A 57,671-nucleotide genomic window follows, 5' to 3' on the forward strand; every position below is an offset into this window, starting at 1 on the left:
TCGCCCGCCCGCAGCAGGACCGGCCACAGGCGCTCGGCGGGCAGGTGCGTGGTCAGTTCGTTGTGGGCGAAGACGGCCGCGCTCCCCGGGTCGAGACCGGGAGGCCATGCAGGGGAGGTCATGCGGGTGCTCCCTGCCGCGGGTGCCCGGGGGCGGTGCGGGGGCGGCGGGCGCCCGGGGGAGCGCCGGTGGCCGCAAGGGGGCCGGCCGCGGCTGCGCCGCCGGGTCGCGGCGGTCGCGGACCGCGGCCCCGCCGCCCTCCCGCGCGGTGCCGCCCGCCGGGGCCCTCCGTCTCCGTGCCGGGTGGCGCGGCCGTGGCCGCCTCCGGGATGTCCGGGGCGCAGCCGCCCTCTTCCGTGTTCGACATAATGACAATATGTGCATTGAATGTCAGCATGTCAAGCGGCGGGATCTCCCCGCGGGCCGGGGCGTGCGGCATCCGCCGCGCTCCCCGGCCCGGGGCTGAACCGGCCGCGGCCGTGGTCCGTGTGCAGGGCGAACGGGTCCGGACCCCCCGGGTCCCGCCCAGCTCGGGAGAACCGATGTTCCGCACGTACGCCATGCCTCTCGCCGTCCTCGTGACCGTCGGCACGGCAGCCCTGTCGGCCTGCAGCTCCACCGCCACCCCGGCCGCCCCGGCGGCTCCGGCCGCGTCCGCCGCCGCCCCCGCCCCGGCCGCCCCCGCCCCGGCCGTGGTGGGCGGGGCCCAGGACGGTGCGGCGGCGCTGCTGCAGGGCAGCGCGCAGTCCAACAGCGCCCCCGCGGGGACGGGCGACTGGGCGCTGCCCGGCGGAGGCGTCGCGACCGGCGCGGCCCTGCAGAAGGCGCGGAACTGGGTGCAGCTGACCGCGGGCAGCGCGGGCGTCCTCGACCCCGTGGTGGTCAACGGCGCGGGGCTGACGCTGTACCGGTTCGACAAGGACACCGCCAACCCCTCGCGGTCGAACTGCAACGATGCCTGCGCGGTCACCTGGCCGCCGGTCACCGTGCGCCCCGGCGGCAGGGTGTTCCTCGACGGTGTCGACGGCTCCCGGGTCGGGGTGGTCCGGCGCGCCGACGGGGCCCTGCAGGTCACCGTCGGCGGCTGGCCGGTCTACCGGTTCGCCAAGGACGGCAGGCCCGGTGACACGTTCGGCCAGGGGGTGGGAGGCACCTGGTTCGGTGTCACGCCCGACGGAGGCAGGGCCGGTGGCGGCACGGGCGGCACGGGCGGCACGGGCGGCCCGGGGGCGGCGGGCCAGGCGGCGACCGGCCAGGGCACGCCGGCCCAGGGCACGTCCGCCCAGGGGGGCGGTGACGCCGGCCAGAGCGCCCCCGCGACCAGCGCGACCCTGTTCGACGACCCCCGCTTCAGCGACAGCGGGCCCTCCCAGGGGGTGACCGGTCAGGGGTGCGCGAACCTCACGCGTCCCGGGGTGGCCTCCTCGCTGTCGGCCTCCGGGACCCTGAAGCTGTGGTCGCAGCCGGACTGCACCGGCCGGTCCGTGGTGGTCTCCGGGGACGTCGCCGACCTGTCCTCGGTCGGCTTCGACAACGCCGCCGCCTCCGTCGGCCTCGGCTGAACCGCACCCGCGCCACGGGCGGGAGGACGGACCGCCCGGCCGCACCGCAGCCCTGCTGAGGCGGCCCCGGGGGGAAGCGCCGCCGCGGCCGACGGCCCCGTCCCCGACGGGGTCCGGCCCGCCTCCGTCCCGGCGGTCGCGCCCTCGGGGGGCCGCGCCTATGGTGAGAGGGATGTCCGGCCCGGACGGGAGGCCCGCGGTCGTCCCGTCGGCCTGCGGCGGGAGGCCGCAGTCCCGGGCACTCCGGACTGCGCGCCGGTCCCCGCCTCCGGGAGGCCGACGCGGCCGGGCACCGTCGACCACCTCCTCGGCAGGATCGGCTCCCCGGCAGGATCCGCCCCCGGCGGACGCGCCGAGGCGGTGAGCGTCGGCCCGCCGGACGGAGCGGCACCGCAGGGTCGGCCCCGTGCGGTCCGCGGGCGGCCCGGCCGGCCCCGGCCGTCCCGCTGCAGTGCCGCGGAACCGGCGCCGCACCCGCCGCCGGACCGTCGCGAAGGAGGACCCCCATGCCGGCCAGACCCCCTGTCCCGCCCTTCACGTACGAGAGCGCCGTCGAGAAGGTGCGGCGTGCCGAGGACGCCTGGAACTCCAGGGACCCCGAACAGGTGTCCCTGGCCTACACGCCCGACAGCCGCTGGCGCAACCGCGCCGAGTTCGTCCACGGCAGGGACGAGATCGTGGCGTTCCTCACGCGCAAGTGGCGCAGGGAGCTCGACTACCGGCTGGTCAAGGAGCTCTGGACCTTCAGGGAGGACCGGATCGCGGTCCGCTTCGCCTACGAGTCGCACGACGACTCCGGCAACTGGTTCCGCTCGTTCGGGAACGAGAACTGGGAGTTCGACGGGGACGGGCTCATGCGGACCAGGCTGGCCTGCATCAACGACCTCCCGATCAGCGAGTCGGAACGGTGCTTCCGCTGGCCGTCGGGGCCGCGCCCGGACGGCCACCCGGGACTCACCGAGCTGGGCTTCTGAACGGGTTGCCGCCGGACGGGTATCCCGCCGGCGCGGTGCGGCGGCACCCGGCCGGGCCCGGCCGCCCGGTCCGGCGCGCCGGGAGGCCGCTCCGGACGTCCCGCCGCACGCTGCGACCCGTTCTCCGGGCCGCCCCCTCCGGCAGGCGGCGCCGGTACGGGGCGCTGTCGGGTCCGGCCCGGGGCGGCGGTGTACGGGCGCGGGTACCGGGGAGGCGTGTCCGGGGAGGGCGGGCGCGGGCGCGGGCAGCCGCCGCGCGCCGGACACGACGAAGGAGGCATGCCGTGCATCTCGTGCGCGATGCGATGACGACCCGGCTGGTCACCGTTCCGCCCTACACCTCGCTCACCGACGTGGCCGCCTGCATGCGCGACGCCGACGTCGGCTGCGTCCTGGTGACCTCCGACGGTGTCCTGCACGGCGTGGTCACCGACCGTGACATCACCGTCCGCATCACCGCCGAGGGCCTGATCGCGGGCAGCGCCACCGCGCACCAGGCGGCCTCCGGATCCCTGGTGACCGTCGGACCGGACGCCACCGTGTGCGAGGCGGCCGAGCTCATGGGCGCCCATGCGCTGCACCGCCTCCCCGTCGTCGACGGGGAGGGCCGTCCGGTGGGCCTGATCTCCCTGGGGGACATCGCCGGCACCCCTCATGCCCAGGAGGTGCTCGTCGCCCTCGGCCAGGCCCAGGCCAACCACTGAGGCGCCGCCGCCCGCCGCCCGGACCCCGCGCCCCCCCCCCTGCGGACCGGGTCGGCCCGGCCGGTGCGCGCCTGCGGGCAGCGTCGGCCGGAAGCCGGAGGGACGGCGACGGCGGCGGCCCCGGCCGCAGAGTCCCCGACGCCGGCTGCCGTCCGCATCGGACCCCCGCGCAGGCGGCGTGCTCGGGGCATCCCTCCGCGCCCCTTCTGGACCCGTCGCCCCTTCAGGCCCCCGTCCCGGAGAGCCTCATCGTGTGCAGGGCGATGTACAGCTCGGCACAGGACCCCGCGGCCGCCGTGCTGCGCCCGGTGAGCTCGCCGATGCGGTTGAGCCGGTACAGCACGGTGTTGCGGTGGCAGTGCAGGCGCTCGGCGGCCCTGGCGGTCGAGCCGCCCTCGGTGAACCACGCGTCCAGGGTGCCCAGCAGGGCCGCCCGCTCCCCGGCCGGCAGTCCGAGGAGCGGGCCCAGGACCGTGCGCGTCACCTCGGCCGCGGTGTCGGGGGAGGCCGCGGCCAGCAGGCCGACAGGGGAGGCGCCGTACACGTGGGTCCCGCTGGTGCCGGGGGGGATGCAGTGGGCCGCGAGCCGGGCCTGCCGGCGGGCGGTCGGGGCCTGGTCCGGGGACGTGAACGGCCGGCTGATGCCGATGCGCCCCAGGGCGGCCGCGTCGAGGTGCCCGTGGGCGGGCGTGACCGCCCGGTCGCTCGGCAGCGCGAGCAGTCCCACCTGGGCGTCCATCTGCTGGATCCAGCCGGAGCCGATGCCGGCGCCGCGCAGTCGGTCCTCGACGCCGGGCAGGGGGTCGGCGCCGCCGGCGCCCTCCGAGAGGACCACGAGGAACGGTCCGCCCAGGTCGAGCTGCATCGCCCGGAGGAGGTCCCAGGCGCCGACGCCGCTCTCGGCGGTGCCGTCGAGCAGCGTCGCCAGCATCAGGCTCCGTGCGGCGACGTCGCGGCCGACCCGCTCCTGCACCGTCGCCTGGTAGGACTCGGCAGCCGCGCTGGAGCACTGGTCGATCACCGTCCACACCTCCGAGGCCTTGCGCAGGAGGACGTCGGAGCGGCCCTCGTCGAGGGCGAGGTCCAGGAGCCGTTCCCAGATGAAGCGTCCGGTCAGCCGGTAGACCTGGAGCAGCGACTCCAGGGGGATGCCCTGCCGTGCCTTCGCGCGTCCGGCCCTCCGCGGGGCGTCCAGGACCACGGGGAGCTCCCCGCGGAGGGCCCGGAGAACGGCCCGGAGGTTGTCGAGTGTCGCGCCGTGCAGTTCCTCCCGGTCGGGGGCCGTGTCCTTCGGGAAGGGCCGGTCCCGGTCGAGCAGCTGGCCGGTCAGCTCGGCCGCGAGGGTGTCCACCCCGGCCAGCAGACGGTCGACCAGTGACGTGATGCACGCGTCCCCGTCCGCGTCGTCGTGCAGGCGTCCTCCCATGTCCACCAGGGTACTTTCGCCGGTATTGTGCCGCTGCACAGGGATATGGACCGCTTTTCCGCCGGGTGCCCATGGCCCGTCCGCTCCTCACCGGTGACGCTTCTACCTGCACCACCCATCGCGTCACGGCAAGCCGAGGAGACCAGGATGAGCGCTTTCGACTACGTCATTGTCGGAGCAGGTTCAGCGGGATGCGTGCTCGCTGCAAGGCTGACCGAGGACCCGGGCGTGAGCGTCGCGCTGATCGAGGCGGGCGGCCCGGACACCGCTCAGGAGATCCACGTGCCTGCCGCGTTCAGCCAGCTCTTCAAGACGGCGCTCGACTGGGACCTGGACTCGGAGCCGGAGCCGGGCCTCGACGGCCGGCGCATGTACCTGCCCCGCGGGAAGGTGTTCGGCGGGTCCAGTTCGATGAACGCCATGATCTACATGCGGGGGAACCGGGCCGACTACGACGGCTGGGCCCGGGCCGGCGCCGAGGGCTGGTCCTACGACGACGTGCTCCCCTACTTCAGGCGAGCCGAGGACAACGAGCGGGGCGAGGACTTCTTCCACGGGGCGGGAGGGCCGCTGGCCGTCAGCGACAGCAGGTCGGACCACCCGTTGACGAGGGCGTTCGTGGAGGCCGGCGTGGAGGCCGGCCACGCCCGCAACGACGACTTCAACGGCGAGACCCAGTTCGGTGTCGGCCCCTTCCAGGTGACGCAGCGGGACGGGATGCGCTGCAGCGCGGCGGTGGCCTACCTGCGCGGTGCCCTGGACCGTCCGAACCTCGCGGTCCTGGCCGGGACCACGGCCCACCGGGTGGTGCTGGAGAAGGGGCGCGCCGTCGGTGTGGAGGTGGCCTATGCGGACGGGGCCGTCGAGGTGGTCCGTGCCGAGCGGGAGGTGGTCCTCTCCGCCGGGGCCTACGAGTCCCCGAAGCTGCTGATGCTCTCCGGTATCGGCCCCGCGGCCTCGCTCGGCCCCCTCGGCGTGGAGGTGGCAGCCGACCTCCCGGTGGGACAGGGCCTCGAGGACCACTTCTTCGCACCGCTGAACTACCGCACCGACGTCGAGACGCTGATGACGGCGGCCAGCGCGGAGAACCTGGCCCTCTTCCAGAACGAGGCGCGCGGACCGCTCACCTCCAACGTCGGGGAGGCGGGCGGGTTCATGGCCACGCGTCCCGGCCTGGAGATTCCCGACGTTCAGCTGCTCATGTCGCCGGTCCTGTTCCACCAGGAGGCGCTGGGCGCGATCTCCGAGCACGGGATGGCCTTCGGCCCCTGCGTCCTGCACCCCACCAGCCGGGGCGAGGTGACGCTGCGGTCGCTGCGCCCGGACGCCGCCCCGCGGATCACGCACCGTTACCTGACCACGCGTGAGGACCAGGAGTCGATGGTCGCCGGTGTCCGCATCGCCCTGGACATCGCGGCCCAGGAGGCGGTGCGGTCGGTCGTCACCGGACCGTTCGACGTCCCTGCCTCCTCGTCCGACGAGGACATCCTCGCCTGGGCCCGCGGGGCCGGGATGACGCTCTTCCACCCGACGTCGACCTGCGCCATCGGCTCCGTCGTCGACTCCGACCTGCGGGTGCTCGGCGTGGCCGGGCTGCGGGTCGTGGACGCCTCCGTGTTCCCCGCCATCCCCGGGGGGAACACCAACGCGCCCACCATCATGGTCGCGGAGAGGGCCGCGGACCTCATGAAGGCCGCCGCCTGACGTCCTCCCCGCACCCGGCGACGGCTCCCTTGCCCCGCCGAGGAGAGGGGGCACCGGTGGCGCCGCCCGGGCCCCGCGTGCCGCGGGGCGCCGGCCGAGTGCTCCGGCGGCCCGGCGGGCTCCGCCGGGCCGCCGGGCGGCCCCGCGCCCTCCGTTGCCGGTCCGGACGTCCGGCCTCCCGCCGGGCACGCGGTCCCGACCCCGTTCCCGCCGGGCAGACGGGCCGATCCCCCTTCACGATGCGGCTGCTCCGCCGTGCGTTCGACTTCCATGGGAACCCGTCATGCACTCCTCCGCACGCCCTTCCTCTTCAGTGCCGCGTGACCGTGCGCCCCGCCCGCCGTTCGGTGCGGATGCCCGGGGAGCGCAGGCGGGGGTGTCGGACGGTGCGGCCGGCGGCCCGGGCGCGGGTGCCGAGGAGGTGCGGGTGCGGTCGGCGGAACAGGGCCGTGCGGAGAGGCGGGAAGCTGTGGGGCCGTCCAGGGAGAGGACGGTGGTCGCGGTCCGGGCGGATGACGCGATTGCGGAGGAGGGCACGGCCGCGTTCCTGCAAAGGGTGCCGCAGTTGGCGGTGGTGCCGGCGGAGCCGGTGCCGTGGGCGGACGTCCTGCTGGTGGTCGCCGACGAGGTGACCGAGGACACGCTGTGGTTGATGAGGCGGATGTCGGGGGAGGCGCCGAACAAGGGGATGCGGATCGTGCTGGTGGCCTCGGCGATCAGTGAGCCGCAGCTGGTGCGGGCGGTGGGGTACGGCCTGGTGGGTGTCGTGCTGCGGCCGTACGCGACGTTCTCGCATGTGGTGCGCGCGATCACGACGGCGCGGGCTGGGCATGCGCCCATACCGTCGTCGATGGTGCGCACGCTGGTGGACGAGATGCGGGTGATGCGGCAGGAGGCGTCGGGGGGCGGTACGCGTCCGTTGTTCGACGCGCGCGAGATCGACGTGCTGACGCTGCTGGCGGAGGGCTGCAGCACGGCGGAGATCGCGGTGAGGCTGAGCTACTCCGAGCGGACGGTGAAGAACATCATTCACGGCCTGGTCAGCCGGTCGGGGATGCGAAACCGGACGCACGCGGTGGCCTACGCGCTGACCTCCGGCCTCATCTGACCTCCGTGCCCGGCCCCCGCTGCACCCTCTGCACCGGCCACCGGGCCGCCCGGTTCCCGTCCACGGGCGGCCCGCGCCCGCCCCACCGTCCCGGCCCCGGACGCCCGTACTGCGGCGGTCGTCATCCGTACGCCCTGCCCGGCACGACGACGCCTCCCGTCCCGTCAGGGCTGCGGGTGGCGGGTCCTCCCCGGTCCCCGACCCTCGCGGCCTCCGGCGGGAGCCTGACGGAGACGGCGCGCCGGCGCCAGCGGACCGGACCGGACCGGTCCCTGCCGTCCGGCGGGGCGGACCCGTCAGTGCAGCAGGCCCGGAGGCCGCTCCGGACGGCCCGTGAAAGAGGCCCGGGGACCGCCGTCCTCCACGGAGTTGCGCCACCGCCAGTCCTGCTCCGCCCGTTCCAGCTCGCCCAGGGCCTCCTGGTCCGCCTCCCGGTCCGGGGCGATCTCCCACGGGGCCAGCTCCCGCATCATCACCAGCGGGTGCTCCCCGCCCCGCACCCGCAGGACCTCGAAGCGGGTGCCCGGGAGGAAGACGACGCGGTCCGGGCGCGCCGGGTCCAGCCCGGCCGTGCGGCGCCCGCGCAGCGACCGGATGAGGAAGCGCGTCGCCCCCGGCACGTGCGGCTCCCCGGCGGACGAGGCGGAGCAGAACGCCCAGTCGACGACCAGCCTCTGCTCCCCGTACCAGGCGGCCGCCGCCGGGCCGAGCACGGCCTGCAGGGCCACGGGGCCCTCGTGCACGGGCAGGAGGTGCACGCCCTCGGAGGCGCAGCGCAGCAGGGCCAGCCCGTCCTCGTCGGGGTCCGCGTCCCCCACGGATGCGGGGTCCGTGCCCTGGTCCGTGAGGTGCATCCGGGCCGCCGCCAGGTCGGTGATCACGCCGGCGGCTGGCCGGTCCCCGCCCAGCTGCGGCTCGCGTGCGAGCAGGAGTGCGGCGAACGCCGCCGCCTCGCCGTACCGGTCGGCCCGCTCGCTGCGCACCCGCTCGCGGGCGGCCGCCAGGACGTCCTCGTCCTGCGCCCCGGCCACGATGCTGCGGCGGGGCACCGGCTGCACCGCGACGGGACGGTCGTCCGCGCGGTCCTCGGGCCGGCCGTGCGGGTGCGGATCGGCCGGGGGCAGCCGCAGGGGGACCGGGCGTGCGAGGCGGGGGCCGTTCGGCCCCAGCCTGTGCACGGCCTCCTCCGCCAGCCGCCGCAGCTGCGCCGCGTGGGGCGCGTCCGTGTCGAAGAACACCAGTTCCCCTCCCGGGTCGGGGGGGATGGCACGGACGTGCGCGGCATGGGCGGGCGCCACCTGGGGGGACCGGACCCACAGCCCGCTCCGGACGACCTCCACCACGGTGTCGTCCGCACAGGTGTGGACACCGGGTGCGACCTCCGGCAGCTCACGGAGGGGCCAGCCGTGCCGGAACACCCGGGGTCCGCGCCCCGTACCGGCGGGACCTTCCGACGGCAGATAGACGACCTCGCGGGACAGCAGCATGCGGCCGGGCGAACCGTCCTCCCCGACGGCGAACACCTCAGCGACCGCGGGGCCGCCCGGTCCCGGGCGCACGAGGCCCGGGATCCCGTTGTACGCGCGGACGGGCTCCCGGAGCACGTCGGCGAGGGTGTCTCCGAGCGTCCGTCCGACGGGCAGCCGCACGTCCCCGTACTCCAACAGGCGCACCGCGGCACGGGCCCGCTCCGGCAGCAGCCGGTACAGCCGCGCCACGTCACCCGGGACGACCCCCGGCTCGCCGCGGGAGCCCACCACGACCGTGATCACGTCCGGCCGCCCCAGCAGGTGGGCCGCCAGGTGGGCCCGCTGGCGGACGACCGCCGGGGTCTCCTCCTGCGGCCGGATCCAGACACCGGACGGGAGGGGTTCGGCCACGGCCTGCCTGCTGACCGCGCGCGGCTCGTCGGGCACGTCGGCCTCCCAGCCGGGCCGGGGGAACCGGCGGGACTCCGGGACGGGCTCGGCCCCCGGTTCGCAGCGCATCCAGCCCGCCCCCCGGTCGGCGCTGATGAACAGCCCCCCGCCCGAGGTGGGGAGGGGGACGCCGTCGGCGACGACCACGGTGCGGCCGAGGCGCTGCGCCAGCAGGCGGCCGGCGGCCGGGGCGCCCTGGCGCGGCGTGCGGCCGAACACGACGCGGTGCCCCCGCGGATCCTCCGGAAGCGCCCGGACCACCGCCTCCAGCACGTCCTCCGGACCCTCGGGCAGGTCGACGACCACCACGGAGCGCGCGGGGTCGGCGGCCAGTCCGGCGGCGAAGACCCATGCCTGGCGGTCCTGGGCGCCGGGCGGACGCAGCAGCCACGCCCGCCCCGCGCGCTGCCGCACCAGCTCCGCCCCGCCCCGCCCCGCGAGCCGCCCGAGGTCGGGGGTCTCTCCGGTCAGCGAGGTCAATGCGCGGTGTCCGTCTGCCAGATGACCGTGCTCCCGCTCTGGATGACGACGTTGCCGTCGCTCCTCAGCACCAGCACGGCGCCGTTGTGTCCCGGGGTGCCGGACGACCACGCCGTACCGCCGTCGGCCCGGTAGACCACGAGGTTCCCGTCGTTCTGGAAGACGGCCTTCCGGCCGGTCCCGGCGGTGCCCGCTGACCAGCGGGTCCTCCCGTTCTCGTCGATCACGACCAGGTCGCCGTCGGACCGCATGGCGAGGGTGGTGCGGTCGGACCGCGCGGACTGGCCGGCCTCCAGCACGGACGTCGCCGTGAGGGTCAGGCTCGTCCAGTGGTGCGTGGGCGCCGGGGCGGCGGCCGTAGGTCTGGTGGCGGCCTTCGTCGGGGTCGCCCTTGGGGCTGCAGTCCTGGTGGGCGTCCCCCCGGCGGCCGTGCCCGGGGCGGTCGGGGTCGCGTGGCGCGGCCGCGAGGCGGCGGACGACTGCCCGGCCCGGGCGGCGGAGGCATGCGCCGAGGGCAGCCGCGGAGCGGGGGCGTCGGAGGAGGGGGACGCACTGGGCGTGGAGGTCCCGTCGGCGGACGGGGCCGGCTCGTGGAGCGCCACGGTGCTGGTGCCGCCCGAGGAGTCGTCAGGGAGCAGGAATGCGCCCATCAGCACCGCGCCGACCACGGCGGTGCCGCCGAACAGGATCTTCGCCCTGCCGGACCGGGAGGACGGCTCGCGTGCCGCCTCGGCGGGGAGGGGGGTGCGCTCGACGAGCTCTGTGTACGCGTCGTCCTCGCGCCCTTCCGTCTCCTCCGGTACGGCGGGGGAGACCTCTGCGGCGGGTGCCGCCGCCGGGCCCTCTCCCCCCTGCCGCGGGGCCGACGCCGCCGACGCCGACGGAGGCGGCACCGGGCGGCCGTCGGCAGGCCGCGCCCCCGTCGGGGGCTGGGGGCCTGCCGGGGATGCCGGTTCGAAGAACCGCTGCCAGGGCAGCGGCTGGTTCCAGAGTGCGCCGGCCTCCGGACGGGACTCCGGCGGTGCGGGCTCGGAGTCGCGGCTTCCGGATGTGGGGGCAGCCTCCTCCGACGGGCGGTCCTGCGGATCGTCCGTGTGGCTGCTTCTCATGTGCCTTCTCCGTGTTCACGCAAGGTTGGGCGCTCGCCCTACCAGGGCGATGGCGCCGATGATACGAGCCGGTGGTCGGCGGAAACGGAGGTGCATGCCTCGCGGCCCGGGCCTGGCACTTTCTGACACACGCGTTGCCCGAACGGCTCTGCCGGCCGGTGCGGGACGGCCTCCGACGGACCGTCGGCAGGCTCTCGGAGGGGCCTTTGCCGTGTCGGGGGTCCAGCGCGCAGCCGCCCCCGGATTCCCGCTCGCCGCTCCCGGCGGACGCGTGCGCGGAGCAGTGCCCGAGGCCGCGCGCCCCTCGCCCTCCAGCCGCTGGAACCGCCGTCACCGACCCTTCCGGGGCGCGGTCGGCAGGACTGTAGGGTGGGCGCTCCCCTGTCCAGGCCCCTCGCCGCCGGGGCGGTCTCCGGTCGCGGTCCCGGACTGCGGCCGCGGACGTCCGGAGGTCCTGCACGGCCGGCGACGGCTGCGCCGCGTGGACCGTTCGGTACCGGCCGTGCCCGTCGGCCGAGGGCACGAGCCGCGGAAGCATAAGGAGCCTCGGAGTGAGCGACGGCCCTCTGTCCCCGAACGACCCCGACCCGGTGCCCGAGGGCGGCGTGCCCCCTCGCACGGGGCAGTCCTCCGCCGGCCGCGACGCCGACGGCCCGGCAGGCTCCCTCCCCGAGGTGCCGCCCGACATCCTGGAGGCTGCACGGCTCGCGCCCGACCACTGGATCGGTGTCGTCGACCCCGCCTGGCGGGGCGAGGGGCCGCCGCCGGACTGGGCGCTGGTGGGCCAGTGGCGCTCGGGCCCCACCGGCGAGGTGGAGGAGTGGCGCGAGAACCCCGACTACCGGCCCTCCCCGGGGGCCCGGGGCTGGCCCGAGGCCACCGACGAGGTGGACGGGGCCGTGCAGGCGGCGGCCGCCGGCTGGGGCCCGGCCGAGGATGTCCTCCGCCTCCTGGCCCTGGCCGAGGTGTCCGTCCTGCTGGACCCCGCGGGTCGCCCGCTGGCGTCCCGGACCGCCGACGGCCTGCCTGTGGTCCTCGTCTTCACCTCCGAGCAGCACCTGCGGGCCGCCGGCCCGCTGGCCTCCGAGAAGCTCCCGATCGCCGACCTCGTGGCCTGGATGGAGGAGGGCCACCGTCTCTACGTGAACCCCACCGGCCCGGTCGCCATGCTGATCGAGAACGAACCCCTGTACGAGGCGATCTCCGCCGAGGCCGCGGTGGCCGTACCGTCCCCGCCCGCCGTCTGACCTGCCGGCCGCGACGCCCCGGCACCGCCGAACGCCGCCCTGCCGGCCCCGCCGTCGGCGGGCGGCGGGGCCGGCACCCGGTCGGGCGTCGGCCGGACCTCTCGTCGCCGGGCCCGGAGGCCTGCGGCCCTCGTGCAGGACCGCGAGGAACATGACGGGAGGAGAGGGGCGTCCCGCTCGCAGGACCGTGGGGTCCGGGCTGTCGCGGCCCCCGGCTCCTGCGGTCCGCGGCGGCCGCCCGGGGTGTCCGGGACGGTTCGTTCAGACGGCGCCCTGGACCTGCCGGCGCGCCGGTGCGGCCTGCGGGGCGGGGACCGCGGCGGGGCGTCCCGGGCGGTGCGTCCAGACCAGCAGCGCCGCGCCGGCGGCGACCCACAGGAGGAGGACGGTCAGCGGCCGGGCGATGTCGCGCCCGTCGAAGTAGGCGCTCGCGCGGGCCAGCTCGATGAACTGGCCGAAGGGCAGGACGTCGTGCAGCCACCGCAGCGGGGTCGGCATCATGTCGGCGTTCACCGTGGCGCCCGCGGTCGGGATGCCCAGGATCAGCACGAAGGTCATCGCCACGGGCATGAAGTACTGCTTGACCAGGCGCGCGATGCCGGTGGTCAGCCAGCCGATGGCCTGGGTGAGCAGGAAGCCGTAGAGCAGCAGCCAGCCGTCGGCGGGGACGACGTCGCGGCCGGCGGCCACGGCGAAGGTCACCGCGGAGGCGAAGGCGCCGGTGGCCGCGAGGGTGGCCGCCTTGTTGCGCAGCGGCCACATCGCCAGCTGGAGGAGGACGATCGAGGTGATCATGCCGACCAGCAGGAGCGGCAGCGCGTAGAAGAAGATGCCGACGCCCGAGGCGTCGCCGGAGGACTTCGGGACGAGGTCGACGATGTGGGCCGGGTGCAGCACGGCGGCGAGGAAGTTGGCCCGGGTGCCGCTGGCGGCCGAGCTGACGTACATGGTGTTCGTGGCGGAGTCGAACGCCCCGGCGAGGTGGTTCGCCGCGACGCCGGCCGGGTTGGCGACCCGCTCGGTGACCAGGCCGGCCGGCAGGTGCGCGGGAGCGGCGCTCAGGATGCCCAGTCGCACACCGTGCGGCTGCGGGTGGCCGAAGGTGAAGAGGTAGAGCACGGACATGGCTGCGACGAAGAAGAACGGGAACCACAGCAGCGACAGCGCGTGGGCGCGCGTCGGCCGCGGTGCGGCGGGGTGCATCACGGTGTAGTCCAAAGAACGGGAGGAGATCTGAAAAGGAGATCCGGCCGAGGGCCCTGGGGCGTATCCGTCGTGGCCGGGGTCGGCGCTGGAGGACGGCGGTCCGTCGGCTCCCGTACTGCGGCGGGAGGGGGAGGTCGCCCACGCTTACTGTCCAACTGGACATTAGCCTAGCCTGCTCCTGACCGCATGTACATTGGGCCCATGACGTCACCCGCCCCGCAGGTCGCCCACAAGCGCAAGCGGACCCGTGACCCGGAAGGCAAGCGGGCCGCCATCATCGCGGCGGCCCGCGCCGTCTTCGCCGAGCGCGGCTTCGCCCGTGCGACCATCCGGGAGATCGCCCAGCGCGCAGGTGTCACCCACGGACTGGTCGTAATGCACTTCACGACCAAGGAGCGCTTGTTCGTCGCGGCCGTGCCGGGCCCCAGGGACCTGGCCGACAGCGTCGCCGGCGACCTCGAGGGACTGCCCGGGCGTGTGGCCCGGGCCTACGTCGCCCGGATGGAGTCCGCCGACCAGGCGGACCCCTTCATCGCCCTGGTCCGCGCGGCCGCCGACCAGGAGGCCGCCAAAGCGCTGCTGCACGCCATGCGCACCGAGAGCGTCGTCGCCTACCAGGAGCTGCTCACCGGCCCGGACGTCGACGTCAGGGTCGACATGGTGGGGTCCTTCCTCGTCGGCGTCACCCTCAGCCGGTACGTGCTGGCCGACGGGCCGCTGGCCGCGCTGACGCCGGAGGAGTTCACCGGCCTCCTCACCGACGGGCTGCGCGGGATCCTGTTCGGCGCCCCCTAGCGCTCCAGCGGCGTTTCGCCGTCCGGCCTGGTCGGAGGCGTCATGGGAAGCACGGGGGCCGGTGACGGGCCGGGTGCGGTCCTCCCGGAACGCCGCCTCTGCCGCGTGCGGTCGCCGCGGGTGCCGGCAGCGGCGGTGGACGGCTTGACGTCTGCGGCGCAGATCCCTGTCCGAGCCAGCCGCACCCCGTGGGCGCCGGAGCCGTCCGCGTCCGCCCGGCCGCCCGACGGCCTGCCGAGGGTGCTCCCCGGGGGCCGCCCGCTCCCGGGTTCCGACCCCGCACCCCGGGGTGCGGGGTCGGAATAGCCGACGTCTCGCGGGCGTCGTAACACCGGACGGGAAAGCCGTCGCCGGCCGGCCGGAGTCGCGGCCGGCGTGCGGGGTCCCGGGTCCGGAGGCCGCCGGGGACGCATCTCGGAAGCCGCACCCGACATGGAGGAGGACGCGATGTCCGACCAGCTGACCGCCGAAGCGACGTGCACCCCCGGTGCCCCCGACGTCCTGCTCGCCCCGGTGGGTGGGGGGCCGACGGCGGACTGCGGGATCTGCGGCGAGCCGACCTTCCACCCGTCGTCGACGGAGGGCGTCGTCCACTGTCCGACCTGCGCATGGCAGCAGGCGGGCCGCTACTACTGCATGTGAGGCGGAACACCGCCGCAGGGCTGGGCGACGGTGCACCGTGGCGGTGTCATGGGACCGGTCCCGCGGACCGGGTGGCCCCGTGACAGGCCGGCTCTGCGGTGGGTGGGGGAGGGACCGCGGCCTCGGACCCGGATGAGGTCCCAGGCCGCGGGCGCGGCGGCCCCGGTGGTGCTGACCGTTCCCGTGCCCGGTGCGGCCCAGGAGTCGATCGGGGCGGCGGCCGGTGCGGGGTCGGAGCCGCAACCCGGTCACCCTCCGGCCTTGCATCGGAGGCCTGGGGTCCGGCCGCGTGCCGTCGGGCATCGGGGCCGAGCGGCCCGGCCGGAGGTCACCGGCGGGTCCGAGTCGCATTCGCTTTGCGATTGGCCTTTTCAATCCCTTTTCGAAGGGAATCGGGTCGGTCGGGCCCGAAGGCCCATCCCGGTGCCTCGGTCCCGACAGCCTTCTTGTAGACATCGCGAACGAAGGTGGTGCAGTTGTATGTTATTAGATTGTATTTTCTTCCCTTGTTCTCCTCAATGTACCGGAGCGCCTTCCTCAGCTGCTCCGGAGTGATTTCCCTCGAGAAAGTCGCATTTGCATCCCGAGGGTCGTCATGGTTTCTGCGCACCTCTCCCGGGCTCGACTCGAGCGGTCGGGCCGTGTCGAATGCACGGGGATAGAACCCGTATGTGGCCGAGGATTTATCAAGGCCCTTTTCGGCGCGTATCGTGACCCATGAGTGGCCCAGATTGACCAGTCTTCTGTTCACGACCGTGTCCCCGACCTGCCTGACCTGGAGATCCAGGGTGTACCGCACGCCCGCTTCTCCCTGGTGCGGTATTCCTTCCACAGGCAGCAAGGGGATACGGGGCTCCTGGTGGATGCCGTCGTTGCGGAGTGCGTCCCCCCGGCGCCCTCCCGCCATACGGTTGACTTCCCCGGGGACGTGGGCATCGCGTCCACCCCGGGGTCGCCCGACCATGGCCTGGTACCCGGGGTCCTGCACCCAGCCGCGGCCCGCCACATAGTGCATTTCCTCGTATCCGGGCGGCCTGTACCGGTTGTTGTGCTCCTGGCCGGCGGGGCGGTACTGAGGGTCCGGTTCCCAGCCCCGGTCGGCGTGATACTGCCAGCCCGGCCCTGGCATGCGACGAAGGGCAGGGGGTCGGCCGCCCTCCGTCCTTCCCGCTTCGTCCGCGTTCTGCCCGTCCCGAGGCGGACCGGCGGCCGGGAGAGGAGCGCGTGCCGGCATGCCGGGCTGCACTGCTCCGTCCTGTCCGTCGTGGGGTCCCGAAGATGCGGGTCGCGAGACGGGGTCCACCCATGCGTGTTCGCGTGTCGTCGGCAGCGTGCGTGCGCGGATCTCCTCCCAGGTGAGCCCGTCGTCCCCCTGCGGATCCACGGATTCGCGACGGGGAGTGCCCCCACCGGGCCCGCCATGGCCGGCGGTTCGGACCAGGGTGTCGATGATCTGCAGGTGGCGCCCGCGCAGGCCGTGGGACGGGAGGCCCTCGGGTGCAGGCTCGTCCATGTCGCCGAGAAGGCTGCCCTCCACATGCGCGCGGTTCGGGTTGGCCGCGTCCCGGTACTCGTCGCGGAGGCCCAGTTGGTGGGCCAGTTCGTGGGCGTATGCCACCGGCCGGGCGTCCACCTGCCACACCCGTTGCGTCATCCTCGTGCCGGCGGTCGTGAGGTCCACGGTCATGTGGGGGGACGCGTCCGGTGCCACGCGCTCCACGGTGACGTGCAACCGGTCACCGACCGGCAGTCCCCGCTCGTCCGGCAGTCGGTGGGCCGGCGCGTTGAAGTACTCCTCGACACCCTGCCGAACGCGGTGCCACACGTCGTCGACCTCGTGCCCGTCGACGGAGCCGCGGAACGCCACCCGTACGGTCAGGTCGGTGACCGGCTCGCCCTTGAATCGGAACCGGCGCACGTCGAACGCGGAGTGCACCACTGTGCGCGGTGTCCGGTCCGGTTGCATGCCCGGTCGGATCCGCTCGCCCTGGCCGCCGTCCGGTTGACCCGCGCTGCTGCCGTGCTGATGCCCGGGTCCGTCGGCCTTGCCGCCTTCCTTGAGGTCCTGGCCGTGGCCTGAGGGAGGACCGTCCGCAACTCCGCTGCCCGTGCGGGGGGCGTCCCGGGCGTCGTCGAGGAGGGCGCCGTGATCGCCGGGGCCGGTGCGGATCCATTCAGCCGTGCCCGCCGGACCGGCGGAGGCGGCGGTCCGGGCGACCACGCGGCTGCCGTCCGGCTGGAGGACGACCTTCAGCGGGCCGGAGAAGGACCAGACGTCCCTGCCGGTCCGTGCGGCCAGCAACCGGGGAAGTGGTCCGTCCGCACCACTGTGCGAGAGGACCAGGACGATCGGGGTTGCGCGGGAGGCGTCCTGGCGGGCCAGGTCGTCGGACATCAGGGCGGCCGCCTCGTCGGCGTCGAGCCGCACGCTGCGCCCGTCGCCCGGAGACGCGGTGATGCCCCGTGCGTCGCCGTCGGCGATGACGAAGAGGGCGTTCCCGTCCCGGACGGGCCAGTCGCCGTCGGGCCACAGCAGCCCGAAGGCATCGGTGTGCTCCTCGACATGGAATCTGTCGGTGACCAGCGGGCCGGCGGGGCCGGGCTCCCGACGGGCCGGCCAGGCATAGTCCAATCCGGCCGTCCGTTCCGCTCCGTCGTGGGACGTCCGTCCCCTGACCGGGGTGCCGACCGCGCGCTCCGCGGTGTCCTGCGCCTGCTCCGGCGCGGGCGGGACGCTGCCGGTCGGCTCCTGTCCGCGGTTTCCGTGGGTGTCCGGTCGCCGCAAGGCGTCCGGAGCCGCCTGGGCCGGGCGTACCGACGCACCGTGTACCGCAGGTGCCGGTCCTGCGGGGCGGGCGTCCGGTGCCGTGGCGGGCCGGACATGCGAGGGTGCGCCGCCGGTTGGGCCGGTGCCGGGGGCCTTGGCGGTTGCCGGGTGGTGGCTCTGGAGGCTGCGGACGTCTGCGGGGTCGAGGGCGGGGGCGAGCGCGCGCAGCGTACGGGCGGCCGCCCGGATCCGGGCGTCGTCGGAGTCCTTCAGAGCCCTCGACAGCTCGCGCAGCCCTGCCACCAACCGGGTGTCCTGCCCGGCGGTCGGCCCTGCCGCCTCCTTGCCCTTGCCTGTGGCGTCGTCCTCGGACGGCTCGTGCCGCGCGATCGTGACGGCTGCCACGATCCGGCGTACGGCGTCCCGGTAGCCCGCCGAAGCCGTGTCGGACCCGATCACCGGGCGGTAGTCCAGCGCCTGGTGCACCAGCCCCGAGGTGTCGAGGAACGCCTCGCGCACCCAGACGGCCGAGAGGGCGTTCTCCTGCGCCCACCGTGCCAGCGGCTCCGGCTCCGGCTCCTCCACGAGGGGTCCGTGGGCTGCCGACGCCTCCTGCGGTGTACCGGTGTGCTGCCAGGAGGCGTCGTCTGCCGAGGTGCCGCTCCCGGCGTCCGAGGCGTTCCGCGCCTGCCACGGAATCTCGGCCGGGTACTCCCGCAGCTCCTGCCGACGGGCGCCCGTTTCGGTGATCTCCTCCGGGCCGGGACCGCCGAGGCCCTCCGCGGAGAAGTCGATGCCCTCCACAGAGAAGTCGAGGCGCTCGGCCTGCTGTCCGAAATGCCGAGAGGCCGTATGGTCGTCCGATCCCCTTGATCCGAAGTCAGGGAGCCTGATGGTGCCGGTGGCCTGCCGTGGATCGGGCTTGTTTCTCCCGTACCAGTCGGACTCGTACTGCGGGGCGGTGGCCTCGATCGAATCGGACAGCAGATCCATGGCCTGACCGGACTCCAGCGCGTCGGTGATCTGTTCCAGGGACCGCCCGCCCTGGAACAGTGCCAGCATGTCCTTGAAGATCACCGGCTTGAAGCCGGCGGCCAGGAGCAGTCGCGGCAGCAGTACGTGGACGTTGAGCCGCCGGTTGGTGTCGTCGTACGGGTGGATGATGTGGATGGTCCGCACCACCCAACCGATGGCCTTCAACTGCTCCCGTGGGCTCTGCGCGGTGTCGAGCTTCTCGTAGAAGCGATCGAAGACCTCGTCCACGATCCTCTCGACCTCTGAGTCCTTGTAAAGGGTCTCGTTCCACATCACGTCCGTCTCGGACCCGAAGTGGCCGGTCCAGGTGAGCGAGTCGGGCAGGATGCCGAAACGCAGCAGAAGGTCCGCCTTGACCATGAGTCTCCTGCCGCTGACCTCTTCCTCGAGCACCGAGGGCGTGGGGGAGTCGGCACGAAGCGGATAATTGGTGGTGTACCCGGCGGCGCCGGATCTGTCCGTCTTCTCCTTCAACTGGGAGCCCACGGTGTCGTGCATGGCCTCGTACATGCTGAAGTCGACACGGTCACCGACGGTCGCCGGATCGTTCAGGTAGCGCTCGTAGGCGGCATTCATGCTGCCCTGAAATCCCGGCGACTGCTGGTGGTCGTACAGTTCCCCGGGGTTGTCGGGGTGCTTCTGTCGTGCCTCCTCGTGGTGCAGGGGATCGAGTTGCAGGCGGTACCACTCCTCGCGGGGCAGCACATCCTCCAGGCGTGCGGCCCGCTCGGCGCCCTGGGGGGTGCTCTGCCGAGAGATCTGCGGCGGGGCATCCTCCGAGGCGAGGTCCTGACCGTGGTCGGCCCCGGGATGTCCGACGTCCTGGTGCAGCGGCTGCGGCACTCCGTCGACCGCCTGCGGCGACCCCGGCTCTCGGTTCTCCGGGCGGAGCGCCGTCTCGACGGCCTGACCGCCGAGCAGCGCGGCGTCCGGCGTCGTGGCAGGCCGGACGTGTGCGGGTGCGCCGCCGACCCGGGCGCTGCGTCCCAGGCCCGCGAGGTGCCGGGCCACAGTCTCCTGGCGGCCCGTGCTGCTGCCCCGGGTGAACGCCGCCCCCAGGGAGGACGCCAGGTGCCGGTAGGCCGTGTGCACCTGTGCGGGCGTCACCTGCTGTCGACTCATCCTCTCCATCCAGGTGTTCACCGAATGGACGAAAATGTCGTCCACCTCGGCGATCCGCTCACCGCCGTACAGGGTGTCGGCGATGAGGCCGGTCCGGTCCCCTTCGGGCCCGAAGGGGACCGGACCCGCAGGGGGCACCTCGTGGTCGTGCTGTCCGACGGCCACCTCCGGCGAGTGCGCAGGCGGCTTCGCGCCGTCCGGCACGTGCTCTGGCACGGTGAAGCCGAGGTGGCGGCCGATCGCGATGAGGTCGTCCCGGGCGAAGCCGCGGTCGCTGGGCGTCAGGTTGAGTGCGCCCAACTCGGCCGTCTTCGCCAGCTTCACCGCTCCGCTGTCGCCGCTGTCGAGCCAGGGCAGAGGGATTTCCGATTTCTTTTCGGCCACCTTGTTGGTGATCCACTGGCCGGAGAGGGTGGGGACCTTGGAAACGGTGATCCGCTGGTAGCCGATGTGCTTGTGCCAGTCCTGCAGACGAGTTGCCTGCAGGTTCCCCTTCTCTTCCAGATAACGGACGTTGTGGCCGATCAGTGCGTACGGCTCCAGGTTGCCGCTGCGGAAGCCGAGGTGCTTGAGGCCCGAACCGCTCTGCCTGGCCAAGTGGTCGAAGACCTTGAACTGGTCGGCGCGACCGCCGTGGGGGAAGTGTGCGCGCCAGGCATCGGACTTCCAGAACTCGGTCATGTCGAAGACGTTGTGGTGTTCTGCGGCCAATCGCCGGTAGGCGTCGGAGCCCGGCCGTCTGTCACCTGCCAGGACGATCGTGGTGTCCGGGGGCAGGAGGCTCACGAGCTGCCGGATGCCGGTGAGGCTGGTGTCATGCTGCGGGTGGGCACCGCCGCGCTTGCCGCTGAACCGTGACCACAGCACCACGTGCGTGCCCTTCACGGGCAGCCCGACCTGCTCCAGGAAGGCGACGACCCGGCTGTCCGGGATGTCGGTCAGCCCCCAGGCGGAGCGGATCTTCGCCGTCTCATGCCCCTGTGCCTTCCAGCGGGTTGCGACCTCAAGGCTGGCCCGCGTGACCGCATGCTGGAAGTGGAGGCTGCGAAGGTTCGCCGGCACCGGCGGGATGACGTCCTCGTACGGCAGCGGCTGCGTCCTGCGCCCCGCCACCCGCGTGTACAGACCGTGCGGGTCGTCGGAGTGGTGGACGTGGACACGGGCCAGCTCGTTCGCCAGTCTGGCATGGAACCTTTCATCGCCCTCCATGGGGTCCGTCCTGGTGCCGGCCTGGTCCGGGTTGAGGCGGGCCTCCTCTTTGAGCTGTTTGGTGACCTCCTTGTTCCACTGCGCCCTCACCTGCGCCTCCAGCGTCGATCGCAGGAAGTCGCCGACCTGGTCCGGGTGCTTCGGTCCGGCCAGCACGGTGACGTGCAGCTTCGGGTTGAGCACCATCGCCGCGGACACGGCGAACATGTCGCCGGTGAAGTTGGCCGCCGTGACCAGCATGCCGCGGTGAGGACCGGGCCCGGCGAAGAACGTGTCCTTGAGGTCGTCCAGCACCGCGTCGAGACGCGCTATGTCAGTCGGGGAGGCGCCGAACTTCTCCCACTTCGCGTGCAGTACCGCCACCTGGTTCCGGCTGGTGCCGACCTTGTCCAGCGTCTCCTTGAAGCGTTGGACGGTGGACACGTCCTCGCGAGCCCCCTTCGAGGTCGCGGGGGTCGCTGCGGACCACCGGACGTCGAGGCCGGATCGCAGCCCCAGCGTTCCGACGCTGCCCCGATCGAGCGACCAGAGGAGGTCGAACAGGTCCTTGTCCTGCTTCTCACCGGTCCGCACCACGAACGAGAGGGCCTTGTCCACGACGGCGTCCATGTCCGACGCCACGGTTATGCCCTGGATGTCGGCGGTGCCGGTGTAGAGGGTGAGCGTGGGGCCGATGGTGATCTCGACGCCGTCGATGTACCCGGTCAGGGCCCGCTTGTCCTTGGAGTCTGCCGTGAAGTCCGTCAACTCGCTGTCCGGCCGTGCCTCGCGGATCGCCGTGTTGACCTGTTCGGCCAGGTCGGCCACGTACGGGATCTCGGCACGGAAGTCCAGGTCGGCGACGGGGCGCGGGCTGGCATGCTTGAGAGCGATCTGCGCTCCGCCGGCCAGCATCACCGGCTGGTTCAGCCTGTCGCGCATCAGCTTGCTGAACCAGCCGCCGATCTCGAACTTGACCTCCTTGGAGATCTCCGGCACCGGCGGGACGGCCGCGTCCCCGGTGCCGGCGGGCAGCCTGCTCGGTCCGGCCTCTGCGGCCGCAGACGCGGTGTCGGCGATCAGCGACACGTCGAAGCGCACGGTCTGCGGGTGCGTGCCGTTGTTGTACGTGAAGAGCAGTTTGTGATTGCCGGGTTTGAAATGCGAGCTGCCGCTCGTCCTCACCGCTGTCCTCAACCCGTCCGGGGCGCCTATGGCGGTCATGATTCGTTCGACGAGTTGGGCACCGCTCACGCTGGTGCCGGTGATCGGTACGGTGAGCCGCCCCTGGCCTTGGAGGGCGGCCTCGTAGGCGTTCTTCAGGTCCTGGGCCATGTCCGCCGCGACAGCTGCCTTGAAAGGGGCGCCGCCGTGCAACCGGGGCAGATCGTGGCCGAGCAGGTAGGCGGCGATGTCCGCGGCCACTCCCCTGGTCGTCGTGGAGGAAAGGGAGCCGTCCGCCGCGAGCGCCCGCCGGGCGTGGAGCACCGTGTCGACATCCACGTGTGCGGTGCCAGGAGCCTCGCGCTGCAACTGGAGGTTCACCTCGTGGTAGAGGTCGGTCTCCGGTGACAGCTCACCCCTGGACGACGAGATCTCGGCTCCTGACGGACGGGGCACATCGGCGGGGAGGGGGGTGGCGGAGTGTTCGGCCGCCGTCTCCGGTCCCAGCGGGTCGCGGTCCCCGGTGCCGTCCTCCGGTCCACGGTCCCGCCGAGGTGTTCCGAATGCGCGGTCGTGCTGCGGTTCCCCGAACAGGGGCACCGTTTCACTCCCGGGCCTCGGGCCGGAGGCGTCCGCAGACCAACCCGGCTGCAGGCCCGTGCTCTGCTCGGAGCCGTGCGCGGCTGCCGGGAGGGCCGGGGAGGGATGGAACGCCATCCATTCGCCCGCCCCGCCGTCAGCCCTGTGCATGACCCCCAGGTGCGTGTACACGATGCTGGTCGGGGCGTAGACGATGCGTCCGGTCGACGCAGCGAGGCGTGTTGCCACCGTTCGGCTGCCGGCCGCCCTGTCCCCGGTGGAGCAGGACACCAGGACGATGGGACTGTCCTCGGGGAGTCGGGAGAAGCTCGGGCGACGCCTGATGTAGCCGCCCAACTGCTTCCCGTCGACATGAATCGTGCCGGCGCCGGTCTGCAGGACCACCGAGGTCTCGGTGCCGTGGGCGTTGAAGAAGTACGGCGTGCGGCCAGGGTGTGCCTCGACCCACGGCAGCGGTCGACTGCTGCCTTCGACCGCCCTTTGATGACGGTCGTCCTCGCTGTGGGGATACCGCCAGTAGTGCGTGGTGCTGGTGAGACCCGCTTGGACGGACTCGCGGCGGGCCTGGTCCGTCGGCGTGTGCGAGGCGCGGCCCACCGGCCGGTGGGCGGCGTCGAAGATGGTGTAGGTGACCACATCGCTGTCCGTGACGGCGGCGTGCCCGGATACCACCACCCCTGGCGGCGGGGCGTCCGCGGTGCGGGCACCGTCCGGTCGCGGCCCCAGGTCGTCAGGGCGGCTGAGGATCCACCCCCCTGCGGCCTCCAGTCCCTCGAAGGGCCTGTTCATGACGATCAGGCGGCGGCCGTCCTTCCAGGGCACCACCTCCAGGGGCCCGCTGAAGGCCCACACGTCCCGGTCCGTCCGTGCGGCGAGCAGACGCGGCAACAGCAGCCCTCCTGCGCCGCCGTGCGAGAGCAGCAGCACGACCGGGGCCCCTGGGATGATCTTGCTCCGGTCGATGTCCGCCGCCATCCGCGCGGCGGACTCCTCCGCGTCGAGCCGGGCAGTCTCCCCGCCGCCGAGCTGGACGGTCATGCCCTCGGCGTCGCCCAGGGCCATGACGAAGACGGCTTCGCCCGAGCCCCCCGCCCGCCAGGGAGGCGTCTCCGGCGATCTGTACAGAGTTCCGCCGTCTGTGCTCTCCAGGATGAAGAGATGGTCGGTGACCAGCAGGCCCTCCCGGCCGGCCGGCCATGTCGCCCGGTCGGCCGACGGGGTGTAGTCGAGGCCCAGCACGGGTGTGGTGCCGCCGACGGCCGTGCTCCCCGTCAGCAGAGTGCTGACAGGCAGTGCCGAGGCGTCCGCAGGGCCCGGGTCCCCGGTCCTCCGGGATGCCGGGACCCTCAGCAACGAGACGGTGAAGTCGAGATCGTGCAGGTCCGCGAAGTCCTCCAGGTCGATACGGGCGTGCCCCATCTGCTCTGCGGACGCACCGCCGTCGTGCACGAGGACCACCTCGTCCACGTCGCTCCAGTCCAGGTCGCCGTGGATCAGCGCGCCGAAGTGGGCCTCCGTCGCCGGGCGCAGCGCCTTGAGGCGTCCCCGGAGGCCGGTGTCGTGGTGGAAACCCGTGGCCTCGGCGAGGGCGAGCCGGACGGCGTCGACGTCCCCGTGGGCCAGCAGGGGGAAGAGGTTGGACAGGCTCAGGTGCGTCTCCGGCGCGTCACCTCCCTGCGTGTCCGCGGTGTCCACCCGGTGGCCGGTGCGCTCGCGCACCCCAGCCTTCCAGCGGATGACCATGCTTCCCGGAGGGGCAGCGGCGGTCCGCTGATACTCGGTGGACACGAGGCGCGCCGGCAGTGACGCCTCCTTGGGGTCCTGCCAGGCCGGCTCCCGGCCGCCGGCCCGTGCCAGGGCGTCGACGAGCGGCACCTGGTGGTCGCCGATCAGCGTCAGCAGCACGGAGGCGTCCGACGGCACGACGCTCACCACGGACAGGCCCTCGACGAGGTGCTGGTGGACGCGCTCCAGCAGGTCGGACGAGTCCTCTGCAACCGGGTACTTCTCCACCCAGTCGGCCCTGATGCCTCGGAGCCTGTCCTGAGCGCTCAACAGGTCCCTGGAGCGGAACTCCTGGGATCGGCGCTCGGTCATGACCAGGGCCGCGGTGCTGCGCTCGCCGACCCGCTCCCATGCCGTGGACCGCTCGGACAGCGCCTCGTAGGTCTTCACGTCCTGGTCGGCGCGGATGAGCTGATGGCTCAGCCACAGCTCCTGTGCGCGGACGGACGCTGCCTGCGTCTGCTCGTCCTCCGGCCCTGCGGAGGCGTCCGACGCCGACAGCGGACGGGTGACGAGCTGTCCCAGGTCCCTGGCGGCCGACCACATGCGGATGAACGACCGGCTCAACCACAGCTCCCATGTGCCGGGGGGTGCTGCCTCCGTCAGCAGGTCCTCCGGCACCGTGGAGGCGTCCGACGCCGACAGCGGATCCGTGATGAGCGATGCCAGGTCCCTGGCGGCCGACCGCATGCGGTCCAGCTCCTGCTGCGGGTCCTCGCCGTCGTGCAGCGCTTTGGCGATCGCGAGATCCGCGGCGCTGGGGACCATGCGCTGGCTGCTGTCCGGGCCCGCCTTCCGCCTGTCCAGCTCTGCGCCGATGAGGGCGGCCTGTCCGAACAGGACCTGCAACTCCTGTTCGGCGGGGTCGTACCGGGAACCGGTCGCCGGCTTCCCCTGCAGCGCGGCACTGAGCTCGACGATGCGATCAGCGCGCGATTCCAGGCCGTACCTCAGCTCGGCGCCGGAGTTGCCGAGGAACGCCGTGAGATCCGCGTTGCTGAGGGAGTCCACCTCCTCCCTGATGGTCTGCACCATACGTGCGAGTTCGGCCTGGTCCTCCGCCGTTGCGGCCTTCTTGCCGCGGTCGAGCACCTCGCGGTTCAGCCTGCGCAGGCTCCGCCACCGGTCCTGGTCGCGCTCGAAGGTGTCCGGGACGTCACGCTGCGGTGAGCGCCGAAGCGGCACGTCCAGGGGGTGCCGTGCCACAGGCATCACCGCGGCGGCCACTGCCTTCTCGAGATCCTCCGCCGACTCCGGCACGCCTCCTTCGGTCGGAGCGGGCCCGGGATGCTCCCTCTCCGCCGGTGCGGGCGGCAGCGCCTCGTACTCCGCGGACGCCGGGTCCGGGCCCGGGACGGTCTCCCCGGCCGCGGTCTCCGCCGCCTGCTGTGCACGGATCCCGCGGTCAGGGACGTCGGTGCTCTCCTGCACCGCCCGTGTCCCCGGCGCCGTCCGCTCCTCCGGTGCCTGCCGTTCCTCCGAGGACTCCGGCCCTCCCGGGGAGCGCGTCCCGTCCGCAGGTGCGGCGTCGGCCGGGCGCTGTGGAGCGGTGAGGGAGTCCGGCGCCTGCGTCCCCGCCCCCCGGGGACCCGCCCCGTACTGCTCGAACCGTCCCATCAGCCCCTCGGGATCGGCGTGGCCCCAGGCTTCGAGCGCCCTCCGGGCGCTCTTCAAGCGCATGTCTGCGGCGGCGAGCGCGATGGCCTTGGCGCCCTCGGCGTCCGAGGCCGCCGCGGAGAGGGCGCGGTCCTGCTCTCCCCTGGCCTCCGGGGTCGTGCCCCCGAGCGCCTCGACCCTCTGGTGGGCGTCCCGGTACCTCCGCCATGCCTCCGCACGGGTCGAGGGGAAGCCGTCCGGCTGCTTCGTCAGGTTGGGCCGGAAGCCTCCGGCGTCCGCGTCCAGCACCGCGGACCAGTCGGCGTGGTCGACGGCACGGGTCCCCACGGTCCCGAGGGGCGCGCGCGCCGCCGCCTCCTCCTCCCCGGGGCGGTCCACGTCCGGCACACCGAAGTCCCGGCCGCCGGTGCCGACCGCCTCTCCGCTGTCCGCGGTCGTCCGGTCCCCGTCCCGCAAGGACGGGGACCGGGGAGTGGCCTGCGGCGCCGGCCCGCCGCGCGCGGACTCCCCCGGGGCGAGTCCGTGCGCGGCGTTCTCCACGGTCAGGTCGACGTCCTTCGGAGAGTGCTCCCGTACCACCGCGCGCAGCATGTCCAGCACCTGTCGCGCGTCGGTCCCGTACCTCCGGGCGTCGCGCTCCTGCTCGGCACCGACCCGCAGGGCCTCCTCGCCGCCGTCCGCCGGTGCGTCGCGGTGCGCCGCGAGGCGCTCCGCCTCGGCGCTCCAGTGGGACGCGGCTGCGAGAGCCCGCCCGAAGAGGTCCTCGAGCCGGGGGTGCAGCGTCCTCAGGCGTTCGCGCAGGCGGGCGACCTCCACGGAGACCGCGTGGTCGAAGCTTCGCTGCTGCTCCCACGACGTCCGGTAGATCTCGCCGAGGTCGTCGGCGTTCAGGCCCACCTCGTCCACGTCCCGCCGCAGGGAGGGGTCCAGCAGGCCGGCCCGCTGCGCCTCGTCGGCGGACAGGGACGTGCGGCCCGGGGCGCCCGGGTCGGACGGGTCGAACGCGTGGACGCGGCCGGAGGGCTCCGCCCAGCGGCTCCGCACGGTGCCGTCGGGGAGGGCGACGTCCAGCCGGATGTGCGCGTCCAGTTCGTGGGCGATGCCGCGTACCAGGTGGTCGTGGGACAGGTGGGTGAGGGCGATGACGCCGGGCAGGCGGACGGGACCGGGCGTGAAGCCGGCCTCGGCCGTGAGCAGGTCGCGTACCCGGTTCACCTCGCGGATGACGTCGCCGGTGGTCTCGTCGGTGGTCCCGGCAATGCCTGCGGGGTCGGGACGGCCGGCCGTCTGCCGCAGGTACCGCTCGTAGCGGCCCAGGCTCTCGGGCTTCCGGACCCCGGGATCCACCGCCGCGGCCTCCGCCAGGTCGGCGCGCATGGTGTCGACCGCCCACTGCAGGGCCTCGCGGTGGGCGTGCTCGGCCAGCGCGGACGGGTCGTGGGTGAGCACCACGGCGGCGGGCACGGCCCCGGCCTGCTCCCGCACCCGCCGGGCGACCGCCTGGTGGATGCGCCACGCGTCGACGCCGGGGTCCTCTGCCGCCTCCGCCACGAGGGTGTCGAGGGCGAACCGCGGCGCGCTCCCCTCGAGGGCCGCCCAGCCCCGCTCGTCCACGGTGGCCTGGTGCGCCGCCTCGGCGATGCGGGCGCGGAACCCGTCGACCTCCTCCTGGAACATCTCCGCGTAGACGTCCCCGGTGAACGGCTCGCTGCGGTGCCGGCTCGCCGGCGCGGCGGGCCACAGCAGGTGGTCGTCGAAGCGCTCCCCCTCCAGCCGGTAGCGGCCCCGCATCCGGACCAGGTAGACCGGTCCCTGCTGTTTGACGTGCTGTTCGCGCCGGTAGTTGCCCGTCGCGGCCCCGGACACGTTCATGGCGGTGCTGCGGCCGGCGCCCGCCCCTCCCTGCAGGGAGTCCACGACGGGCGCCGTGTGGGCGGAGGAGTGCTGCGGGTCGTGCGTGCCGGAGCCGTCGACCCCCCCCGAGAGGCGGGGCAGGCCGGTGCTGCTGCTCGACGTGGTCCCGCCCTGGTGCTTGCTGTACCGGCCCGTTCCCGTCCCCTCCAGCTCTCGGAGCACCTGGAGGTCGGTGAGTTCGCCGTGCAGCCACACCCGGGCCCGCGCGGAGGGCTTCCCGCCGATGAACAGGTCGCCGGCGAGGAGCACCCTCTTCCCCGCCGACGCCGACCGGAGCTGGTTCTTCATGTGGGAGCGGGACAGCAGCTGGTCCAGGACGGCGGTGGCGTTCTTCGTGTTCCCGGCGGTGTTTTCGCCGAACATATCGGCCAGGAGCCTGTGCCCGGCGGGTACGGCGTCGTCCAGCAGGACGCCGGAGACGTACGCGTCGCCGGGCAGTTCCGGCAGCGGCCTGAGGTCGTGCGTCTCCGGTCCGTGCAGCGGCAGGGACTCGGCGACCCCCCGGGGGATCTTCAGGGTCAGGGTGCCGGTGGCGGTGGCGGGAGCCGGGTCCGAGGCGGGCACCTCGCCGTGGAGCAGCATGCCGGCGAGCCGGTTGTTCAGCGGCCGGTGCGGCATCTCGACGCGGCGCACCCCGACGGTGAGCCTGTGACGGACCTCCACCGTGTAGTGCCCGTTCCAGTCGTAGACGGTCTGCTCCGTCATCGTGCCGTCCCCCGTGGCCAGGCCGCGCCGGCGCCCGCCCCCGAGGCCGAGGTTCCCAGTGAGGGACCAGTGGTCCTGGCCGCCGCCCAGCGTGGCCGGTCCCACCGTGTCCGTCGTGCCCCTGGTGGTGCCCTGCGAGGTGACGACGTATCCGTGCTCGTAGTTCTCCAGGCCGGCTTCCGGACGGAAGCCGGTGACCCTCGGCGCCGACACCAGGACGTCCGAGACGGTGATCTCGACGACGTCCGACATGAGCCAGCCCTCGGGGTTGACCAGGTAGAACTTCTGTCCGTGAGGGGAGAGGACGTCCTCCCACATCGCCACGTCGCGGCCGTCGGCCAGCAGGCCCTGCAGCGCGTCCACCGCGCCCTGGAGGCGTCCGATCCGCCGCTGCCTGACGCTCCACACGTCCGGCTTCGCGGCGAGCAGGCCCGGTGCCACCGCGTCGACCCGGCTGCAGACGATGTCCCAGGTGGAGCGTCCGTCGTCGTAGGCCACCTTCTCGACGCCGCTGTGCCCCAGAGTCCGGCCGCCCGGGTCCTCGCGGGTCAGGTACTCCGGGAGCATGAGCGCGCCGAAGGGGTCCTGCGGGTCCTGCAGGGCCAGTCCGAAAATCTCCTCGAAGCGGTTTCTGGCACCCTGGTCGAGCACCGGCAGCGTGCCCTCGCCGTGCAGCGCCGCCAGCGTCCGGGCCAGGGACCTGCGGTCGGCATCCAGGGAGTCCAGCGCGTCCGCCGTGCGCTGGCCGGTCTCGTCCAACGGCCGGGGGCCCGGTTCGGGGACCTCGTCGACCCAGCGCGACAGGACACCGGCGACGGTGTTCCCGCTCAGGCGCACCTCGCCCTTGTTCCACCGGTTCAGCACGTCCGCCAGCTGACCGTCGGACAGGGGCAGGGTGTCCGCGGCGTAGTACTCCAGTGCGGCCGGCTCGGGCAGCAGGAAGAGCATCGTGCGCCCCTCCACCCGGCTGCTGCCGGAGGCGTAGAAGGCCCGGGCGAACTTGCCGTGCTTCTCCAGGCTTGCGGTGACCTCGAAGCCGACCTTCGTCCCGAAGGCGTAGGCCCGGTTGAAGTCCAGCTGGATCTGCTCCTTGCCGCCCGTGCGCTCCAGGGAGCGCGAGGTGCCCCACTGCCATGTCCGGCCCGCGCCCGCACCCCCCTGGAGGGATCCGGCGCCGCGGGGGGAGTGCACCGACCCGCCGGCGGACGTGCGGACGCTGACGCCGAACGAGGTGCCCTGGAACGCGCCGGTCGACGCCTGGGAGAGCCAGAGGTTGATGATCCCCAGCACGAACGGGCTGTCGGTCGCATCCAGGAACCTCGTCGGCCCCAGGTCTCCCCTGATGTCCACCGCGGCGAAGGTGTCCCGGAAGAAGCCCGCGTCGAAGAGCTGGTCGGTGGTGTACGCACCGCCGAGGATCTCCTTCAGGTGCGCCTGCACCTCGGCGGTGCCCGTGAACGCGGAGAGCTCGGCGTCGACCTCGCCGTGCGGACCGGCCAGTTCGCCGAGCACGCCGGCTGCGGCCTCGTGCAGACCGGTCGCATCGAGGAAGTAGACCACCGCCCGGTCGAGCACCGAGCGCGGCGTCGGCCCGGCGGAAGGGGCGCTGCCGTTCCTTCCGTACCCGAGGGGGAGCAGGCGGGTCTCCGCCGGCTGCTGGTGGAGGACGTACGGCTCCGGGTCGCGCGCCTCCTTGCGGAACATGTGCCACGGCCTGCCGCCCTGGAAGGCGATGGTCACCGTGTAGTCGCTGAAGAGGACGTGCTTGTTGACGACACCCGCGTACTCCATCAGCTCCGGCCGGTTGTTGAGGAAGCCGACCTTCTGCGACGCGCCGCCCGACCGTGCGATCTCGAACCCCAGGGCGCCGTCCTTCGGGTTCTTGAAGAAGCTTCTGACGTTCAGGGAGAGGCCGAACCTCGTCGTGCCGCTGCCGAATTGACCGGACGTGTCCATGCCCATGGAGAGGTTGACGACGTGCTCCCGGTCGGTCGACCCCTTGAACTCCGCGACCCTGTCCTCGTTCCGGACGGCCCGGATGGTGACCGTCGCGCCGACCGGGCGGAGGCGGACGGCCGACAGCCCTCGCGACGGCCGTTCCAGCCGGAAGACCAGGCCTGTCTGGTGGATCTGGGTGTAGTGGGAGGAGATCCCCCGCGGCGACACGAACTTGTCGAGGATCCGCTGGTTGTCGATACGGGCGTTGCGGCCCTCGCCGGTCGACCACCGGGATTTCCGGCTCAGGTCCTTGTCCGTCGGCAGGAAGCCCCGCCGGCCGAGCTCCCGCATCAGCCAGTCCCTGATGAGGTTCACGCTCTTCTCGTCGGGCTGGACGAGCCCCATGCCGATGCCCCGGCCCTCGGCGACGTGGTCGGGCGGAGCCAGGTGCACCGGATCCCCCTCCCTGCGCCCGGTCCCCCGGAGCAGGTCGGGTGCGTACGGCACGGTGGTGCGGTCCAGCGGTACCGGTGCCGCGCGGTCCTCCGTGGACCCCACCGGATCGGGCTTCAGTCCGAGCGAGGCCATGACCTCGCTCGCCCAGTCCGACGCGGTGTCGGCCGGGGGGCGCAGCGCCTCGCGGTCGACGGGGAACCCGTGGGCGAACGCGTCGGGTTCCGGCATCATGACCAGCGCCTCACTGCGGACGCTCCCGGTCGTGACCGAACCCTTCCCGGGCACCGAGACGACGGCGTGGTGGTCGAACTCCACGGAGTAGCCGGCGGTGTGCCCCACCCAGCGCGGCACGGTGACGTACAGGCCCGTGCGTCCGGCCTCGTGGCCGTCGGACCTGGACCACGTGGGCCCCGCCGACGCGCTGACGCCCATGCCCCGGTCGGGGGACGAGAACGGCAGCAGGTCGACCCCCGCTCCCACGGAGACACCGAGCGAGTGGCTGACGGCGTGGCTCCCGGACACGCCGTCGATCATGGTCCTGACGTCCTCGATGTGGGCCTTGTCGCTGGTGGCGCCCACGCGGCCGGATCCCGGCACGCGAACAGAGCGCAGACGGACCTCCGCCACGGGTCGGCCACGGCCGTCGTAGAGGTGGAACCGGTAGCCGTGAGGTCCCTGCACCGCCTCGACGAGGTGCGCGTCCAGCTCGTAGATCCTCGCGAGCTGCCGGCGCACCGGACCGCCGACCGCCACGTCCACGCCCCGGGAGTGGAGCGCACCGACGACCGCGTCGAAGAGCGGGGGCAGGTTGGTGAGCGGCGAGGCGAAGTGGCGTGCGGGCAGCGTCTCCGCCGACCCGAGGACACCGGTCGCGGTGACCTGCTCGGGCGGCGTGCCGAGGTGGTGGTCGGCCACCCACAGCAGGAGCCGCTCGTCCCCCGGGACCGTGACCGGCCGGGCGGCGATCTCCTCCCACGGCGTGAGGCGCTCCTCGTCGGTCCGGACACGGAAGGACCACTCGGGCCGGTAGGTGACCAGGGTCGGCTCGGCACGTGTGTCCAGGACCTTGCCGCCCTCCGCGTCCCCGACGTGGGTGGTCGAGCGGCTCGATGCGTTGGCCGAGGCGGAGACCGAGACGTTGGCGTGGATCCCGTGGGCGACACCGGGGCCCAGGCCGATGCCGACGGCCCCCGAGAGGCTTCCGCGGGTCGCGCTCGTCGGGCCCGAACGTGACCGGGTCACCGCTCCCGTCGCCATCGACGCGTTCACCACCTCGGTCGCGCGGAACCGTTCCGCGGACTGCTTGCGGTCCGGCACGAGACCGAGCGGCCCGGCCGCCCCGTCCGGTGCGTCCGCCGCATGAGCCTCCTCCTCGGGCTCCTCCGGGATGGTCTCCAGGCGGGACGGCCCCACCGGCGACGCGTCGGTACTCCGTTCCACCCGCGGATCCCGCGGGTCGAGGGAGACCAGCACCTCGACCGGGCCGAGGTCCAGGTGCAGTCCGGTGGGTCCGGAGCCCTCCCGCCCCGGGACCAGGTACCGGTAGTTGCCCAGCAGGGTGTGCGGAAGCTCCTCCCACCGGTGCGCCGGAACCTCCGACCCCGCCTCCTCGACCACCTTCCGCAGTTCGGCGACCACCTCGGTGAGGTACGGCAGCGACGCCCTCGGCACGCCGATCCGGCGCACGCCCGGATCGGCCGCCACGACCGTCCCGAGGTGCTGCGGGTGGGGGCCCCCGCCCCCGGGCTGCTCCTCGTGCGGACGTCCGCTCGGCCCCGCCGGGGCGCCCGTGTGCTTTGCGGGGCTGTCCGCCGGGAGATCCCCGCCCCGCACACCCTCCTCCCACATCCGTACCGGCTCCGCGCCGTTGGCGATGTGCCCGTCGGCCTCGGTCTGCTTCCATCCGGGGCGCGTCGGCTCGGTCGCGACCTCGTGGTGCAGGAGTGACTGCCCGGGCCCGTCGAGCGACGACGGGGCTTCCTCGGGGGAGTCGCCGAGCGTGTCCGCGTCGGCGGCCTGCACGGTGGACCCGGGACGTGCTGCGGCGATCATCCGGTCCACGTCGACGTGGTCCACGAGGTGGCCGTGGTCCTGGAACCTGGTGGGCTGCTGCCGGATGAGCTGCGCGGCGACCGCCTCGACGCGCGAGGCGGGGTCCAGCTCCCCGAACTGCCGGCCGTGGCGTTGTGCCAGCTCCTCGCCGGCCCGGAACGCCTCGTCGTGGGTGATCTGCGGTCCCGCGTGCGTCCGCATCCAGTCCACGACCCGGTCGGCCTCCCGCATCCGCCCGACCACGCGCTCGGCGATCATGTCGATCCGCACCTGAGGCTCCAGGTGCCGGAACCGCCGGCCGTACTCCTGTGTCAGACCGTGCCGGACGAGGTCCACGAGCGCGGCCTGGGGGGGACTGGTCGGCCCGCTGCGCTCCGTGACGGCGCCGAGCACGGCCTTCTCCTCCAGCATCTGTGCCGCGACGCCGCGGGCCTGCACCTCGACGGGCAGCCGCTGGAAGGAGTCCCCGAACTCTTGCGTCAGGCTGCCGCGCAGACGCTGCAGCTCGTGGTCCGTGACCGGGTCGCCGTGTCCGTGTCGCAGCAGCGTCCGGAAGACGGCGCGGTCCAGCTCCTCGCGGGAACGCGCCAGCCGGGCGGCGAGGTGGAGGACCTGCTGCTCCTGCGGCAAGTCCGCGAAGGCGGAGTGTTCTCCCGCCGACTCCTGCAGGACGTGCTCGACCTCGCCGGGCAGGAAGGTGTGGCCCTGCCTCCTCCACAGCATCCGGCGGGCGTCGGTGGCCACGTCCCGGCGCTCGGACCCCTGCTCATGCTGCGCCTGAACCTGGGCCTGGTGGTGGGGCGGGGTGTGCGGGGCGGCGTCCTCGGTCTCCCGCGGCGCCTGGGGCGCGGGGTCCGCGTGGCGTGCCTCGGCCCGGGTTGCACGGCCGCGGGTTTGCGTCCGGGGAGGGTGCGCATGCATGGCGGAGGTGGCGGCGGCGTCGCGCTCCGGGCTGATCTGCGCCTGCACCTGGACCTGGGCCTGATGGGGAGCGGAGTCCGCGGGCCGTGGGGCGGTGGCCTCGGCCGGTCCCGCAGGCGCGGGCCGTCCGGCGCCGGTCTGGTGCGGTGCGTGCTCCGCGGGGCGCGCGGCGCCGGGGGAGGGCTCGTGGGTGGTGCCGGGTGAGAGCTCGGCGGTGGCACCGGAGCCTTTCGGGTCCGCAGTGCCCGTGCGCAGGGGCGCGGTGCGGGCGGAGGTGACCGTCTGGTGGAAGGCGTTCTCGTGGTGGCGCTCGTGTGCGAGCCAGGCGGCGGTGTCCTGCTCTACCGGGGCCCACAGCTCGTCGTAGCGGGTGATCGTCTCCTCGCGGAAGTCCCGGCCGATGCGTGTGACGGCCGCCTGTTCCACCACGTAGTGGTGGGCGGGGCTGTCGGGGTGTCCGAGGATCTCGGTGAACTCGCGTGCCGTTCTGTGCAGGGTCCGCTGCAGGTCCGCCTCGTGCGCGATGCGCGCTTCGAGGGTGGCCTTCAGCCGCTCCAGGCCCTGCGCCCAGGGGCGGGCGGGCGGCGCGGGCGCGGCGGCGTCGGAGGCGGGGGCGGCGGCGTCGGGAGTGGTGGTGGACGGGTCGGGGTCCGGGACCCGGAAGTCGTGCCGGGCCCGGTGGCCGAACCAGTCCGCGTCGTGCGCCCGTTCCACCTCCTTCTCCCACGCGGTGGTGAGCCGTTCGTGTCCGGCCGGTCCCAGCTCGGCGCCGTTGGCGAGGTCGTCCTCGAACCGGGTGGTGCCCTCCTGCAGCAGACGGCGGGCGTCTGCCAGCCGCTTCTCGCGGACCTGGGCGTACTCCAAGCGCTCGCGCAGGGAGTCCTCGCCGGTCACGCGCGCGAAGTGCTCGGGCCAGCGGCCGTCCTGTTCGGCGGCGTGCAGGGCCGCGTGGGCGGCGCGCAGCTGCTGCTGGAAGTCCTTCAGCGTTCGCGCGGCGGCCTCCTCGCCGAGGTGGCCGCCTGCCGCTGCGTCCTCCTGCCAGTCCTCCCGGCACTCCTCGAAGACGCGGGTGGCGTGCTCGACGTGCCGTTCGCGGTCGCTGAGCCGGGTGATCTCCTCGCGCAGCTCGCCGCGCAGCCGGGTGAGGTGTGCGTCCAGGCGGGTGCCGCGGGCGGCGGCGGCGCCGGGCGTGGGGTCGTGGAAGGCCTCGTCGACCGCCCGCAGGTACTTCAGCTGCATCCGCACCCTGACCTCGCGCACGGTGGCGGGGGGGTCGGTGCGCTCGGCCTCCTTCAGCAGGTCCTCGCGCAGCAGCTCCTGGGAGAGGGGGTCCGGGGCGAGCAGCTCCTGGTCAAGGAGGTCGGGGTCCTCCTCCCGCACGGGCGCCGGGTCCTCTTCGGCGGGCAGGTAGCGGCCCTCGAACAGGTCGGTGGCGCGGAACTCGGTCAGGGCCTGCTCGAAGTCGGCCTTGAACACCTCCAGGTGCCGGTCGAGCTGGAAGGCCTGCTCGACGATGCGCTCCAGCTGCCCGCGGACCTGTGCGCGGGCGGTGTGCCACTGCTCGGGGGGCACTCCCGCAGGTCCGGCGTCGCGGGCCAGGGCCTGGTAGGCGTCGCGCAGCTCGGCGCGATAGTCCTCCTCGGCCCGCTCGCGGATCGCCCGGAGACGGTCCGGGTCGCGCCGGGCGAACAGGTCGCCGTCGGCGGACCTCGTCACCTGGGCGGCGACCTCCTGCGCGATGTCGCCCGCGGCCCGCTGGAAGCCCTCCTCGGTGAACAGCCGCTCGTGGTAGGCGGCATCCCGCTGCTGGATGTACTGCTGGTACCGCTCCCTCCGCCCGCCCGACTCGTCCTGCGCCCGCGGCCCGTGACCCTCGGGCTGTTCGGGCTGTGCGGACGGCGAGGCGGGGCCGCGGCCGAGGCCCGCGCCCTCCTCGTCCGCTGCCGGTGCGGCATCGTGCGGGGGCCGGTGGACGCCGGCATCCGGGCGGGCGCCGGGGTCCTCGGGGCCGGGGCCGGGGGCGGCGGTGGCCGGGCGGGACCCGTCCCACGCTTCCGCACCCGTCTGGGGCCCGAGGTGAACTGTGGCGTGGGGGCCGTCGCCCGGGTCGATCGAGAACCGCTCCCGATGGCCACCGTCGGCCGTGCCGGCGGTATCGGAGGATCCGGAGTCGTCCCCGGTGTGCGGCGAGGACCACTCCTCACCGCCGGCCGCCGGGGCGTAGTCGCGCCCTGTCGGCGCAATCGACATCAAAGGAGAAGGGTTGCTTTCCCCGGAGTCGAGCAGCACGCCCATCCCGGGATCCGGCGGCGTGGTGTCCCGTGCGGCCGCGGGCGGCGGCCCGTCGGCGCGCGCATCGCCGCCGGCGGTGGCCGGGCGGGACCCGTCCCACGCTTCCGCACCCCTCTGGGGCCCGAGGTGAACTGTGGCGTGGAGCCCGTCGCCGAGGCCGGTCGAAGACGGTCCTGAGGTGGCGTCCGGCAGGGGCAGGTGGCCGCTGCCGCTGTCCGGGTCGGGGCCCAGGAGGGTGGTCAGGTGGGTGAGGAGGTCTTCGGTGCTGGGGGCGGTGCGGGTCTGGTCGGGATGGGTCAGGGGTGGCGAGTCGTCGATGCCGGAATCGGGGTCGGTGCCCGGGCGCTGACGGGCGGGCGGGTCCTGGGGGCGTGGGGCGGTGTTGGGGCCTGTGGTGGTGTCGGCGGGCCTGGCGGGGCGGGTGTCGTGGTGGGGGGTGGTGGCCGTGCTGGCGGTGCGCGGGACGGGGGTCGTGTTCCGGGGGGGGGTGGTGTCGCGGGTGGGGGCGGGGTCGGTGGTGGTTGTGGTGCGGGGTGCGTCTGTGGTGGTGCGGGGTCCGCTGAGGGCGGGGGTTTCCGGTGTCGTGGTGGCGGGGCGGGGGCCGTTCGGCGCGGGGGCGGGGGCCGCCTCGGTGCGGGGGGCGGGGGCCGCGTGTGCGGGGGTAGGGGCGGGGGCCGCCTCGGTGCGGGGGGCGGGGGCGGGGGCGGTGTCGGGGTGGGGGGTGAAGTGGGTGGTGAAGCCGGGGAGGCCAGGGGCGGTGGTACGGGCGACGGTGCCACGTGCGGGGGCGGGGGTCTGGGTCGTTGCGGGGGTGGGGCGGTGGTCCTGGGGGGCGGGGGCGGCGGAGGGCGCGGCCTGCCCGGGGCCCGTGGCCGTATCCGTGATGATGTCCGGCCGGGCGGCCGTGCTGCCGGTGATGTCCGATGTCCTGGTGGTGTGCGGGGTGTGGAGGCTCCCGCCGCCGGTGCCGTCGCCGGTGGTCCGGGTCCCGGCGGCGGTGCCCGTCCCGCCACCGGGCTGGGCGGCGGCAGGGGCCTCCCCGGCGCCGGTGCCGGTTTCGGTTCCGGCGGTGGTGGTCTGCGTGGCTGTGTCGGTGCCGTCGTGGGGGCCGTCCGGGGTGTGTGTGACGAGGAGGACCTCCCCACCGCCGCCGGTCCCGCCGGTGCCGGTGTCCGTCCCGCCGCCGGTCCCGCCGGTCCCGCCAGTGGTGCCGCCGCCGGTGGTGCTGGTGGTGGTGGCGTCGGGTCGGCCGGAGGGGGAGGAGGGGGCGGGCGGGTCGCCGGGCAGGTGCACGTTCAGCGCGTCCGGCAGGTGGGGGGTGGGGACCTTGACCCCGGCCTCGTCCTTGGCCCCGCCGCCGAAGCGGCGCTTGTTCCCCCCGCCGGACAGGCTGCCGGCCATGCCGGCGGTGAACGACCCGGCCACGCCCCAGGTGTCGTTGAGGTCACCGGCCAGCGCCAGGTACGAGGCGCCGCCCACCGCTGCGCCGAGCACGAACTTGCCCCCCAGCGACCCGGAGAACTTGGGGAACCGCGCCGCGCCCGCCCCGAACACCAGCCCGCCGATCGCGCCGGAGACCGCGCCGGACTTGACCGTCTGGACCGTGCTCTCCACGCTCCACTTGGTGCGGTCCTTCTTGATCCATATCTGGTAGGCCTGGATCAGGGCGTCCGGCAGCACCATCATCGCGGTCCCCAGCGCGATGCCGGTCATCATGTGCCGCAGGATCATCTTCACCGCCGCCCGCGCGGAGGCCACCAGCGCCGGGACCACCTCCGGCGCGTAGTAGATCCACATGGCGATCTCGGCGGCCAGCCACAGCAGCTGGAAGAGGATCATGAGCTTGGCGTACTCGACCTGCACGGCGTTCTCCCGCGCCAGGTCGCCCAGCGACCGGGAGGCGTCGGCCAGGTCGGGCAGGCTGCCCTGCAGCTGCTCCATGAACGTGCGGAACTCCTCGGCCACCTGGCCGCCGACGTTCTCCAGCACCGCGCCGCCGGCGGACCCCAGCTGGCTGCTGATCCGCACCAGGTCCCGCGCGGCGCCCTGCCAGACCTCGTTCAGCGACTGCAGCCGGTCCTCGTCGCCCTGGGGCCATCCCTGGCCCACAGCCAGGTGCGCCACCCATGACAGCTCCGGCGGCATCTGGATGCTCACGCCCGGACCTCTTCCTCGTCCCCGGACGCCACCGCACCGCCATCGCCCGGCACCACGCCGGCCACGGACTCCACCCCGGGGGACACCACGACCAACGACCCTTCGCCACCAGCACCCAGCGGATGGCTCTCCACCAGTTCCTCCTCGGTGGTCTGGGCGTTTTTCGTGGTCTGGGCGTCCTTGCTGGTCCGGCGTTGTGCGGGTTCGGCTGCGGTGGTGGGTCGGTTCGGGTGTCCGGTGGTGGTGGGGGTGCCGCCGACGGAGGGGGCGGGAACTGCGGTTCGGGAGAGGAGGGGGAGGCCTTCGGTGGCCGGGGTCTCCTCGGCGGTCTGGACGTCCTCGGCGGTCTGGACGTCCTCAGCGGTCTGGGCGTCCTCAGCGGTCTGGGCGTCCTTGCTGGTCCGGCGTTGTGCGGGTTCGGCTGCGGTGGTGGGTCGGTTCGGGTGTCCGGTGGTGGTGGGGGTGCCGCCGACGGAGGGGGCGGGAACTGCGGTTCGGGGGAGGAGGGGGAGGCCTTCGGTGGCCGGGGTCTCCTCGGCGGTCTGGGCATCCTTGCTGATGGGGCGGTTCGAGCGGCCGGGGGTGGCGGGGGTGGCGCCGGTGGTGGTGCGGCCGGGGGTGGCGGGCGTGCTGCCGGTGGTGGTGGTCGACGGGTTGCCTGTCGTGGGGGGTGTGCCGCCGAGGGTGGTGTGGCTGGTTGTGGGCGCGCCCGGGGTGGCGGGGGTGCTGCCGGTGGTGGTGGTCGACGGGTTGCCTGTCGTGGGGGGTGTGCCGCCGAGGGTGGTGTGGCTGGTTGTGGGCGCGCCCGGGGTGGCGGGGGTGCTGCCGGTGGTGGTGGTCGACAGGGTGCCTGCGGTGACGGGCGTGCCGCCGAGGATGTCCGGAGTGCCGGTGCCGGTGCCGGTGGTGGCGTGGCCGGGAGTGCTGGTGAGGGGTGCGCTGCCGCTGTCGGAGGGGACCCCGGTGTCGCCGGAGGGTGGCCCCGGGACGAGGGTGCGAACGCCTGGGGTGCCCGTGTTCTTCGACGTGGTCTGGTTGTTGTGAGCCCCCGCGCCGCTCCCGTTCGACGAACCCTTGTCCGTGCCGGAGGAACCCGGGCCGTCGATGTAGCGGATGACTGTCGTCGTGGACTGCTCCCCGTCTTTCCCCTTCGAGAGGTCGGCGAGGGAGTCGGCGTTCTCCTGCTCCAGCCGGGTGTACCGCTTCGCCATGGTGTTGATGCCTTCAGCGGTGCTCAGCAGGATGTCGGCGAAGTTCCGCAGAGCCTCCAGGACCTGGTCCCGGGGGTGTTCGTACTGCTCCAGGAACAGCTTGCCGCCGGCGTCGTCGCCCCAGCAGGGACCGAGTGCGTCCAGCGCCGAGGTGAGTTCCGCCCCGACCCCTCTGACGTCCGATGCGACCTGCTCGACACCTTCGATGGCCTTGGCAAGGCCTTCGGTGTCGACCGAGAACCTGTCACTCATCGGAATCTCCTGGGCGTTGCGGGGCCGCCGGCTGCGTCATGACGGTCGTCAGGACCACAGGGCCGGGTCTGCGGGGAAACCTGTCCGGTCGGGGACGCTCAGCCGCTGGGGCGGCCGCGCGCGAGGTACTCCCTGACGCGGTCGGGCATCCCGGGTGTCTCCGGCAGGAGGGCGGAGGAGTCCACCTGCCCCCTCAGGAGGTCGGGGATGCTGACTCCGGCCGGCAGCCGGTCCGACAGCATCTGGTGCACCTCCTCGATGGCCTTGGCACGCGCCTGCTTGATGGCGCCCAGCAGTGCTTCCGCCAGCTCCTTGGGCGCCATCCGGCGGTAGGCACCTGTAGGGAACTCGATCGCGCTGACGTCGCCCTGCGCGTTGACCGTGACCTTCACGGTCTGCCTCGGTGCGGCCACCGTGGCGGTGGTCTCGTTGATCCGGCGCCGGTTCTCAAGGGCCTGCTCCCGCTCCGTGCGGTACTGCGCGAGCAGTTCCTCGACCTCTTGGTCGTAGGACATCGACATGTGGATCCTCCCTGGACACCCGGAGCATCCGCAGGCCCCGGCCACAGGGCGTCCTGGGCCTGCGGATGCGATCAGGAGGCGATCATTCAACACATGCGGTCCGTCAGGCAGAAGCCCTGGGGATCGAGTGGTGACTTATGTGCACGCCTTCTGCCCGATGTGCTGCCGAGCAGCCGTCAGAAATGGCTCTCCGGAGCCGTTCCCCAGGTGCTGCCGTCCTGGACGAGCAGGTCGGCGATGCCTCTGCCCTTCCGTTCCTCCTCTGCCTTCTCCGCGCCGGACGCCGCTTCGTCCTCCTGCTCCTCTTCCTCGTCGGGGAGCTCGTCGGCGTCCCCGCACATCAATCCGGGGTAACCCCCGCCAGGCCATACGCCGGCCTCGGAGGCGGCCGATCGGTTCGGTCTCCAGGCGGTGAGTCCGACGTGGTCCGGGTCGGGGCCACCGGGACGTCCTGCGGCCGCCGTCCGCGCAGCGGACGCCTCGTCGGCCCAGGCGCCGGCCGGGTCCGACGAGGCTCCCGCCGTGCGGACGGCGCGGTCCTCCTCGACGGGGATCCGCCACAGCAGGGGTACGAACGACGACCCGGCGTCGTCCCAGGCGGAGGTGTCCTCCTGGTCGTCCTCGGCGAACGGATCCGGCGCGGTGCGTGCGGCGGCCCCACGGGCCTCCGCCGACCCGCCCGAGGAGGCTGCCCCGTCCCTGCCGCTGCCGGCCCCTTCCGGACCGGACGGGCCGGCGGACGCGACCGCACCCCCGGCCGTGCGTGGGAGCACCGCCGCACCGTCCGCCCCGCCGGGCGCCGCGTCGGTTCGGCCGTCCGTGTGCCGTGACGCCGGTCCGCCGTCCGCCGAGGCCGCCGGCCCAGGGGCGCCCGCCGCAGCGGCGGACGTGCCGGTCGGCCAGGGGAGTCCGGGGCCCGGCGGTCCCTCCCGGCCAGGAGGCACGCTCTCCCGGCTGTGCCCTGCGCGCTCCCCGCTCGGCTGCGGCCCGCGGGACGCCGCGGTCGCACCCGGACCGCCCACGGGGCCCGCGAGTCCGCCTGCCAGGGGGGCGAAGAGGAGTCCAGCGCCCCCCGAGGCTGCCGCGGAGGTGAGCGCCTCCTCTCCCTCGTGGACGTCCGTCTCGCTTTCGTCGGTCCAGGGTTCGGTGCTCGGCTCCAGGAGTCCGGAGGCGTCGGGGCGCTCGCCGGCCTGGGCGCCGCCCGCGGCCGCGCCGCCCATGCCGCCCATGCCGGGCAGGTAGGGCATGCCGCCGAGGGGCGCGCCTGCTGCCGTGACGCCGGTGGCGGACTCCTCGCCGGGGGCGAGGACGGACTGCGCCGGTGTCCCCAGGTCCAGACCCTCCCCGCCGTGGGGGGCCGTGACGGCGGATCCTGCTTCGTCCCCCACGCCGACCCCGCCGGTCCAGGGTTCGGTGCTCGACTCCAGGAGTCCGGAGGCGTCGGGGCGCTCGCCGGCCTGGGCGCCGCCCGCGGCCGCGCCGCCCATGCCGCCCATGCCGGGCAGGTAGGGCATGCCGCCGAGGGACGTGGCGCCCCCCTCGCCGGCCAGCCCGGACGAGCCGAACGACGAGGGGAGCCCGGACTCCGTGGACAGGTCCCCCGGGAAGCCCGCGGCCTCGCCGGTCGACAGCCCGGCTCCGGCGGCTCCCACATCGGCCCCGCCGCCGAAGGGCAGAGGGGACCCCGCCTCGCCCCAGGCGGACGGATCGGTCGACAGGAGGTTGCCTGCGTCGGAAAGGCTCCCGGACCCGGACGTGCCGGTTCCTCCGGAAAAGCCGAGAGGGCCTCCCAGGCCAGGGGGAAGCACGCCGGTATCGCCACCGGTGTCCGTGCTCCCCGTATAGGGCGGTGGACCCCCCAGTCCGGAGGAGTCCGGGTTCAGCGCGGAGTCCAACGCGCCGGGATCCAGCGATCCGCCACCGATCCCGTCGCCCCCGGCCCCGGCCCCGGTGGACAGGTCGCCCGGGAAGGGCGGCGGGGCCCCCGATCCGCCGAGCCCGCCGATCCCGTCGCCCCCGCCGAGGCCGCCGTCCGCACCGATGCCGTCGCCCTTGGTGGAGAGACTCTTGGGGAAGGGCGGGGGGCTCCCCGCGCCTCCCAGGTCGCCGCCCCCGCCGCCGGTGGACAGGTTGTTCGAGAAGGGAGGCGGAGGCCCGTCGTTGCCCTTGCCGCCGGATCCGCCCAGATCGGTGTTGTTGCCGAGGCCGTTGATGCCGTTCTTGTCGTTGTTCCCGTCCCCGCCCGGCGAGTTCCTGTTCGGCGGCGGGATGGGCGGCGGTGCGACGACGGAGTCGATCGTGACCTGGTACTCATGCGCCAGGCTCTTGAGGACCGCTCTCATGTCCCTGGTCATCATTTCCACGATCTGGGGCTTTTTGCTGATCGTGACGAGGCCGTCCGCTCCCGTCGACGCCCCGTTCTTGAGAGCCCATGCGGCGTAGTGCTGGTCGATCTGTACGATCAGGCTCTGTGCCCTGCTCAGGCTCGACGCGTTGTCCGCGAGCTGCTGGGGAACGGAGTTCAGCTTGGTGGATCCGCCGGAAAGGGCGTCGGCGTTCGCCTGGACCTGCCGGGAGAAGGTGGTGGCCATGTTGGCGAAGGACTCCGCGGCCTCGCCCTTCCAGGGGCCGTTCTCGCCTGCGAGGGCCTTCGCCTGCTCCTCCAGGCTCTTGGCGACCACCTCCAGGGTCTGCTGCACCTTGTAGAAGGCGTTTGCGGCCTCCTGCAGGGACTGGGGATTGGCGACCCCCAGCGCCCTCGTCGCGTTCTCCCCCTTGGACATGTCGCCTGCTGCCATGCCGACGATGGCGGCCCTGATCTGCTTCCAGTCCCAGGTGTCGTAGTCCGAGACGGAGAAGTTTCCGTAGGTGGGATCGCCGAAGAGCCCGCCGTTTTCTCCCTCGTTGAATCCGGTGTGTTCCTGATTTTTCGGCATGTCGTTCACGCTTTTCTGGCCGGCCCTTGGCCACTGGACACGGTTGGATCGGGCTCCGCGCCTGCATGGGAAAGCCTGCGAAGCTCAGAAGAGGGAAGTCGGCCACCCCTGCGAAGGGGTGGCCGACAGCTGTGGAGTCGGCGGCGCCAGGAGAGGTCTCCTGCTCCTATTTCTTGTCGGACTTGTTGCCGGACCCGCCGCCGGAGTTCCCGCCCGAGTTCCCGCCGGAGTTCCCGCCGGAGTTCCCGCCGGAGTTTCCGCCCGAGTTCCCGCCCGAGTTTCCGTCGGAGCTGCTCCCCGAGCTCCCGCCCGAGCTCCCGCCTGATCCTGTGCCCCCCGGCACCAGATGCCCGAAGTGGCCGGCCGACGAGTACATGGCGTCGTCGAGGTCTTTCGCCTTCATGTCATTGGCTTCCGCAAGCGTCTTGTACTTCTGGCTGAGCTTCTGTATGCCTGCATGCAGCTCGGTCAGTCCCTTTTCGAGCTCCTCGAGCGCCATTGTGAAGTCGTGCTTGGCTCCCGAGTCGCCGTTGGGGCCGGTCACTTTCACGAGCATCTGATGGCCGTGGTAGAAGGCTCCGGGGGCGATGGCGACGTTCGCGAGCGCTTCCCGGGCATCGCTCACCGGCTTGATCAGCGTATGGATGTTGCTCGCGAACAGGTCCATCGACGGAGTGCTCACCGACGTGGTGCCGGACCCGGTCGACGACGACCCGGGTACCGACGGCGGATTGAAGGGGTCGTTGGTGCTGAGACTTCCCTTCCCGCCGTGTGCGTCGGTTCCGCCATCCCATTGACCGGGTGTCGGCTGTCCATTACCCGACCCTGCCGGCCCTGTCGACTCTGTCGGCTCTGCCGAGTCCGATCCGGGCCTGGTCCTGCCCATGGCTTACGAGTTCCAGAGCGCGGTTCCCGCGCGCTCGCCCGCGGAGTAGGCATCGTTGATCTCGCCCAGTGCGCGGTGGGCGATGAGCGCGAGCTGCCTCATCTCCTCGGCCCTCGTGTCCCAGTCGTTCTTGGCGACCGCGTAGGCGTCCTTGGTCGCCGCGTCCCATTCGGCGAGGTGCGCCCTGGCGCTCTCGTCGAGCTGCGTCAGGGTCTGCTTCAGCAGCTTCGTGATGGCGTCCATCTCGCCGACCACGTGCTCGACGGAGTTCATGACGACAGAATAGGTTGCCATATCCGCTCTCCTTGATGGCTGGTCCGGTCGTGCGGGTGCGTCGCGCTCAGAAACCCGGGAGGGCGGGAATCCTGGGGATCGTGGGGGTCGCCGCCATGGTCTGCATGACCGCCTGGGCCGCATCCTCGGTGTTGGAGTGGACGCGGCTGTACAGGGCCTTGGTCTGGTTTACGTTCCCCGTCAGGCTCTCCAGGTCCGCGGCGATGGCGTTGAAGGACTCGCACCACTTCTCCATCGCCGACAGGTAGATGGACGAGGCATCTCCCGTCCAGATGCTTCTGAGGGCCTGGATCTGGCTCGTCATCTGCGTCGACGTCCGCACGATCTCGGCGTGCGCGTTCTCGAAGTCCTGAGTGGCCCCCCCCAGGCCGGCGAGGTCGACCTGCGTATTCGCACTGCTCATGATGCGTCCTTCCGTGAATCGCCGGAGCGTGCCGGTGATTGCAGGTGGGTCTGCTTCTCATCGTGGCGGCGGACCCTGCGGAGCAGGAACGCCAGGTCCGTCCTCTGCCTCGATGTCCCTGTGGTTCTGCCCCTATGGCTCCCCTGCCGGGACGTCGGCACGGGGCACTCCGGGCCGCGGGAGCGGGGAACCGCGAGGAAGGACCCGCAGCGTCTGCCGCACGGGTCTCACGAGTGCACCAGCGAGGGGGGGGCGTGCTGCCGGGGCGCCGAGGAGGACGCCTCGCCTCTTCCGGCTGCGGTCGACCGCGCCTCCGCCCTGCTCGGCCCGGCCGGGCCTGCCACGGGCCGGGGCAGCTCCGCAGGCGTGATGGCCCGGGAGCGCGCCCGGACGCTGATGATCGTGGCGAGCCTGTGCGCGCGGTGGGCGCCGCCCGCGGCGGGCGCGGTCTCGAAGAACGCCGCCAGGGCGGGTCCCACCCCGTCGTCCACACGGTGGCCGAGTGCGGCAAGGCGACGACAAGTCAACTCGGCCATTTCGGAGGAAGCATAGGCGGGGAATCGGATGTACTCGGCGAACACCTCCGCCAGACCTGCCTGTTCGCGGACGAGGTCTTCCAGGTGCGGCGGACTGCCGCTCAGAACCAGCACCGGGCCGTGGGCCGCGGCGGCGGCCTCCGTCAACGCCCCGAGCACCGCGGTCCGCTCGTCCCCGGGGCGCTGCGCGAACTCCGGGTCGGCCTCGGCCACGAGCACCCCGCCGGCGGCCTCCTCGAAGACCGCGGCCAGGTGGTCGCCGGGCTGCCCGTCCCACTGCGCCGGGACGGCGGACAGGGCCAGCTGGTGGACGGCGCCCGTGGGGAGGAGGCCGAGTTCGGCCAGGCACCGCGCGTACAGCCCAGCGACGGCGCGCCGTCCGCTGCCGGGCTCCCCTTCGAACACAACGTTCGCCGATCTCGCCGGCACCTCGCCGTGCCGGTGCAGCCGTACCAGTCCGTCCAGGCGCGTGCGCAGCGGCTCCTTGACGGCGTCGAGGCCGACCAGGCCGGCGAGCCGACGGACACCCGGGCTGTCCGCCCGCCGCTCCTCGTCCGGAGCTGCCTCCGGACCTGCCTCCGGAGCTGCCCCCGTACCCGGATCCGGACCTGTTTCCCGACCCTCCTCCTCAACCGCCGGCGCGGGTTCCTGTTCGGTGGGGACGCCGACGTCGTCCGCCGTGAGGGTGCTCAGCTCCTCGTTGCTCCCGGGCGGGTCCACGGCCAGCCGGGAGGCCTGATTGCTGATCATCGTCTCGAAGACCTGGCGCGCCACGCGGCCGTTGCCGAACGTCGGGCCCTTGCGGACCTGCTCGAAGTAGCGGGAGAGCGCGTCCAGAGCCCCGGGGGAGAGCTCGTAGTAGTGCTTGGCGCAGAGCCCGGTCACGATGGTGACGAGCTCGGCGGGGCTGTAGTTGGGGAACTCCACGCTGCGGGCGAAGCGGGAGGCCATGCCCGGGTTCGAGGCCAGGAACTGGTCCATCTGCTCGGAGTACCCGGCGACGATGACCACGATCTCGTCGCGGTGGTCCTCCATGAGCTTCATCAGCGTCTCGACCGCCTCCTGACCGAAGTCGGGGCCGGTGCCCCGCGACTGGTTGGTCAGCGTGTACGCCTCGTCGATGAACAGCACGCCGCCGAGAGCCCGGTTGAACACCTCGGTCGTCTTGATGGCGGTGCCGCCGATGATCTGGGCGACGAGGTCGGCGCGGGCGACCTCCACGATGTGGCCCTGGCTGAGGATGCCCAGTTCGGCCAGGACGGCTCCGTACAGCCTGGCGACAGTGGTCTTGCCGGTGCCGGGCGGTCCGGCGAAGACGAGGTGCCGGCTCATGGGGGGCATGGGAAGCCCCATCTCCATGCGCCGCTGCGTCATCTTGTTGACGTTGATCAAGCCTGTGACCTCGCGCTTCACGCTCTCGAGGCCGACCAGTGCGTTCAGTTCCGCCAGCGGGCCGGTCCCGGTGTGCCGGTCCTGCGCCCGCTCCGACGCCGGGTCGTCGGTCTCCGCGGCCGTCCGGGCGCTGCCCCCGGTCCCCTCGCGCAGCCGCTCCACGGACAGCCGGCCGCCGGTCCTGAGCTGGTGGACGGCCTTCCCGCCGTTGTCCGAGACCTCGCAGTCGTGGATGCGGACCGACTCGTCGGTGTTGCACCTGATCCCGTCGCCGGCGTTGTCGAGGACGGTGCAGGTGGCGAGCTCGGCGCGGGCGGACGCCTGGATGTTCAGCCCGTGCCCGCGTGCGCCGGTCACCCGGCAGCCGGTCGCGGTGAGCGATCCGCCGCCGGCCACCCGGATGCCGTCGGTGTCGGAGCCGTTGAACTCGCTGTCGTTCGCCGACAGTCCGGCGTCCGCCCCGACCAGGACCCCGCAGTCCTGCACGGTCGACGACTCCAGCAGGGCCCGGGAGCCGCCCACCAGGGCGATCCCGGGTCCGCCGGGGGTGCGCACGCGGACCTCCGAGAGCCGGCCGCCGCTCCGCCGGTCCAGCTCCACGCCGTTGCCGCCGTCGAGCAGGATCTCGGCCCTCCGCAGGACGAGCTCCGCCTCGTCGAGCACCCGGACCGCGACGCCGCAGCTCCCGCCGACCGTCAGCTGCTCCACGTCCGCGGCGGCCCCGCCGGTGACGAGGACGGCGGCCTCGCGTGCGTTCCGCACGGTTAGGCCGCGGCACTGGGCCCTGCTGCCCGCCTCCACCGCGAGGCCGAGCGGGGTCCCCTCGACCCGGCAGCCCTCGAGCCCGAGCCGCGACCCCTCGGTGACCTGGATGCCGCTCCGTCCCGCCGAGGTGACGACGCAACCGCGCAGCACCGGTGCCGCGCCGCCGGAGACGTGGACCGCCTGACCGCCGGAGCCGGTGAAGGAGCAGTCGGTCAGAACCGTCTCGCCGCTGCTGGTGAGGTACGCGTCCAGGGTGGCGCTCCGCTCCACCGACAGCCCGCTGACGTACGCCCGCCCCTCCTGCTCGACGGCGAGCGCCGGCTTGGCGCTGCGGCTGATCCGGGTGGACTCCACCGTGGCGGTGCCCCGCCCGTTGACGCAGACGCCGTTGCCGCCTGCCCGGTCGAGGAGGCACTCGCGCACCTCGAGCCGTCCGCCCTCCGCGACGACCACCGCCGAGGAGCCGGCCTCGGTGATCTGCGAGCGCTCCAGCACGTTGCCGCCGTCCGAGGTCACCACCACGCCGGCGCCCCGGGGGTTGGCCACCTGGCAGTCGCGGACCGCCAGCGTCCCCCCGCCCCAGGCCAGGACGGCCGCCCAGGCCTCACCGGAGATCCGGCAGCCGTCGAGCGCCGCCTGTCCGCGCCGCACGTCCAGCGTCGGCGCCTCCGGGTCGGCGCAGGACAGCACCAGGCCCGACAGCTGTACGGCCTCGGCGTCCACGACCACGGTGCTGCCGGACGCCGAATGGATGTGGACGGTGCCGCCGGCGTCCTCCGCGACGAGGCTCACGGCACGCCGCAGGTGCAGGCTCTCGTCGTACCGCCCGGGAGCCACCGTGATCAGCGCGCCCTCGGCGGCGTCGGCCAGCGCGTCGGAGATGGAGCGGTAGGCGCCCCGGCGGTCGGCGGAGACCACCATCACCGGGCGCGTCACGGCGCCGCCCCCTCGGCGGACCTGCCACGACCTGCGGCGGCGCCCGGGCCCGGCACGCCGGGTCCGGTGATCAGCCCCGGCGGGGCACCGACGACGGCGTCCGGGGCGCCGCGCTCCTGCCACCTCGCATCGGCCTGCTCCACGGCTTTCATCGTCTCCTCCAGGCTGTTCAGGGCGATCTGGTCGAGCGGGACGCGCGGTGTGCGGCCGCCGTCGTCCTCGGTCCCCTCCGCGGGGGTCAGCTCGCGCAGGAGCAGGGTGTGCCGTGCGCCGGAGTGGACCTTCAGCACCTTGAAGCCCGTGCCGGGCAGGAAGAGGACCCGGTCGGGCACGGACGGCTCGAGGAGGTCGGTCCTGCGGGCCGTCAGCGACCAGATGAGGAAGTCCACGCCGTCCGGCGGTCCGACGTGCGGCGCGGTCCGCGCCGTGCAGAACGCCCATTCGGTGAGGGTCCGCCCCTCGTGGTACCAGGCGCGTCCGGCCTCGCCGAGGTCCGCCCGGAGCAGCGACGGCCCCCGGTAGGACGGGAGCCTGCGCAGGCCCGCCGTCACACAGCGCGCCAGCGGGACGTGGGGGCCGGCGGTCGCGCCCTGCACCGCCGCGTCCACGCCGCGGTGGTCACCCGACAGGTAGAGCCGCACCGCGACCAGGTCGGTGAGCGCGTCGGCGGCGTCCGCCCCCGACTCACCCCGCAGGCCGGGGGACTCGGACATCACCCGGGACACCGAGCCCGCGAGCGCGTTGTACTGCTCGCTGAAGGTACGGCGCACCCAGTCCCGCTCCTTGGCGATGCCGCGCTGCGGCGGCAGCGCCCGGGCGGCGGCACGCGGAACCGGCTGCACGCGCACGGCTGCCTGCGGCGCCGGCGTCCGCTCGGCCGGGGACGGTATCCCGGTTGCGGCCGCCCCGGGGACGGGGCCTCCGGTCGTGGGCATCCCGGTCGCAGGCCCCTCGGCGGCGGGCGCCTCCGGGACGGGAGCGGGGCGGGACGGCTGGGGCGCGGAGGCCACCGCAGCCGCCACGGGCGGCACGGGGGCGTCCGGCAGGCCGGACTCCAGCCGGACCCGCGGTGCCGCACCCAGGGGCGGGGGCGTCCCGGCCGCCGCCGGGGGCGTCGGCGCTGCAGGGACCTGCTGTGCCGTCGGGAACGTCGGCACCCCCGTCGACAGGGGCTCACGTACGGACTCCGCCGCCCCGGCGTCCGACCCCGGAGCGGACGCGGGCGCCACCGCACCCGGCTCGACGGCCTCCCCCTCCTGTGGGGCCGGGTGCGGTGCGCCGGCGCCCTCGGGCCCGGGAAACGGACCGGACGCTGACGCGGACGCGTACGCGGACGGTGGCGCAGTAGGGGCCGAAGCGGCCGCGGGGGCCGAAGGCTGCGCCGAGAGCCGTCGGACGGGCGCCGACGGTTCTCCCGCCGTGGCCTCGGTGGGGAATCCCGTCGTGGTCGCGGTCGGGAGTTCTGCCGTGGCCCCGGCGGCGCACCCCGCCACGGTCCCGGCCGGGAACCCCGCCACCGGCAGGGGCTCGTGCCCGGCCGCCGGGGCCGCTTCGTGGCGCCTCCCCGCCTCCGCACGGGTCAGCTCGTCGGCGGGGGCGAGCCGGAAGAAGGAGCGGACATCGGGGCCGAGCCGCGCCAGGAGGTCCACGGCCAGCGCGCGCATCCGTTCCGCGATCCCCGGCGTCCCGCGGTCGAACACCAGGAAGGGACGTCCGAGGACCGCCGGTGCCCGTCGGACGTCGTCCCCGTCGAGCGGGTCCGCCGGCGGGCGCATCCACAGGCCGCCCTGCACGACCTCCAGCACCGCGTCGGGCGCGTACCGGTAGACGCCCGCGGAGATCTCCGGGACGCCGGCCAGCGGGAGCCGGGCCCCGATGGGGACCGGCGGGGTCGGGGCACCGCCGAAGGCCGGGACGTACAGCAGCCCCTCGACGAACGTGCGCCAGCCGAGGGTGCCGTCCTCCCGCAGGCCCCGGACCTCGGGCTCCCCGTCCTCCGGACCCACGACCACCGGCATGCCGGCGCACACCGCCACCTGGTGGTCCAGCCGGTCCGCGAGCCGCTGCCCGAGGGCGACGCCGTCCAGGGTCTCCACCGGGCCGTAGGGGATGAACCGCACCATGTGCCGGGCGGTGGGGAGCACGGTCGACCAGAAGCGGACCACGTCGTCCACGCTGACCGTCGGACCGCCGGGACTGCCCAGCACCACGGAGATCACGTCCGGGTCGCAGGGGAGGGTCTCCACCAGGTGCCGCCGGTGCTCCGGGGCGGGCTCCCGGGAGGCGCCGCGCACCCAGACGCCGCTCGGCGTCGGCTCGACCAGGCCGTCGGGGCCGTTCTGCCAGGGCCGGTCCGGGATGGAGAACTCCCAGCGCGGCTTGGGGAACCGCTGGGAGTCGCGCTGGGGATCCCGTCCGGGGCGGAATTTCAGCCAGCCCGATCCGCGGTCGCCGGGGACGAACAGCCCGCCGCCGGCCGTCGGCAGTGCGGCGCCGTCCGGTGCCAGGACCGTGCGGCGGAGCCGCTCCGCGATCCGCTGGGCCGCGTCGCGCGTCTCCTCCGGCGCACCGCGGCCGAAGACGATGCGCAGGCTGCCCGGGAGGTCCGCCAGCGCCCTGGCCAGCGGCTCCCACCCCGTGTCCAGGGCGCCGGACGGAAGGTCGGCCACCACCAGGGTGGCCTCCGGGTCCCGTGCCAGGCCCTGGGCGAACAGGACGGCGCGTCCGTCCACCTCGCCCCGGGGGTGGACCAGGAGGGCGTGGCCCACCTCGCGGCGCTCCAGGGGGAGCCCGGAGAACCGCGGGGGCCTCAGCGCGATCCTCACGCCGCCCCACCCTCCCGCACGGTCGCCACTGCGGAGGCCTGCGTGAGCAGGGGGCCCCTGGGCAGCAGGGCGAGCACGTCCTTCGGGAGCGGCAGCGCCCTCGACCGGTCGTATCCGAGGGTCTGCACGGCCTGGTCGTCGAGCGGATAGGCCGTTCCGTCCTCGGCGACAAGGTAGGCCTGCGGCGAGACGCCCCGCAGCCCGACCTGCGACTGGTCGACGGCGAGCACACCCCGGCCCGGGGGCACCAGGACCGGCCGGCCGCCGGCCGCGGCCCCGCCGGTCCGGACGACCGGCTCGCTGCGCAGGGCGCGCCCCCGGGACTCCTGCCGCAGGCACACCGCCGCGCCGCTGTCGAGGGGCCGGGTGCCGAGCACGTCGGGCAGCGCGTCGAGCATCGCCCGGTCCGCCGAGACCGGTGCGACGGCGATGTCGGCCGGGTCGGCCTGCACCGGTGCCCCCGCTCCGTGACGGGCGGCCAGCAGCGCCGACTCGGTGGCGCTGACCGCCTCCAGGCCGTCGGCCCGCATCACGTAGTAGTGGTCGGTACCGGAGGAGGCGGTCCGGAACAGCTGCCCCACCCGGACGGGGTGTCCGGCCACGCGTCCCGCCTGCCGTCCGGCCTCGGGGACGGACGGGGCGGCCAGGGCCGCGCCGTCGGGGAGTGCCGACAGCCAGTCCTGCGGTGCCGCCACCGTGCGCTGCGTGTCCAGCCCCAGCGCGATGAGCGCGCCGTCGTCGGCGACCGGGTACCTCCTGCCGTGCCACAGCAGCTGGCGCCGGCCGTCCGCCGCGGACAGCAGCACCTGCCGGTCCGCCGGGAAGGGGGTGGTCCCGCGGGCCGGGTCGAAGTCCACCGCCTGGCCGCCGGGGAGGTCCGGGCGCAGGCAGCGGGTCCAGGGCCCGGAGAGCAGGGCGGAGGCCTGCGGCAGCGCGTCGGGGGCGCCCTGGATGCCCACCGGCGACCCGTGGCGGACGCCCGCCAGGGAGTTGCGCGACACCGTGCGCACCGTGGCGCGGGGCCCCTCGATCAGCAGCGCCGAGGCGTAGTTGCGGACCGGGCGCAGTTCGTCGCCCAGGTAGAGGTAGCGGGTGCCGGTCTCCTTCTCCACGATGATCGAGCCGGGCTTGCGCCACGCGGTGTTCCCGCCCGGGGACACCAGGCCGTACACGCCGAAGCCGGCGCACAGCAGCACCGCGATGGCGACGCCGAGGAAGGTGCCGAGGGAGGAGCGCCGGTTCGGGCTCCCGCCCTGCCCGGGGCTCCCGTCGACGAGGGCGGTCGCCAGCCGCCCCATGGCGAACTGGTAGGCGTGGACGTGGTCGCGTCGGGTCTGCACCGTCGCCGCCCCTATCCGGCGAGGGAGCGGACGTAGGCGTACACGTGCAGCTCCTGGAGGACCAGCGGCAGCAGGACCGTCGCCGCGACCACCTCCAGGATGTCGCCGGTGTGCCCCCACACGGGCAGCAGCCTGGCGGTCGGCAGGCGCCAGGCCCCGACGAGCAGCAGGACGGACGAGGTCAGCAGGACGGCGAGCACCGCGGTCCGTGCCGCAGTGCCGCCGTGCGCCCCGTGCACCACCAGCGCGAGGGCCACCCCGAGCGCACCGGCGACGAGGTGCGGGGCGCGCTGCAGCGTGCCGGTCAGCCCGCGCGCACGCAGCAGGAGCGCCGCGCTGAGGACCAGCGGGAGCACCCAGCCGATCCAGCCGCCCTCGTGCACCACGAACCAGAGGGCCGCGGCGTACACGGGCCCGGAGGCGAGGCTGAGGGTGTTGAGGTAGGCGTTGGCCGCGGACACGCCGCTGCTCACCCGCTCCTCCGTGGCCGGCTCGATGTCGCGCTGCAGCTCCTCCGCGTCGCGGGGCAGCTGCGGTGCCCGGAGCCGGGCCATGCGCAGGGCCAGCCGCGGTGCGAGGTGCCCGAGGACGAACAGGGCGACGACCGCGACCGACCCGGCCCGTGCCGCGTCCCAGTGCGCCAGGCCCTCCAGGGCCGCCCAGAGGACCGAGGCGGCTGCGGTCACCAGGACGGTCGCCGGCACGACGAGCGGCAGCGGTCCCAGGGCCAGCAGGGTGCCCGCCGTGACGGCGACGTATCCGGCGGCGGCCGGCACGGTCGGGACGCCGAGGGCGAACCCGCCGTCCGCGGCGTGCTCCTGGGCGGCTCCCATGAGTCCGGCGAACACCATCGCCCCCACGCCGGCCGCGATCAGGCTGCCGGAGCCCGGGCCCGAGCCGGCTCCGAGCCGTGCGCCCGCCACGCAGGCGAAGGCCAGGACCAGAGCGGTCGTTCCGCAGGCGGCCACCGCGAGGGGGCCGGGACCCGCCTCCAGCACGGCGGCGGCCAGGGCCCCGAGCGCGAGGCACGCCATCGAGAGCGCCAGCCGGCCCGTCAGCTCGGGGCGCCAGCGGTCGGACAGGCCGCTGATCACGTGGGCCACGCCGTCGGCGACGTCGTCGAACTCGAGGGGGGCGAGCCGGTCCTCCGCCGGCCGCAGGTACAGCACGTCGCCGTGGCGCAGGCCCAGGCTCTCCGGCGTCCCGTCGGCGTCCAGCGGGTCCTCACCCAGCCGCTGCAGCACCCAGGGGGTGCCCGCGTCGGCCCCGCCGGCGGTGACGTGGCGGACCAGCACCGGCAGGAGCGCGGAGACCGGCGTCGACACCGGAACGGCCACGTCCGCCCGGCCGGCGGGCCCGTCGACGGTGATCCGGCACACCTCGGGTGCGGGCGTGGGGACCGTGGGCGGGGAGGTAGTCATGGTGCTCCTGTGGTGCACGGTGGAAGGGGGGGTGGGTACCGCACGCGGGCGGCCGGGGCCGCCGTCCGGCGGGGCCGCCGCCGCGCTACGGGGTGACCAGCCCGGTCTGGACGAGCCGGATGGACCGCCGGGTGACGAGCTGCGCCCGGCCGGTGGGGAGGGTGCGCGGCCTGGCCTCCCCGATGAACTTGCCCTCCTCCTTGGGGTAGGAGAACAGCAGGGCCGGGTTGCCCAGCTCCCACAGGCGGCGCAGCAGCGGGTCCATCATGGCGCGCGTCGCCCCGGAGGTGCTCCGGGCGAGGACCAGGTGCATGCCGATGTGCTGCCCCTGGGACAGCAGCGGGACCAGCGGCGCCATCGGCGACCCCGCCCCGGGAGCGGCGGGGAAGAGGTCGTAGTCGTCGACGACGACGAACAGGAGCGGGCCCTGCCACCAGTCCCGCCTCTCCAGCTGCTCCGGGGTGACGTCCGCGCCGGGCAGCCGCTTGCCGACGGACACCGCGGCGCTCTCGGCGAGCCGGGTCAGGCCCTCGCTGTCCACGACGTAGCCCACCCGGTACTCCTCGGGCACGTCCTTGAGCAGGCGCCGACCGGGGTCGGCGAGCAGGATGCGCGCCTCCTCCGGCCGGTAGCGGGAGGTGATGGCGCGGATCGCCAGACGCAGGGCGTTGGTCTTGCCCGTCTCGCCGTCGCCGAAGGCCATCAGGTGCGGCGTGCTGCCGAAGTCGTGCCACACCGGGGCGAGCCGCTGCTCGTCCCAGCCCAGGCACATGCGCAGGTCGCCCTCGGCCGGGGGGAGCTGGTCGGCCGACAGCTTCGTCGGCAGCAGCCGCACGCCGGGCGCCGACCCGCCGGTCCAGAAGGTGTCGACCTCGGCGACGGCCGCCTTGGTGGCGAGGGTCAGGTCCGCGGTCTGCGAGGAGCCGTCCAGCCGGGGCAGGGCGGACAGGAAGTGCGCCCCCGCGCTCGTCAGGCCGCGGCCCGGCTGGTGCGGGACGCCGGCCGCCGCCTTGGACCCGACCTCGGACTCCATCGTGTCGCCGAGGCGCAGTTCGAGCTTGGTGCCGAGCATGTCGCGCAGCCGGGGGCGGATCTCCGACCACCGCACGGCGGACGCCACCACGTGCAGTCCGAAGGACAGCCCGCGGGCGGCGAGGTCCATGACCCGCGACTCCAGGTCCTCGAACTCCTGCCGCAGGGTGAACCAGCCGTCGACCACCAGGAACACGTCGCCGTACGGGTCGTCGACCCCGCCGGAGGCCCGCAGGGCCCGGTAGGCGGCCATGGACTCCAGACCCCGGGAGGTGAAGGCCTGCTCGCGCTGCTCGACCAGCTGCGACAGCTCCTCGACGGTCCGCAGCACCCTGTCCCGCTCCAGCCTGGTCGCCACCGAGCCGACGTGCGGCAGGCCCGCGGTGGACACCAGGCCGCCGCCGCCGAAGTCCAGGCAGTAGAACTGGACCTCCTCCGGCGTGTGGGTCAGCGCCAGCGACAGCATGAGCGTGCGCAGCAGGGTGGACTTGCCGGTCTGGGGGGCGCCCACCAGGCCGACGTGCCCGTCCGCGCCGGACAGGTCGGCCACCAGCAGCTCGCGCAGCTGCTCGAACGGCCGGTCCACCATGCCGAGGGGGACCCGCAGCGCGCCCGGGGCCGGGTGGCCGACCGTGGTCATGCCCCGCACCGGGTCCGGCACGATGCCGGGGAGCAGCTGGTCCAGGCTGGGGGAGGACGTCAGCGGTGGCAACCAGACCTGCCGTGCGGGCGGACCGCTCTCCTCCAGCCGCTCCACCAGCACCTCGAGCAGGCTCTCGTCGCTCGGCGCGGGCTCGGCGGCCTCCGCCGCGGCGCCGGGCACCAGGGCGTCGTCCTCGTCGTCCGAGCGCACCGGTCCCTGCTGGTCCAGTCCGAAGACGGTGACCTCCTGCGCCGTCTCCGCCTCCGGTGCCGGCTCCTCGGGCTGTGCCACTGCGGCGGGCGCCGGCCCGGAGACGTAGGCGGCCTTGAAGCGCACCAGGTTGGTGGTGTCGATCTTCAGGAAGCCGTTGCCCGGCACCGAGGGGAGCTCGTGGGCGCCGGCGACGCCGATGACGCTGCGGGACTCCATGGCGGAGAAGGTGCGCAGGGCGATGCGGTACGACAGGTGCCCCTCGACCCGGTGGATACGGCTCTCGTCCAGCCGCTGGGACGCCAGCAGCAGGTGCACGCCCAGGCTGCGCCCCAGCCGTCCGATCGACACGAAGAGGTCCACGAACTCGGGCTTGCTCGCGAGCAGCTCGGAGAACTCGTCGACGATGACCAGAAGCGAGGGGAGCGGGGTCAGCGGGGCCCCGGCGGCGCGGGCCTTCTCGTACTCGAACAGAGAGGAGTGGCCGGACGCCCGGAGCAGCTCCTGCCGGCGGATCATCTCGCCGTTGATGGAGTCCCGCATCCGGTCCACCAGGTGCAGTTCGTCCGCGAGGTTGGTGATGACGGCGGAGGTGTGCGGGAGGCGGTCCATGTGGAGGAAGGTGGCGCCGCCCTTGAAGTCCACCAGGACCATGTTGAGCACTTCGGAGGAGTGCGTGGCGGCCAGCCCCATCACCAGGGTGCGCAGCAGTTCGCTCTTGCCGGACCCGGTGGCGCCGATCAGCAGGCCGTGCGGCCCCATGCCCCCCTGCGCGGACTCCTTGAGGTCGATCTCGACGACCTCCCCGTCCTCCGTCACCCCGATCGGCACCCGCAGCCGTGCGTCCTGCGCCGTGCGCGGGCGCCACTTGGCCGCCACGTCGAAAGTGCGCGGGTTGCGGATGCCCAGCAGGGTGGTCAGGTCGAAGTCGGTCTCCAGCGGACGGTCCATCAGGTCGACGCTGCCGCTGGTGCGCATCGGTGCGAGCACCCGTGCCAGCGCCTCCGCGGACGTCGTGCTGAGTGCGTCCACCCGCGCGGAGACCGTGCTGCTGCCCGAGGGGAACTCCACGCCGCCGTCGCGGACGGTCATCCGCAGGACGCCGGGGCCTCCGGTCATGGCCCCGGTCGCGTCCAGCAGCACGACGTTCCGCAGGCCCGGGCCGAGCAGACGGGCGTTCTCCGGGAGGCGCACCCCCTGCGCCAGGACCACGACGAACGGTTCCGCCACGCTCGGCGGGTGGTCCGGGTCGTGGTCCGGCCGGTCGCCCAGCCCCGAGCCGAACAGCTCCACGAGCGTGTCCAGGTCCCCTGCGGCCAGCCGGACCGGGCCGGCGCTGTCGGACCGGTCCGGATGGGCGTTGTGCGGCAGCCACTTCAGCCAGTCCCACTGGGCCCGGGCCGCCGCGTCGCCGACCACGGCGATCCGGAGCTCGTCGGGGGAGTGGAAGACGGCCAGCTGGCCGATCACCGACCTCAG

25 protein-coding genes (2 of these 25 cut by a window edge) are annotated in these 57,671 nt (G+C 74.0%); 8 read left to right on the top strand and 17 right to left on the bottom strand.

All coding sequences use genetic code 11. From position 1 onward, the window contains the following. On the bottom strand, positions 1–122 hold the start of the coding sequence (locus LO771_RS17225; protein ID WP_230653374.1) for an SRPBCC domain-containing protein. It extends 352 nt beyond the left edge of the window; 122 of the gene's 474 nt are visible here — the first part of the coding sequence; the start codon lies at positions 120–122; the stop codon falls past the left edge of the window. 420 nt (positions 123–542) lie between these two features. Here LO771_RS17225 and LO771_RS17230 point away from each other — a divergent pair, with 420 nt between their 5' ends. From LO771_RS17230 to LO771_RS17240, 3 genes are all read left to right on the top strand, one after another. Next, entirely contained in the window at positions 543–1,562 is a 1,020-nt protein-coding gene (locus LO771_RS17230) for a hypothetical protein (protein ID WP_230653376.1), read from the top strand. A gap of 506 nt (positions 1,563–2,068) precedes the next feature. After that, a complete protein-coding gene (locus LO771_RS17235; RefSeq protein WP_230653378.1) occupies positions 2,069–2,536 on the top strand; it encodes a nuclear transport factor 2 family protein in 468 nt (155 codons plus the stop codon). Positions 2,537–2,820: 284 nt separating this feature from the next. Next, positions 2,821–3,240 (top strand): CBS domain-containing protein, encoded by a 420-nt coding sequence (locus tag LO771_RS17240; RefSeq protein WP_230653379.1) that lies wholly within the window; start codon positions 2,821–2,823, stop codon positions 3,238–3,240. A gap of 223 nt (positions 3,241–3,463) precedes the next feature. Here the strand turns inward: LO771_RS17240 and LO771_RS17245 are convergent, their stop codons facing one another. Continuing rightward, entirely contained in the window at positions 3,464–4,666 is a 1,203-nt protein-coding gene (locus LO771_RS17245) for a CdaR family transcriptional regulator (RefSeq protein WP_230653381.1), read from the bottom strand. A gap of 147 nt (positions 4,667–4,813) precedes the next feature. On the opposite strand from LO771_RS17245, the gene LO771_RS17250 reads away from it, so the two are divergent. Next, positions 4,814–6,370: a GMC family oxidoreductase gene (locus LO771_RS17250; RefSeq protein WP_230653383.1), complete on the top strand. Its 1,557-nt coding sequence runs from the start codon at positions 4,814–4,816 to the stop codon at positions 6,368–6,370. Positions 6,371–6,863: 493 nt separating this feature from the next. Further along, positions 6,864–7,478 carry a response regulator transcription factor gene (locus LO771_RS31375; RefSeq protein ID WP_308188931.1) on the top strand — a complete coding sequence of 205 codons (615 nt, stop codon included), beginning with the start codon at positions 6,864–6,866 and terminating at the stop codon, positions 7,476–7,478. Positions 7,479–7,774: 296 nt separating this feature from the next. On the opposite strand, the gene LO771_RS17265 is transcribed toward LO771_RS31375, so the two are convergent. After that, the gene (locus tag LO771_RS17265) at positions 7,775–9,877 is read right to left on the bottom strand and encodes a hypothetical protein (RefSeq protein ID WP_230653385.1); all 2,103 of its coding nucleotides are present in this window, start codon (positions 9,875–9,877) and stop codon (positions 7,775–7,777) included. After that, complete coding sequence (locus LO771_RS17270; RefSeq protein ID WP_230653387.1) at positions 9,874–10,986, bottom strand: hypothetical protein; 1,113 nt, start codon at positions 10,984–10,986, stop codon at positions 9,874–9,876. Before LO771_RS17270 ends, LO771_RS17265 begins: the two co-directional genes overlap by 4 nt. 551 nt (positions 10,987–11,537) lie before the next feature. Between LO771_RS17270 and LO771_RS17275 the strand changes: the two genes are divergently transcribed. Further along, on the top strand, positions 11,538–12,233 hold the full coding sequence (locus tag LO771_RS17275; RefSeq protein WP_230653389.1) for a type VII secretion system-associated protein: 696 nt from the start codon (positions 11,538–11,540) through the stop codon (positions 12,231–12,233). A 261-nt stretch (positions 12,234–12,494) separates the two neighbouring features. Here LO771_RS17275 and LO771_RS17280 read toward each other — a convergent pair whose 3' ends face one another. Continuing rightward, complete coding sequence (locus LO771_RS17280; protein ID WP_230653391.1) at positions 12,495–13,451, bottom strand: ABC transporter permease; 957 nt, start codon at positions 13,449–13,451, stop codon at positions 12,495–12,497. A 189-nt stretch (positions 13,452–13,640) separates the two neighbouring features. On the opposite strand from LO771_RS17280, the gene LO771_RS17285 reads away from it, so the two are divergent. Together LO771_RS17285 and LO771_RS17290 are read left to right on the top strand one after the other, a co-directional pair. Continuing rightward, on the top strand, positions 13,641–14,234 hold the full coding sequence (locus LO771_RS17285) for a TetR/AcrR family transcriptional regulator (RefSeq protein WP_230653393.1): 594 nt from the start codon (positions 13,641–13,643) through the stop codon (positions 14,232–14,234). Between the two features lie 447 nt (positions 14,235–14,681). Further along, on the top strand, positions 14,682–14,876 hold the full coding sequence (locus LO771_RS17290; protein WP_230653394.1) for a hypothetical protein: 195 nt from the start codon (positions 14,682–14,684) through the stop codon (positions 14,874–14,876). Between the two features lie 328 nt (positions 14,877–15,204). On the opposite strand, the gene LO771_RS17295 is transcribed toward LO771_RS17290, so the two are convergent. The 12 genes from LO771_RS17295 to eccCa all read right to left on the bottom strand — a co-directional run. Beyond that, positions 15,205–38,589 carry a hypothetical protein gene (locus LO771_RS17295; RefSeq protein WP_230653510.1) on the bottom strand — a complete coding sequence of 7,795 codons (23,385 nt, stop codon included), beginning with the start codon at positions 38,587–38,589 and terminating at the stop codon, positions 15,205–15,207. Next, on the bottom strand, positions 38,586–40,052 hold the full coding sequence (locus tag LO771_RS17300) for a WXG100 family type VII secretion target (RefSeq protein WP_230653395.1): 1,467 nt from the start codon (positions 40,050–40,052) through the stop codon (positions 38,586–38,588). Before LO771_RS17300 ends, LO771_RS17295 begins: the two co-directional genes overlap by 4 nt. Before the next feature lie 98 nt (positions 40,053–40,150). Continuing rightward, positions 40,151–40,567, bottom strand: a complete 417-nt coding sequence (locus LO771_RS17305; protein ID WP_230653396.1) for a YbaB/EbfC family nucleoid-associated protein — start codon at positions 40,565–40,567, stop codon at positions 40,151–40,153. A gap of 182 nt (positions 40,568–40,749) precedes the next feature. Further along, on the bottom strand, positions 40,750–43,518 hold the full coding sequence (locus tag LO771_RS17310; protein WP_374228187.1) for a WXG100 family type VII secretion target: 2,769 nt from the start codon (positions 43,516–43,518) through the stop codon (positions 40,750–40,752). Positions 43,519–43,675: 157 nt separating this feature from the next. Continuing rightward, positions 43,676–44,176, bottom strand: coding sequence for a hypothetical protein (locus LO771_RS17315; RefSeq protein ID WP_230653397.1), 501 nt, complete (start codon positions 44,174–44,176; stop codon positions 43,676–43,678). A 222-nt stretch (positions 44,177–44,398) separates the two neighbouring features. Then, on the bottom strand, positions 44,399–44,689 hold the full coding sequence (locus tag LO771_RS17320; protein ID WP_230653398.1) for a WXG100 family type VII secretion target: 291 nt from the start codon (positions 44,687–44,689) through the stop codon (positions 44,399–44,401). Between the two features lie 46 nt (positions 44,690–44,735). Continuing rightward, positions 44,736–45,092 carry a WXG100 family type VII secretion target gene (locus tag LO771_RS17325; RefSeq protein ID WP_230653400.1) on the bottom strand — a complete coding sequence of 119 codons (357 nt, stop codon included), beginning with the start codon at positions 45,090–45,092 and terminating at the stop codon, positions 44,736–44,738. 227 nt (positions 45,093–45,319) lie between these two features. After that, a complete protein-coding gene (locus tag LO771_RS17330; RefSeq protein WP_230653401.1) occupies positions 45,320–48,721 on the bottom strand; it encodes a right-handed parallel beta-helix repeat-containing protein in 3,402 nt (1,133 codons plus the stop codon). Then, the gene (locus LO771_RS17335; protein ID WP_230653403.1) at positions 48,718–51,546 is read right to left on the bottom strand and encodes a hypothetical protein; all 2,829 of its coding nucleotides are present in this window, start codon (positions 51,544–51,546) and stop codon (positions 48,718–48,720) included. The genes LO771_RS17330 and LO771_RS17335 overlap by 4 nt, the downstream gene beginning before the upstream one ends. Beyond that, complete coding sequence (eccB, locus tag LO771_RS17340) at positions 51,543–52,886, bottom strand: type VII secretion protein EccB (RefSeq protein ID WP_230653405.1); 1,344 nt, start codon at positions 52,884–52,886, stop codon at positions 51,543–51,545. Before eccB ends, LO771_RS17335 begins: the two co-directional genes overlap by 4 nt. Positions 52,887–52,897: 11 nt before the next feature. Next, complete coding sequence (gene eccD, locus LO771_RS17345) at positions 52,898–54,307, bottom strand: type VII secretion integral membrane protein EccD (RefSeq protein ID WP_230653407.1); 1,410 nt, start codon at positions 54,305–54,307, stop codon at positions 52,898–52,900. Positions 54,308–54,392: 85 nt separating this feature from the next. Beyond that, a protein-coding gene (eccCa, locus tag LO771_RS17350) for a type VII secretion protein EccCa (RefSeq protein ID WP_230653409.1) crosses the window boundary here: on the bottom strand, positions 54,393–57,671 show its 3' portion. Its footprint extends 678 nt past the window's final position; the window shows 3,279 of its 3,957 coding nt (coding positions 679–3,957); its start codon lies off the right edge, out of view — the gene reads right to left on this strand; its stop codon occupies positions 54,393–54,395.

Source organism: Streptacidiphilus sp. ASG 303, from assembly GCF_020991365.1.
Taxonomy (GTDB): domain Bacteria; phylum Actinomycetota; class Actinomycetes; order Streptomycetales; family Streptomycetaceae; genus Peterkaempfera.

Bases quoted from the DNA above. Each gene is read 5' to 3' on its own strand.
- LO771_RS17230 (WP_230653376.1), top strand. From the start codon at position 543: ATGTTCCGCACGTACGCCATGCCTCTCGCCGTCCTCGTGACCGTCGGC.
- LO771_RS17235 (WP_230653378.1), top strand. From the start codon at position 2,069: ATGCCGGCCAGACCCCCTGTCCCGCCCTTCACGTACGAGAGCGCCGTC.
- LO771_RS17245 (WP_230653381.1), bottom strand. From the start codon at position 4,666: ATGGGAGGACGCCTGCACGACGACGCGGACGGGGACGCGTGCATCACG.
- LO771_RS17250 (WP_230653383.1), top strand. From the start codon at position 4,814: ATGAGCGCTTTCGACTACGTCATTGTCGGAGCAGGTTCAGCGGGATGC.
- LO771_RS17270 (WP_230653387.1), bottom strand. From the start codon at position 10,986: ATGAGAAGCAGCCACACGGACGATCCGCAGGACCGCCCGTCGGAGGAG.
- LO771_RS17285 (WP_230653393.1), top strand. From the start codon at position 13,641: ATGACGTCACCCGCCCCGCAGGTCGCCCACAAGCGCAAGCGGACCCGT.
- LO771_RS17290 (WP_230653394.1), top strand. From the start codon at position 14,682: ATGTCCGACCAGCTGACCGCCGAAGCGACGTGCACCCCCGGTGCCCCC.
- LO771_RS17300 (WP_230653395.1), bottom strand. From the start codon at position 40,052: ATGAGTGACAGGTTCTCGGTCGACACCGAAGGCCTTGCCAAGGCCATC.
- LO771_RS17305 (WP_230653396.1), bottom strand. From the start codon at position 40,567: ATGTCCTACGACCAAGAGGTCGAGGAACTGCTCGCGCAGTACCGCACG.
- LO771_RS17315 (WP_230653397.1), bottom strand. From the start codon at position 44,176: ATGGACCTGTTCGCGAGCAACATCCATACGCTGATCAAGCCGGTGAGC.
- LO771_RS17320 (WP_230653398.1), bottom strand. From the start codon at position 44,689: ATGGCAACCTATTCTGTCGTCATGAACTCCGTCGAGCACGTGGTCGGC.
- LO771_RS17325 (WP_230653400.1), bottom strand. From the start codon at position 45,092: ATGAGCAGTGCGAATACGCAGGTCGACCTCGCCGGCCTGGGGGGGGCC.
- eccD (WP_230653407.1), bottom strand. From the start codon at position 54,307: ATGACTACCTCCCCGCCCACGGTCCCCACGCCCGCACCCGAGGTGTGC.